Raw genomic sequence first — 56,335 nt, 5'->3', positions numbered from 1 at the left:
ACGAGGGCATCTCGAGCTTCAAGCTGTTCATGGCCTACCCGGGCGTCTTCTACTCCGACGACGCGCAGATCCTCAAGGCCATGCAGCTCTCCCGCGACACCGGCATGCTCACGATGATGCACGCCGAGAACGGCCCGGCCATCGACGTTCTCGCTGCCCAGCTCGTCGAACAGCGCAAGACCGATCCGTTCTACCACGGCAAGGCGCGAGCCTGGGAGATGGAGGAGGAGGCCACGCACCGGGCGATCATGCTGGCCAAGCTCACCGGTGCCCCCCTCTACATCGTTCACGTCAGTGCCAAGCAGGCCGTCGAGCAGGTGGCATGGGCGCGCGACAAGGGCCAGAACGTGTTCGCTGAGACCTGCCCCCAGTACCTCTACCTCTCGCTCGAGGAGCAGCTCGGTGCCGTCAGTGAGAAGTGGGGCGCCTTCGAGGGTGCCAAGTGGGTGTGCTCGACGCCGCTGCGCTCGCGGGAGGAGGGCCACCAGGACGCCATGTGGCAGTCGCTGCGCACCAACGACGTGCAGATGGTCTCGACCGACCACTGCCCGTTCTGCATGAAGGACCAGAAGGAGCTGGGCCTCGGCGACTTCCGCAAGATCCCCAACGGCATCGGCTCGATCGAGCACCGCATGGACCTGATGTACCAGGGCGTCGTGACCGGCGAGATCACCCTCGAGCGCTGGGTGGAGCTCACCAGCACGACCCCTGCTCGCATGTTCGGCCTCTACGGACAGAAGGGTGTGATCCAGCCGGGGGCGGATGCCGACATCGTCGTCTACGACCCGAACGGCCACACCTCCATCGGCGTCGACAAGACCCACCACATGAACATGGACCACTCGGCGTGGGAGGGCTTCGAGATCGACGGCCACGTCGACACCGTCATCTCGCGCGGCAAGGTCGTGGTCGATGACAACCAGTACCTGGGCGCCAAGGGCGACGGCCGGTTCCTCAAGCGCGGCCTGTCGCAGTACCTGATCTAGGAGACCCCATGGATTTCGGAGCAGTCCTCCAGACCAACCCGCCCGCGTCGCGCACCGTGCAGCTCGCCAAGCTGGCCGAGAACCACGGCTTCAGCCACGTGTGGACCTTCGACTCGCACCTGCTCTGGCAGGAGCCCTACGTGATCTACAGCGCCATCCTCGCCGAGACCCGCAAGGTGATCGTCGGGCCGATGGTCACCAACCCGGCGACCCGCGACTGGACCGTGACGGCATCGGTCTTCGCGACCCTCAACGAGATGTACGGCAACCGCACCATCGTGGGCATCGGTCGCGGCGACTCGGCCGTGCGCGTGACCAACGGTGCGCCCACCACCCTGAAGACGCTGCGCGAATCGATCCACGTGATCCGCGAGCTCGGCAACTCGCGCTCGGTGGAGTACAACGGCTCGCAGCTGCAGTTCCCCTGGAGTCGTGGCTCGGAGCTCGACGTGTGGGTGGCCGCCTACGGTCCGCTCGCGCTCAAGCTCACCGGCGAGGTCGGCGACGGCTTCATCCTGCAACTCGCCGACCTCGACATCGCCGCCTGGATGATCAAGACCGTGCGGGATGCCGCTGAAGCAGTCGGGCGAGACCCGATGTCGATCAAGTTCTGCGTGGCGGCGCCCATGTACATCGGCGACGACTGGGAGCACATGCGCGACCAGTGCCGCTGGTTCGGCGGCATGGTCGGCAACCACGTGGCCGACATCGTGTCGAAGTACGGCGCCCACGGCGACGTGCCCGATGCCCTCACCGACTACATCGCCGGCCGCGAGGGCTACGACTACAACGAGCACGGCCGCGCGGGAAACTCGCACGCCAGCTTCGTGCCCGATGAGATCGTCGACAGGTTCTGCATCATGGGGACCGCCGAGCAGCACATCGAGAAACTCGAGGCGCTGAAGGCCCTCGGCGTCGACCAGTTCGCCGGCTACCTGCAGCACGATAACAAGGAGGAGACCCTCCGCGTCTACGGCGAGACCGTCATCCCGGCACTCTCCGACCACATCACGGCGAAGGCATGAGCGTGTCCGAGGCGCTGAAGGCGGTCGACGCCGGGTCGATCGGCACGGTGCCCGGAATCGTCGAGGATTCGACCCGACGCCCGCTGCGTGGCGCAGCCTTCCTCCGCCGCTTCGGCCTGGGCGCCCTCGGCGTGCTGCTGCTCGCGATGGTCTGGGAGCTCTACAAGGCTCTCGGCCCGGCCGAGGGCGTGATCGTCGGCGGCGTCACCGTGCTGCCGCGCACCACCGACCTCGCCATGCCTCACGTCTGGGACATGGTCGGCCGACTGTTCGAGCCGGTCTCGAGCGCCGCCAACGCGCTGCCGATGTGGCTGGCGGTGCTGCAGGCCTCGGCGTTCAGCCTGGGAGTGGCCTCCGTCGGCTGGATCGCCGGAGTGGTCGTCGGCCTCTTCCTCGCCCTGCTCATGCAGCGCTTCCTCACGGCCGAGGCCGCGCTGTTCCCGTGGATCGTGCTGAGCCAGACTGTTCCGCTCATCGCAATCGCGCCGTTGGTGCGGCGCTGGGGTGCGCAGATCCAGGTCGGAGACTTCGAGTGGGAGCCGTGGATGTCGGTAGCCCTCATCGCCAGCTACCTCGCGTTCTTCCCCATCTCGATCGGCGCGCTCCGGGGCCTCAACTCGCCCGACACCAACCACATCGAGCTCATGCGCAGCTACGGCGTCGGCTGGTGGACGACGCTGTTCAGGCTGCGCCTGCCCGCCAGCGTCCCCTACCTGCTGCCGGCGCTCCGCCTCGGTGCGGCCAGCGCCGTCATCGGCACGATCGTCGCCGAGGTGTCCATCGGCCTGCGCGGCGGCATCGGCCGCATGGTCGTGGAGTTCGCCGCGGCATCGGGCGGCGACCCGGCCAAACCGTACGCGCCCATCTTCGGCGCCGTGCTCGTCGGCCTCGTGGCCGCGGGCTTCGTCAGTCTCATCGGCGTCTTCCTGCGCCGCTACCGCCGTGGAGAGGTTCCAGCATGACCGATCAGACGACCACCCCGGGCGCGGCCGCATCGCTTGCGGCATCCGACGCCGTCAGCATCACCGGCGTCTCCCGTGTCTTCACCGGACGCCGCGGCGAGAGCACGGTCACAGCCCTCGACGGCATCGACCTCACGGTGTCGCCTGGCGAGTTCGTGAGCCTGATCGGGCCGAGTGGATGCGGCAAGTCCACCCTGCTGCGCCTCATCGCCGACCTCGACCAGCCCACAGCGGGCGAGATCCGGGTCTTCGGCAAGACGGCCAAGAAGGCGCGCCTCGACCAGGAGTACGGCATCGCGTTCCAGCAGGCCGGCCTGCTGCCGTGGCGCAGCGTCGCCGCGAACATCGAGCTGCCGCTGCAGCTGCACGGCATGGCGGCAGCGGGCCGCAAGGCGCGCACGGCGGAACTGCTCGAGCTCGTCGGCCTCGGCGACTTCGGTTCCAAGTACCCCGACCAGCTCTCGGGCGGCATGCAGCAGCGCGTCGCCATCGCCAGGGCTCTCGCCGAGAGCCCCAACCTGCTGCTCATGGACGAGCCGTTCGGAGCCCTCGACGAGATGACGCGCGAGCGGATGCAGAACGAACTGGTGCGCATCTGCGGTGAGACGCAGGCGGCCGTGGTGTTCGTGACGCACAGCATCCCCGAGGCCGTCTTCCTCTCCAACCGCGTCGTCGTGATGTCGCCCAGGCCCGGGCGCATCCAGGGCATCCTGCCCGTCGCCCTCGGCTCCTCCGGCCAGCGCAGCGAGGGCCTGCGCGAGGCCGACGGCTTCTTCGACGCCGTCAGCGAGGTGCGCGAACTGCTGCACGGTGCGCCCGCCGAGGCTGGCGCCCGGGGGGTCGAGAACCGATGAGGCCGCAGATCGGCTCGGCGCGCGCCATCGCCGCACCCCTCATCCTCGGCATCGGGGCGCTGCTCATCTGGCAGCTCGCCGTCGTGGCTCTCGACATCAAGCCCTTCGTGCTGCCGAGCCCGGTGTCGATCTTCACGCAGTTCCTCGACAACGTCCCGACAGTGTGGGCGGCATCCGTCGTCACCGGAACCAACGCGCTCATCGGCCTGATTGTCGGTGGCATCGTGGGAGTGGTCTCGGCCGTGATCGCGGCGCTGCTGCCGATCATCGACGAGTTGAGCGCCGGGCTCGTGGCTGCACTCTCCGTCATCCCGATCGTGGCCCTCGCGCCGGTGCTCTACACGATGTTCGGCGCCAGCGCCGAGACCGCCCGCCAGATCGTGGCGGCCATCGCCGTGTTCGTGCCGGTCTACCTCAACTCGCTGCGGGGGCTGAGACAGGTGCGTCCGGTGCACCGCGACCTCATGCGCGCCACCGCCGCGACGCCGTGGCAGGCGACCCGCGTCGTCACGCTGCCCACGGCCACGCCCTTCGTCTTCACCGGCCTCCGTATCGCGTCGTCTCTCGCCGTCATCTCGGCCCTGATCGCCGAGTACTTCGGCGGCCCCGTGGGCGGCCTCGGCAAGTCGATCACCTCGGCGGCGTCGAGTAGCAACTACGCCCTCGCCTGGGCCTATGTCCTCGGATCCATCATCCTCGGCCTGTTGTTCTACACGGCGACCCTGGCCCTCGAGAAGCTCGCGTCCCGGCACCGTCCGAGCGCGTAATCGTGCGCCGGTCATCCGGCGAGCGATGCACCACACCAAGAGACACCTGAAGGAGGAAGAAATGAAACGCAGCAGACAGTACGCACTCGGCACGGCAGCAGCTCTGGCCGTCTCGGCACTCGTTCTCAGCGGATGCAGCAGCACCGGCAGCGGTGGCGACTCCACGTCGGAGGCCGGCGGCGAGCTCAGTCCCGTCAAGCTCCAGCTCCAGTGGTTCTCCCAGGCCCAGTTCGCCGGTTACTACGCAGCCGTCGACCAGGGCTACTACGAGGATGAGGGCCTCGACGTCGAGATCGTCGAAGGCGGCGCCGACATCGTTCCGCAGGACGCCCTGGCATCCGGTGACGTGGACTACGCCATCTCCTGGGTTCCCAAAGTGCTCGGCTCCATCGAGCAGGGCGCCCACATCACCGACGTCGCTCAGATCTTCGAGCGCAGCGCCACCACCCAGATCTCGTTCAAGGACAAGGACATCACGTCGCCGACCGACCTCGCGGGCAAGAAGGTCGGCAGCTGGGGCTACGGCAACGAGTGGGAGCTCTTCGCCGGCATGCAGAAGGACGGCGTGGAGGTGGGCGACATCTCGCTCGTGCAGCAGGCATTCGACATGAACGGCTTCCTCGCCGGAGACATCGACGCTGCGCAGGCCATGACGTACAACGAGTACGCGCAGGTGCTCGAGACGGTCAACCCCGACACCGGTGAGCTGTACCAGCCCGATGAACTCAACGTCATCAACTGGAACGACGTCGGAACAGCCATGCTGCAGGATGCGATCTGGGCGGATGCCGACAGGCTCGCCGACGATGAGGACTACGCCGACACCACGGTGGCCTTCATCAAGGCCTCTATCAAGGGCTGGGTCTACGCGCGTGACAACGCCGAGGAGGCCGCCGGCATCGTGACGGCAGCAGGTTCCACCCTCGGCGCGAGCCACCAGCTCTGGATGACCAACGAGGTCAACAAGCTCATCTGGCCCTCGACCGGCGGCATCGGCATGATCGACGAGGCCGCGTGGGATCAGACCGTCGACATCGCGATGAAGACGAAGAACGAGACCGGCGCGACCATCATCTCGACCGACCCGCCCGAGGACGCCTACTCCAACGAGTACGTGGAGAAGGCCCTCGCCGAACTGAAGGACGAGGGGGTCGACACCATGGGCGCCGACTTCGCGCCCATCGACGTCACCCTCGCCGAGGGCGGCAACTAAGAAGTGGCAATTCGTTGATCGAGTAGCGCCCGACGAAGTCGGACGCGTATCGAGATCACCTCACCGGGTCTCGGTACGCGTCCTCGCTCCGCTCGGTCGCTACTCGACCAGCGACAGTGAAAGGCACGCAGCATGACCGACCTCGACCTCTCCGAACTCGACGACCGCACGCGCGAGCTCGACTCCGCGCACGTCTTCCACTCCTGGTCGGCGCAGGCCGGGCTGAATCCACTCGTCATCGCCGGCGGCGCGGGTTCCAGGGTGTGGGACCACGCGGGCCGCACCTGGCTCGACTTCTCGTCGCAGCTGGTCAACACGAACATCGGCCACCAGCATCCGGCTGTCATCGCGGCCATCCACGAGCAGGCAGACCTGCTCACCACGGTCGCACCGGCAACGGCCAACCTCGCCCGGGGCGAGGCAGCCAAGCGCATCACCGACCGTGCACCGGCAGGCTTCAGCAAGGTCTTCTTCACCAACGGCGGGGCGGATGCGAACGAGAACGCCATCCGCATGGCCCGCCTATTCACGGGCCGAGACAAGATCCTCTCGACCTACCGCTCGTACCACGGCAACACCGGCGCCGCCGTGGTCGCGACGGGCGACTGGCGCCGCATTCCCAACGAGTACGCCCGCGGCCACGTGCACTTCTTCGGACCCTGGCTCTACCGCAGCGAGTTCTGGGCGACGACGCCGGAGCAGGAGTCCGAGCGGGCACTGCGCCACCTCGAGCGCGTCATCCAGTCGGAGGGCCCGTCGTCGATCGCGGCCATCCTGCTCGAGACCATCCCGGGAACGGCCGGCGTGCTCATTCCGCCGCCCGGCTATCTCGCTGGCGTGCGGGAGATCGCGGACCGCCACGGAATCCTCATCATCACCGACGAGGTCATGTGCGGCTTCGGCCGGGCAGGGCGCTGGTTCGCCTTCGAGGGCTACGACCTGGTTCCCGACCTCATCACCTTCGCGAAGGGCGTGAACTCGGGCTACGTGCCCGCCGGTGGTGTGATCATCTCCGACACCATCGCGGCCACGTGGGACACCGCGGTCTTCCCCGGCGGACTCACCTACAGCGGGCATCCGCTCGCCATGGCGGCCATCGTCGGCTCTCTCGACGCCATGAGCTCTGAGGGCATCGTCGAGAACGCCGCCCGCGTGGGCAGGGAGGCCATCGGTCCCGGGCTCGAGGAACTCTTCGACAAGCACGACATCATCGGCGAGGTGCGCGGCGAGGGAGTCTTCTGGGCGCTCGAACTGGTCGCGGACCGGAAGACCCGCGAACCCGTGGGCGCCGCCGTGATCGGGCGCATCAAGGGTGCGCTCGTCGAGCGCGGCCTCCTGCCGTTCGTCGCCGAGAACCGCATCCATGTCGTGCCGCCCTGCACTGTCACCGACGACGAGGTCGCCGAGGCGCTCGCCACTTACGACGAGGTGCTCTCGCTCCCCTCGCTGGTCGAGTAGCGACGACGAAGTCGACGCGTATCGAGACCACACCACACACGAAACAGAACGGAACCCATCATGACCACCACCCTCGACCACTGGATCAACGGAGCTGCCAGTGCGGGAGAGTCGACGCGAACGGCGCCCGTCTACGACCCCGCGAAGGGCATCGTGCAGAAGGAGGTGCGGCTGGGCAGCGTCGCAGACGTCGGTGCCGCCGTCGCGGCCGCGGCATCAGCGTTCCCGGCCTGGAACGAGACCTCCATCGCACGTCGCCAGCAGGTGATGTTCGCGTTCCGCGAGCTGCTGAACTCGCGCAGGGGCGAGCTCGCCGAGATCCTCACCAGCGAGCACGGCAAGGTGCTCTCCGATGCAGGCGGCGAGATCGCGCGCGGCCTCGAGGTCGTGGAGTTCGCCTGCGGCATCGCCCACCTCACCAAGGGCGACTACTCCGAGAACGTCTCGACCGGCGTCGACGTCTACACGGTGCGCCAGCCCCTCGGCGTCGTCGGCATCATCTCGCCGTTCAACTTCCCGGCGATGGTGCCGCTCTGGTTCTTCCCGATCGCGATCGCGGCGGGCAACACCGTGGTGCTGAAGCCGTCGGAGAAGGATCCGTCTGCGGCCATCTGGATGGCCGAACTGTTCGCAGAGGCCGGGCTGCCTGCCGGCGTCTTCAACGTGGTGCACGGCGACAAGGAGGCCGTCGACGCCCTGCTGACGCATCCCGACGTCGCCTCCATCTCCTTCGTCGGCTCGACGCCGATCGCGCAGTACATCTACGAGACGGCGTCCGCCAACGGCAAGCGCGTACAAGCCCTCGGTGGCGCCAAGAACCACATGCTGGTGCTGCCGGATGCCGACCTCGACCTGACCGCCGATGCCGCAGTGAACGCCGGCTTCGGGTCGGCGGGCGAGCGCTGCATGGCCATCTCGGTGGTGCTCGCGGTCGACTCCATCGCCGACGAGCTGGTGGCGAAGATCACCGAGCGCATGGCCGGACTGACGACGGGCGACGGCCGCCGCTCCTGCGACATGGGGCCGCTGATCACCGAGGTGCATCGAGACAAGGTGGCCTCCTACATCGACGTGGCTGCGACGGACGGCGCGACTGTCGTCGTCGACGGACGAGACGGCGAGTTCGACGGCGAGGCCGCTGGCTTCTGGCTCGGGCCGACGCTGATCGACAAGGTGCCCCTCACCTCAACGGTCTACACCGACGAGATCTTCGGACCGGTGCTGTCGATCGTGCGGGTGTCCTCCTATGAGGAGGGGCTCGGCATCATCAACGACGGCAGGTATGGCAACGGAACCGCCATCTTCACCAACGACGGTGGTGCCGCGCGGCGCTTCCAGCGCGAGGTGCAGGTGGGCATGGTCGGCGTGAACGTGCCGATCCCGGTGCCCGTTGCCTACCACTCCTTCGGTGGGTGGAAGGCCTCCCTGTTCGGCGACGCCAAGGCGTACGGGCCGGCCGGAGTGCAGTTCTTCACGCGCGAGAAGGCCATCACCTCGCGCTGGCTCGACCCGAGCCACGGCGGCATCAACCTGGGCTTCCCGCAGCACGACTAGGAGCGACGAAGCGCTTCGGACGCCGATTTCGTCGGGTCCTCAGCGTGCGGGTACTCAAGCGCCCGCTCGCTGAGGCCCGCGCGCAGCGCGCGGTCGAAGCGTCGACTAGCGGGAGCTGAACGCCGCGATGCGCGCCTGCGCCTCCGGCGTCTCGAACGCGGCGCCGATGGTGCGCGCCTCGTCGTCGAGGTTCTCCTGGAAGGACCGCCCGCGGCTCGCCAGCATCAGGCGCTTCGCCTGACCGAACGCTCCGGTTGCTCCGGCGAGCCATTCCTCGGCGACGGCGCGCGCACGCCGGGCGACGGCATCCGCTTCGACGACCTCGGTCACGAGACCCCAGTCGAGGGCTTCAGATGCCGTCAGTCGACGTGACGTGAGAGTGAGCTCGAGGGCCCGCCGCATGCCGATCGCCTCGGGCAGCAGCGTGCTCACTCCGCAGTCGGGGGTGAGGCCGATGTCGGAGTACTTGCTGGCGAAGCTCGCCTGCTCCGACGCCACGATCACGTCGGCGCACAGCATGAAGCCGAGCCCACCGCCGGCGACAGCGCCCTGCACGGCAGCCACCACGGGTTTGCCGCTCTCGCGGAAGAACACGTGGCCAGCGTGGATCACGTCGGCGTGCGCGGCGATCGCCGATCCGTCACCCACCGTCGTGCCCATCTCGCGCACGTCGCCACCGGCGCAGAACGCCCGACCGGCGGCGTCGAAGAGCACGGCGCCGATGTCGTCGCGCTCGGCGATCTCGCGCCCGATGTCGCGCCAGCGTTCGGCGGCCTCCGGGTTGATCGCGTTGAGACGCTCGGGGCGGTTGAGGGTGACGTGGGCGAGCCCGTCTGTCACCTCGAGGAGAATCGTGTCACTCATCGACGGCAGCCTACTCACGCGTTCCACCGATCGCTGCAGACTTGTCGTTCCCCGCAGTCGTGCACCGTTCTCACGATCCATCGTTGAGAGCTTGTCGTGCAACGGATGCGCGACCGCCTACGCGTGCGCCGCCTCGATCTCGGCCGCCCGAGTGCGCAGGATGTCGACGACTGTGCGCACGGCGAGGCGCTCTGCGACATCAGGTCGCAGCAGCGCGACGATGTCCCGCTCGGCGTCCACTCCCCGCAGAGGCTTCAGGATGACGCGACTCGGGTCGATGCCGCCCGACGTGTACCGCGGGATGAGCGAGATGCCGAGCCCGGCCGCCACGAACGACTCGACCATGCGCAGGTCGCTGATGCGCTGGAACACCGTCGCGCGGTGCCCGGCCACCTGTTCGATGTCGTGCAGGATGCGCTCGAACGGGAAGCCGACGGGCACGCCGATCCAGGGCTCGTCGATCACGTCGGACGGGGTCAGGTAGCTGCGTCCGGCGAGGCGGTGATCGGGCGGGATGGCGATGTCGAGCGGCTCGATCATGAGGGGAACCGCGCGGAGCCCCCGCCCGCCCCAGGCGCGGGTGCCGCGCAGCGAGTGCGCCAGCACGATGTCGTAGTCGGCGGTGAGCGACGGGAAGTCGAGCAGTTCGGCGTCGCCGTCCGCGCAGTGCACCACGAGGCCGGGGATGAGCGCCACGTCGGCGAGGACGCCGGGCAGCAGCACCTGGCCGGCCGACGGGAACGTTGCCAGACGCACCTCGCCGCTCGGGTGGTTGCGGAACTCGTCCCAGACGGCAGTCGCCCGCTCCAGGGCCACGGCGACGTCGGTCGCGCTGCGGGCCAGCGCGATGCCGGCGCCGGTGAGCTGGATGCCTCGACCGCTGCGTTCGGTGAGCGGCATTCCGGCCTCCCGCTCGAGCACCTTGAGCTGCTGCGACACCGCGGAGGGCGTGCGGTGCGTTGCATGCGCGACGGCGGTGACGCTGCCGCGCTCCGCCAGTTCGCGGAGGAGATCGAGTCGACGTACATCCATGTAGCCAACCTACATCCATCATGCAGAACCATTCGATTGTGCTGCATGGTCGAGGCGAGCAGAATGACAGTACCCACCCAACTCGAAAGGCTCCACCATGATCGCGCTCCTCGTCATCCTCGGCATCATCGCGGTCGGCGCCATCGCCGGAACCCTCACCCTTCTCGCGTCGGACGGCTATGGCCGCACCCCCAAGCGCGAGTACGTCCGCATCTTCTAGGAAGAGAGCGGGCATTCGCATCCGCACGGCTCGCCACACAGACGAGCTCCGGATGCGCTGAGGCCGCCACCACGCCAGGGACGGCGCGGAGGGCGGCCTTTCTCATTGCCCTCCATCCGCCGTTCCGCAAGGCTCTTCGCATTGCCATCGGCAGCCGATAGCGTTGGCCGACATGGCTGAGATGGCACCGGAAGACGGCGAGTTGCGCTCACCGGACGACGGTGAGCTGCGCCGCTTCTTCGTCGGTCTGGCCGAAGGCCTCACGGCGGCCGGGGAATCCGTCGACAGGGTGCAGGCGATCATGCAGGAGGTCGCAGCGGCCTACGGCGCTCCGGAGACCAACTTCGCCGTGCTCCCGACCATGATCATGGTCCAGACGGGGGAGGCGACCGACACCCGCGTCGCCATCTCCTCCCGTGTGCGGTCGAGCCTGAGGTTCGACCAGATAGCCGAGCTTTCCAAGCTCCTGCGGCGCGCACGCGACGGCACTGTCGATCCTGTTGAGGGTATCGACGAGCTCAATGCGATCGGCGAGTCGACACCGCGGTTCGGCTGGCCTCTGCGCGTCTTCGGCCACGGCGTGCTCACGCTGGGCCTCGCCCTGATGCTGTTCCCGAGCTGGCAGGGCGCCGCCATCGCCTTCGCTCTGGGCCTGCTCGTCGGGCTGCTGAAGCTGCTGCGCTCTCCCACGCTCGCTCTCATCTTCCCCGTGGTGGCGGCCTTCATCTCCTCGCTCGTCGTGTTCCTCCTCGCCGACGCTCTCGGCATCTCCGATCCGCTGCGCGTGCTCATCGCGCCCCTCGTCACCTTCCTCCCCGGTGGGCTCCTCACCACGGGCACAGTCGAACTCGCGGCGGGGCAGATGGTCGCCGGAACGGCAAGGCTCGTGACGGGCTTCGTGCAACTGGCCCTCCTCGCGTTCGGCATCCTCGCGGCCGGAACCCTCGTCGGGATCGACGGATACAGCTACATGTCGAGTGACTCCGAGCGGCTCTACCTCTGGTGGGTGCCGCTGGTCGGGCTCGTGCTCTTCGCCGCCGGGAACCACCTGCACTTCTCGTCGCCGCCGCGCACGTTCAGTTGGGTGCTGCTCGTGCTCGTCGTCGCCTACGGCGGCCAGCTGCTCGGCGGTGTCGTCTTCGGCGCCGACCTCAGTGGATTCTTCGGCGCCCTGCTCATGACTCCCCTCGTGCTCTGGATCGACTCCCTGCGCCGCGGAGTGCCGTCGCAGCTCACCTTCCTGCCCGCCTTCTGGATCCTGGTTCCCGGGTCCGCCGGACTGATCGGACTGACGGAGGTCTTCGGCGCCGACGCCAATGATCAGGACCTGAGTTCTGCGCTGACGACCGTGATCGCCATCGCCCTCGGTGTGCTCATCGGCACCGCCGCCTATCGGAGCATCCGCTACGGCGCCCAGGAGATCGGCAACTTCCACATCGACCTCCCCGGGGTCGTCGCGCCGCTGAAGCCCGGAACGCCGGGCTCCTGGAAGCGCGTCTTCCGACGCGGGCAATAGAGTTGTGGCCGTGACTGACGCGCGGACCAAGCTCATCGAACTCATCTCCTCGGATGCCGTGTTCCACGGCGACTTCACCCTGACGAGTGGTAAGAAGGCGACGTACTACGTCGACCTGCGCAAGGTGAGCCTCGACCACCGCGCCGCCCCGCTCATCGGGCAGGTCATGCTCGACCTCATCGCCGACATCCCCGATGTCTCCGCCGTCGGAGGCATGACCATGGGTGCAGACCCCGTCGCATCCGCGATCCTGCATCAGGGCGTGGCCCGCGGCCTCGAGTACGACGCCTTCGTCGTGCGCAAGGAGCCGAAGGACCACGGGCGCGGTCGTCAGGTCGAAGGACCTGAGCTCGCAGGCAAGCGCGTGATCGTGCTCGAGGACACATCGACCACGGGCGGTTCGCCGCTCAAGGCCATCGAGGCCCTCCGCAAGGTGGGCGCCGAGATCGCCGCCGTGGCCGTCGTCGTCGACCGCGACACCGGAGCCCGCGAGATCATCGAGGCCGAGGGCGTCCCGTACTTCTACGCCATCGGACTCGACGACCTGGGCCTGCGCGATGCCTGAGGGTCCCGACGAACGCGACGGAACCGACTCCGAGCACGATCCGGAGATCGGCGGTGCCGACTGGCTGCTCGCGCAGCTCTCGGGCGGTCGACGCGCCCGTCGCGATGCAGAGGCACCGGCTGCGGTGGCCGACGAGGTCGACGTGGCCGACGAGGCCGTCGAGGACCCGACCCCGGATGCAGCCGACGACGAGCCGGTCATCCCGGTCTGGTCCGGCTCACCGGCCGCCTCTGCGCCTTCCGAAGCGACGACTCCTCCTGAGCGGCAGTCGGTCGAGAGCGTGCCGGATCCTGATTATTCGGATGCTTCTGACGCACCAGTCGCGCCCGCCGTTGCCGAGGATCTTGCGACGGACGTCTCGGCGGAGCCGGAGGCCGGGGCGCAGAACGAACCTGTGGCCGAGGAGCAACGCGAACCTGGGGCCGTCAGGACCGAGGCGGCCACATCGTCGGCGGTCTGGCATCTGTTCTCCGACTTCGACGACGAGCCCGCGTCGCCCGCGCCCGGCGCTTCCTCCGAGGAGCCGCCGTCGGAGTCCGAGCAGGCCGGGCCGACCACCGGGGTGGAGTCACCGGCCGACGATCTGACGGACGACGCCGAACCCGAAGCCGGCTTCCACTGGGGACTACGCGCCGGGGAGGATCCGGCGAAGTATGCGATCGGGCCCGAGCGGCAGCCCGACGCCGATGCGGATCCTCTCGATGACGTGGTTCCTCCAGTCGTCATGGCTCCGTTTGCCGCGCCGGTCTTCGGAGCTCCGCCCGCCGAGCCGCTGCGCTTCCCCACCCCGGTGTCGCCGACAGAGCCCGACCCGGAACCCGTGCTCGAGCCAGAGGAGGAGGAGGAGGCAGCGCTCGAGGCCGAGCGGCTACCCGACCCCGAGGCAGAGCCTGACGTGGAGCCCCATGCGGACTACGCCGACGCCGACACCGCCGCGACCGCGCTGCTGGCGACCTCCGCGGCCGGGCAGCAGTCCTCGTTCATCGACACCCTCGACGCGAGCCCGGCCCTGAGCGGCCTGTCGCTGCCACCGGCCTCCGCCGCCGCGGTCGACGGCACCGACGGCACGGCGACACCGGACGCCGGAGGATCCGACGGTGGCACGCCGACTCCGCCCACCGACACGCCTTCAGTCGACCGCCGCCGGCTCTGGATCGCCGGTGGCCTCGTGCTCCTCGTCGTGCTCGTCGGCCTGTTCTTCCTCGGCACCCTCCTGCCCAAGATGTTCGCGGGAGCGCCGGCACCGACCCCCACGGCGTCCGCGACACCCACCCCGACACCCACCCCGACGCCGACTGTCGCACCTCCGGTCACAGGCCCGGCCGCTGCCGGCGAGCATCCGTGGGATCAACTGGGCGGCACCGAGTGCATCGACCCCTACGCAGGACCCTGGGCCGAGACGTTCACCGTCGTCGACTGCGCGGCCCCGCACGCGGCCCAGCTCGTCTACCGGGGCACCTTCGGCGGTGACGCCACGACGGCGTTCCCCGGTGAGGAGGCCATCGCCTCGCAGATCAACCTGCTCTGCAGTGCGCCGGGCGTCATCGACCTCGCCGCCGCCGGGGCGTTCCCCGACCTGCAGTTGCAGGGAAGCTTCCCCGTGACCGAGGAGCAGTGGACCAGCGGCCAGCGCTTCTACTACTGCTTCGTCTCGCGCTCGGGCGGCGAGCCCATCACGGCCAGCGTGGCCGGCCCCGGTCCGGCGGCCTGAGCCATGACCGGCCGCGTGCTCGTCCTCGGGTCCCTCAACGTCGACTCGACGAGCTACGTCGCGGACTTCCCGGCGCCTGGTGAAACGGTCCCCAGCACCGGTTATGCCGTCGCGCTCGGCGGTAAGGGCACGAATCAGGCCATCGCCGCGCACCTGGCCGGGGCATCCGTCGACCTCGTCGCCCGAGTGGGAACCGACGCCGCGGCCACCTTCGCGCTCGAGACCGTGCGCGGGTTCGGTGTCGCGCTCGACGCGATCGACCAGGTTCCGGATGCCGCGACGGGCGTCGCTCAGATCACCGTGGCGGCCTCGGGCGAGAACACCGTCATAGTCTCGGCCGGAGCGAACGCCCATGTCACGGCGGCCGCCGTCGAGGCGCACCGCTGGGACGTCGCCGCAGCCGATGTCGCGCTCACCCAAGGAGAACTGCCGGTCGAGGCCGTCGAGCGGTTGGCCTCCCTGAGCGCGGAGGTCGGTACCCGCTTCGTGCTCAACCTCGCCCCGCCTGTTCCGGTGTCGGCGGCGGCCCTCGCCGTCTGCGACCCGTTGGTCGTGAACCAGCACGAGGCCGTCGCGCTCGGCATCGGCACCGGCGAGACCAGCGGACTCGACGCCTGGCGCACTGTCGCCGAGTCCGTGGCCGGGCGACGGTGCAGATCCATCGTCATCACGCTCGGCGCTGAGGGCGCCGTCTCGGCGGCCGGATCGGAGTCAGCGAGCGTCGACAGTCCCGATACGGCTCGCAGCTCGCAGTGCCAGTCGCCCCGGGTCACGGCCGTCGACAGCACCGGGGCCGGCGACTGCTTCACGGGCACGCTGGCCTCCTTCCTCTCCGAGGGCCGCCAGCTGAGCGAGGCCGTCGCCGTGGCCGTCGCCGCCGGTGCGTTGTCGGTCACCTCCCGAGGAACCGTGGGCTCCTATGCCCCGCGGGCGGACCTCCTGGCCTTCGCGGCCCGATCGGGCATCGCGTGACCGATCGCATCCCGGTGATCATCGACTGCGATCCGGGTCATGACGACGTCTTCGCGCTCTGGCTGGCGGCGGGCAGCCCGCTCCTCGAGCTGCGTGCCGTGACCGCTGTCGGCGGCAACGGCACCCTGGTGCACACCGAGCGCAACGCTCGCATCGCCCTCGGGGTAGCCGGGGTGACCGACGTCCCGGTGGCTGCCGGCGCAGACCGTCCCCTCGTGCGCGAGCTCGCCACGGCCGAGTGGATCCACGGCGAGAACGGTCTCGGTGGTCCCCTCCTGCCCGAGCCCGTCGTGCAGCTCGACCCGCGCTCGGCCGTCGGACTCATGGCCGATGTCATCACGACATCCGCCGAACCCGTCGCCATCATCGCGACGGGGCCGATCACCAACGTCGCCACCCTGCTGCGAGATCGCCCCGAGTTGACCGCTGGCATCCGCGAGATCGTCTGGATGGGCGGATCGACGGGGCGCGGCAATGTGACTCCAGCGGCGGAGTTCAACGCCTGGGTCGACCCTGAGGCGCTCGCCATCGTGCTCGACAGCGGCGTGCGCTTCACCATGGTCGGGCTGAACGTCACCCACGACGCCCTCGTCACTCCCGAGGTGCGTGAGCGCATCGCCGCCATCGGCAACCGCACCGCTGCGTTCGGCGCCGAGCTGCTCGAGTTCTTCTGCGCCACCAACGACGCCGTGTTCGGGTTGCCCGACGGGCCGCTGCACGACCCAGTGGCCGTGGCGGTGCTGGCTGCTCCGGATGCCGTCGGCACGGTGTTCACCAGACTCGACGTCGAGGTCGATGGCGTGCACACGGCCGGTGCGACGCTGGTCGACCTCGACGGCATGCTCGGTCGGGCCGCCAATGCCCACGTCGCAGTGAGCCTCGACGTGCCGCGTTTCTGGGACGCGCTCGAGGCGGCGATAGCGCGCCTGGCCTGATCCTCCTGCGTACGCTGGAGCGATGAGCACCGCACCAGCCCTCGTCTCGCTCGGCCTCGCCGGCGCCCTCGATCGCGCCGCCATCCGGGAGCTCGCCGTGGCGGCAGAAGCCGCCGGCCTGCACGCACTCTGGCTGAACGACACCCCCGATGGTGAAGCTCTCGCCGGGCTCGCCGCCGCGGCGGAGGTCACCGATCGGCTGGTGCTGGCGACCGGGGTGATCCCGTTCGACAGGTGGCCGGCATCCGTCATCGCGGAGAGGGTGCGCGACCTCGCGCTGCCGCAGGACCGCCTCGTGCTGGGCGTCGGGTCCGGGGCAGCACGACGTCCGCTGGCTATCGTGACACCCCAGCTCGACGAGCTCCAGCGCAGCGTCGAGGCGCCCGTGCTGCTCGGGGCGCTGGGCCCGAGGATGCGCGAGCTGGCGGCGACGCGCGCTTCGGGCGCGCTGCTCAGCTGGCTGCCGCCGGAGGTCGCTTCCGAGACCGCCGCTGTACTGCGTCAGACGGCGACGGATGCCGCCGTGCCACGTCCTCGGGCCGTTCTCTACGCGCGCGGCATCGTCGACACCGACGCCGCGTCCGCCCTCGCCGAGGAGACGGCTCGCTACGCCTCGTACCCGAGCTACGCCGCCAACTTCGAGCGCCTCGGTGTCGGTGCGGTCGACACGACCATCGCGGGGACGACGCCGGAGGCGCTGCGAGGGCGGCTGGACGACTACAGGGCCGGCGTCGACGAACTCGTCTTCCGGGCCATCACGGCCGACGGCTCGACTCCGGCGTACAGACGCATCATCGACGCGCTGGCCGCGGCCGCCGCTCGCTGAGCGACAAGCCGCTCGCTGAGGGCCGCCCGAAGCGACCGCCCGAAGCGCTTCCGGTGCCGGCACGTTCTACGCGCTTCGGAGGCCGACGTCGTCGGGTCCTCAGCGAGCGAGTCACACCTCCGACTCGAACGGCTCCTTCGCGACCAGCTCGTGCACGCCGCTCAGGATCTCGTCGGGGCGGAACGGGTAGCGGTTGATCTCGGCCTCGTCGCTGATGCCCGTCATCACGAGGATGGTGTGCAGGCCGGCCTCGATGCCGGCGACGATGTCGGTGTCCATGCGGTCGCCGATCATGGCGGTGTTCTCGGAGTGCGCGCCGATGCGGTTCATGGCCGATCGGAACATCATCGGGTTCGGCTTGCCGACGACGTAGGGGTCCTTGCCGGTCGCCTTGGTGATGAGCGCCGCGATGGCTCCGGTGGCGGGCAGGGGGCCGTCGGCACTCGGGCCCGTGGCATCCGGATTCGTCACGATGAACCGGGAACCGCCGGCGATGAGCCGGATGGCCTTCGTGATGGCCTCGAAGGAGTAGTTGCGGGTCTCGCCCACCACCACGTAGTCGGGGTCGGTCTCGGTCATGATGAAGCCGGCCTCGTGCAGTGCCGTGGTGATGCCGGCCTCGCCGATCACGAAGGCCGATCCGCCCGGGATCTGCGAGGCGCAGAAGTCGGCCGTCGCCAGCGCGCTGGTCCAGATGCGCTCCTCGGGAACGATCAGGCCCGAGGCGCGGAGCCTGGCGCTCAGGTCGCGGGGCGTGAAGATCGAGTTGTTCGTGAGCACCAGGTAGGGGGCATCCTGATCGCGCCACTGCTGCAGCAGAGCGGCGGCTCCGGGCAGGGGCTCGTTCTCATGGACGAGCACGCCGTCCATGTCTGTCAGCCAGCATTCGATCTCGTCACGACGGTGCATGGCACCAGCCTAGGGCGTCGCAGTTCGCCGTGATCGTTGGCCGAGGACGCACCCCATAGCGCATCGGGTGACCGCACGGTGAAGTTTTCCCCATGTGAAGCACTCTTACGCCGCCCGTCACAATCCACTCCCGATCAGCGGACATGCTCCATAGCCTTGCGGCACTTCGACCGGCATCGACCTCCCTGACCGGCCCTTCCCCTGGAGCACACACCTCATGACCAAGAAACGCATCATCCTCGCGCCCGTCGTGGCGCTCGCCGTCACGGCCGCGATCGCCCTCTCCGGCTGCGCGGCGAACACGGCGACGACGCCGGCGGCAGACGCCGCACCCCTCGAGGGCGGCACGATCGTCTACGGCCACCAGCAGGAGCCCGCATGCGTCTTCGGCGGATGGATCGAGCAGGCATACCTCAGCTACAACGTGCTCGACAGCCTCGTCTCGCTCGACGAGGACAACCAGGTGGTGCCGTGGCTGGCCGAGAAGTGGGCCGTCTCAGACGACGGCCTGCACTGGACGTTCACCCTCAAGCCCGACGTGAAGTTCACCGACGGCAGCGACCTGACCGCAGAGGTCGTGGCCTACAACTTCGACTACTGGGTGAACGGCGGCGGCAACAGCACGGCGCTGGCCTGGCTCGGCGGATACTACGAGGGCGCCGAAGCCGTCGACGACCTCACCGTTCAGATCGACCTGGCCAAGCCCTACCCGCGTCTAGCCGACAACCTGACGCAGGGCTACTTCGGCATCCAGTCGCAGAAGGCACTGACCGAGCGGACCCAGGAGGAGAACTGCGCGGCCCCGATCGGCACCGGCGCCTTCATCGTCGACCACTGGGATCGCGGGCAGGAGATCGTGCTGAAGCGCAACGACGGCTACACCTCGCCGCCGGCCAACGCAGAGCACACGGGTCCGGCGCTGGTCGACGAGGTCGAGTGGAAGTTCATCGCCGACGCCACCACGCGCGTGGCCGCGCTGAAGAGCGGCGAGCTCGACGCCGTCTACGACGTTCCGGCCGTGCAGTGGAAGCCGACGGGAGACGCGGGGTTCACGCTCGAGAAGTACGTGACGCCGGGGCGTCCGCAGGTGCTCACCTTCAACACGGCGCAGGGTCCGTTCACCGACGAGTCGGTGCGCCAGGCCTTCGCGTACGCCGTCGACCGCAAGGAGATCGTCGAGTCGATCGGCCGCGGCGTGATCCCCTACGAGGGCAACGGCGGGGTCAGCCAGACCACCCCCGGCTACAGCCAGAAGGCGGCCGACTGGTACACCCAGGACCTCGACAAGGCAGCCGACCTGCTCGACGCGGCCGGATGGACCGAGACCGACTCCGACGGCTACCGCACCAAGGGTGGCGAGACCCTCGAGGTGACCCTGCCCTACTTCACCGGTTCGATCATCACGGCCGATGGCGTCTCGATCCTGCAGGGCGTGCAGGAGCAGGCGAAGAAGTCGGGCTTCAAGGTCGACCTGATCCCCGTTCCGCAGGCCGAGGCGTTCTCCGGCGCCTACAGCAAGCCCGACGAACGCGACATCTACCCGGGCTACTGGACGGCCGTCACCAGCGGCATCCTGCAGATCAACTGGGGTGCCGGATCGGGCGGAAACCCGAACAACTGGAACGCCTCTTTCACCGACTACCCCGAGCTTCAGGCACTCATCCTGCAGGCGAACTCCGAGCCCGACGTCGACAAGCAGAACGCGCTGTACGAGCAGGCGCAGGAGTACATCGCCGAGCACGCCCTCGCCATCGGCATCTACGACAGGCTCTCGACGCTCGCGGTCTCACCGAAGCTCAAGGGCGTCTGGCAGGAGCACGCACAGGGAGGACCGACGTTCTATGACGCGTACTTCGTTCAGTGAGACGGATGCCGCGACAGGCGTCCTCCTCGGCTCCGGCGCGCCGCGCCGGGGGCGGGGCGCGCCGCGACTCGTGATCGGCAAGGTGGTGGGCGCCGCGCTCGTCCTGTTCGGCGCCGCCACCGCCGCCTTCTTCGCCCAGGCGTCGCTCCCGGGCGACAGGGCCACGGTGATCCTCAACATCCGCGCCGGCCAGGCCGTCGCGCGCACGCCGGAGGAGCTCGCGCCGATCAATGCGGAGTACCACCTGCACGATCCTCTGATCGTCCAGTACTTCGGGTACCTGCGCGGGCTCGTGGTCGGCGACCTCGGGAACTCGTACCAGCAGCATCGTCCGGTCATCGCGATCATCGCCGACCAGCTGGGTGCGACCATCGTGCTCACCCTCACCGCCCTCGTCTTCGCCTGGATCATCATGGTGGTCTGGGTGACCATCACAGCGGGCAAGGGACCGGCATCCCGCGCCATCGGAGGGTTCTTCGACACCGTGGCAGCGGGCCTCCCTCACTACTGGCTCGGGATCATCCTGCTGCTGGTCTTCGCACTTTCGCTGGGCTGGTTCCCCGTGATCGGAGGAACCGGCCCGGTCGGACTGGTGCTGCCGGCCCTGACCCTCGCGATCCCGCTGGCAGGGTTCCTCGGGCAGGCGACGAGGACCGAGTTCGAGCGCGCCCTGGACTCGCCCTTCGTGCTGACGGCGCGGATGCGGGGAATGGGCGACGTCGGCATCAGGCTGCGTCACGTGCTCCGCCACGCCGTCCTGCCCGCGGTCACGCTGTCGGGCTGGGCGCTCGGGGCGACCATCTCGGGCGCCGTGGTGGTCGAGGCGGTGTTCGCGAGGCCGGGCATCGGTCAGGTCCTCGTCACCGCCGTGAGCAGCCAGGACATGCCCGTCGTGATCGGCATCGTGATGCTCATCGCCGCCTTCTACGTGCTGGCGAACCTGCTCGTCGACATCGCCTACGCCATCATCGACCCGCGTCTCAGGAGGACGGCATGACCGCGACTCTCGCACTGGATGCAACCCGGCCGACGGCATCCGCCCGTCTGCTGCAGTTGCCGTGGGACCTGTTCGCCGCCATCGCGGCGACAGCCGTGTTCGCTCTCGCGGCGCTCTGGCCGACGCTCCTGGCGACGCAGGGGCCGTTCGAGATGGACCTGGCGAACACGCTGGCGCCGCCGTCCGCCGCCCACTGGTTCGGCACCGACGAGTCCGGTCGCGACCTGTACTCGCGGGTGATCTTCGGAACGGCTGCTTCGCTGGGGGTCGGCATCGGCGCCGCGGCCGTCAGCCTCACCGTCGCCGTCATCCTCGGGTCGCTTGCAGCCCTCGGCAACAGGCCGACGGCGGCCGCGGTGGGCTGGCTGCTCGAGGTGGCCTTCGCCTTCCCGGCGCTCCTGCTCTCCCTGCTGCTGATCGCCGTGCTCGGCCCGTCGATCCTCACCCTCATCCTCGCAGTGGGCATCGGAACCGCGCCGGGCTACGCCCGCATGGTGCGGGGGCAGATCCTCAGTGCCCGGGGCGCTCCCTACGTCGAGGCCGCCGTGGCGCTCGGCCACTCGCGCGGCCGCATCCTGCGTCAGCACATCCTGCCGAACTCGTTGCGTCCCCTCGTGGCCGTGTTCGCGCTCTCGATCGGCCAGTCGATCGTCTGGGCGTCGAGCCTGTCGTTCCTCGGCCTGGGCATCGCGCCACCGGCACCAGAGTGGGGCGCCCTGCTCGACGCAGGACGGGGATACATCACCGTCGCCGGATGGCTGACCGTGATCCCGGGCCTCGTGATCGTGCTGCTCGCCCTGACCACGACGACACTCGGCCGCCACCTGCAGTCGTTCCTCGAGAAGGGTGAGAAGTGATGAATGCCGTCACCACGGATGCCGCGGGCTCGGACCTCGCGGCCGAGATCGACGGCCTGGCCGGATTCCGGCCGCGGCTGCGCGTGCGCGACCTCTCCGTCGCGTTCCAGACCTCGGCCGGCCTGCGGCCGATCGTGCAGGACGTGTCCTTCGACCTGCATCCGGGCCAGTGCGTCGCGATCGTCGGCGAGTCCGGTTCGGGCAAGTCGGTCACGGCGCGCACCGTGGTCGGGCTCACGGGTCGCGGCGCTCGGGTGTCGGCCGGGGAGCTCTCCCTGCACGGCCGCGACGTCGCCGGGCTGTCGGATCGGCAGTGGCAGGGCATCAGGGGCAAGGAGGTCGGCTTCATCCTCCAGGACGCCCTCGTGTCGCTGGATCCCCTGCGCCCTGTGGGAGCCGAGATCGCCGAGAGCCTGCGGCTTCACGGCTGGGGTGACGCCGCAGCCCGCGGCACGAAGGTCATCGAGCTGCTGACCTCGGTCGGCGTACCGAAGCCGGAGCTGCGGGCTCGGCAGCGTCCGGATCAGCTCTCGGGCGGCCTGCGTCAGCGTGCGCTGATCGCGTCGGCCCTCGCCCTCGACCCCGATGTCGTCATCGCCGATGAGCCCACCACCGCGCTCGACGTCACCGTGCAGGCCCAGGTGCTCGCCCTGCTCGAGGCGTCCAAGCGCCGCGGGGCGTCGATCATCCTCATCAGCCACGACCTCTCGGTGGTGGCGCAATTGGCCGATCACATCCTCGTGATGAAGGACGGCCGGGTGGTGGAGCAGGGTGCTGCGGCCGACCTGCTCGCCGCACCGCGCGAGGAGTACACCCGTGCGCTCATCGCCGCTGTGCCCAGCGAGGACACCCGGGGCGGTTCTCTCAGCCCGGCCGGAGCCGTGATGCTCGCGGCAGCCCCGCCGGCCGCCGTGGTGCGCGACGAGGTCGTGCTGTCTGCCCGCGACCTCGTCAAGCGATTCAGGTCGTCCGACGGCTCGGTCACGACGGCAGTCGACTCGGTGTCTTTCGACCTGCACAGGGGGGAGACCCTCGGGATCGTCGGCGAGTCCGGCTCGGGGAAGAGCACGACGGGACGCATCGCCCTGGCGTTGGAGAACGCCGACTCAGGCACGGTGACCCTGCTCGGCCAGCCGTGGTCGACCCTGCCCGAGCCCAGGCGACGCGCGCTGCGCTCACGCATCTCCGTCGTCTCGCAGGACCCGCTCTCGAGCTTCGACCCGCGCTGGAACGTCGAGCGGATCCTGCTCGACGCGCTGCCGCGAGACGTCTTCGCGAGCGCCTCGGCTCGCGGGGAGCGCATCCGGGAACTGCTCGACCAGGTCGGCCTGCAGCACGCTGTGCTGAGGCGCTTCCCCCTGCGGCTCTCCGGAGGGCAGCGCCAGCGGATCGCCATAGCGAGGGCTCTCGCCGAGGCACCCGACATCATCGTGCTCGACGAGGCCGTCTCAGCCCTCGACGTGACGATCCAGGCGCAGATCCTCGACCTCCTCGTCGTGCTGCAGCGTCAGCACGGCCTGAGCTATCTCTTCATCTCGCACGACCTCGGCGTCATCGCGCACCTCAGCCACCGGGTGCTCGTGATGAAGGACGGCGTCGTGGTCGAGTCGGGCACGCCCGACGACATCTTCCACCGCCCCCGGGAGCCCTATACCCGCGAGCTCATCGCGTCCATCCCCGTCTTCGACCCCCGACCCGCTCAGGAGCAGAACGCATGACCACCCCGCTGCACTTCAACGCCTTCGTGATGAACACGAACTCCCACATCCACCACGGCCAGTGGCGCCGCCCCGACGCCGGGCAGGTCGACTTCAACGACGTCCGGCTCTGGATCGACCTCGCCAAGAGGCTCGAGGCCGCGAAGTTCGACGCCCTGTTCTTCGCCGACGTCACCGGGGTCTACGGTGACGCGGATGCCGACTTCGACGTGTACATCCGCGAAGGACTGCAGATCCCATCGAACGACCCCATCCCACTCGTGGCGGCGCTGGCTGTGCACACCGAGAAGATCGGCCTGGCACTCACGTCGAACGTCGCGCAGAGCCACCCGTACCAGTTCGCCAGGCAGGTCTCGACCCTCGACCACATCTCGAACGGTCGAATCGCCTGGAACATCGTCACCGGCCTGCAGGACAACGGGGCGCGCAACTTCGGCTTCCCGCGATTGACCGACCACACCGAGCGCTACGCCTGGGCCGAGGAGTACGTCGACGTCACCTACAAGCTGTGGGAGGGCTCGTGGGACGAGGGGGCACTCCTGAAGGATCGCGAGAGCGGTGTCTTCGGCGACTCGTCGAAGATCCACAAGATCAACCACGAGTCCGAGCGCTACTCGGTGCAGGGACCGCACCTTCCGTCGCCGTCTCCGCAACGCACCCCCGTGCTCTATCAGGCGGGGTCGAGCGCTTCAGGTCGCGACTTCGCCGCACGCAATGCCGAGGCCGTGTTCCTGATCTCGCCGAGCCCGGAGCTGGCGCGCCAGCAGATCGAGGCGACTCGGTCGCGCGCCGTGGAGTTCGGGCGCAGGGGTGAGGACATCAAGTTCTTCCAGGGGCTCTCGTTCGTCATCGGCGACACCGAGGAGGAGGCTCGCGCGAAGGCGGAGGAGTACGAGAAGTACATCAGCATCGAGGGCTACCTCGCCCACTCCGCCCTCGTCGATTCCGACGGCAGGGTCTACGACCCGCAGACACCACTGAAGGACGTCGACACCAACACGGCCAAGGGCTTCGGCGAGTGGGTGTCGAAGGCCATCACCGACCGCGAGCCGATCGTCGCCGACATCGCTGTGCTCATCTCGCGGTCGACGCGGCTCGTCGGCACGCCCGAGCAGATCGCCGACGCGCTCGAGATCTGGCAGGCGGCAGGAGTCGACGGCATCAACGTCATCAACTGGGTCATCCCGGGCTCCTTCGAGGAATTCGCGGACAAGGTCCTCCCGGTGCTGCGCGCCCGGGGCCTCGCCCAGAGCGAGTACGGAGACGGCCCCACGCTGCGCGACCGTCTGTTCGGCGAGGCGCGGGTGAACGACCGGCATCCGGCGGCGAAGTACAGAGGCGCGTTCGCGGCGGTCGAGGTCGGGGCGTGAGCATCGGCACCGGAACCGCCGTCACCGCGCTCGCCGCTGCGCGCACGCGGCTCGAGCCCGTGTTCGAGCGCATCGCCGAGACCGCGCTCGAGCACGAGACGTCCGGAACACGGCCCCACGTCGAGACCGCAGCGCTCGCCGCATCCGGATTCGGCGCCCTGCGCATCCCGGAGGCGGATGGCGGAGCCGGGCTGGGCGTCGAGGAGTTCTTCGAGCTGCTCGTCGACCTGGGGGCGGCGGACTCCAACCAGCCGCAGATCTGGCGCAACCACATCGCGTTCGTCGAGGACCGCCTCGCCGGTCAGACTGAACGCGACAGCGAGTGGCGCCGCCGGATCGGGGCCGGCGCGGTGATCGGCGGCGCGTGGTCCGAACTCGGAACGACCAGCATCCTCGGCGACACCAGGATCGAACGCGTCGACGGCCGCCTGCTGCTGAACGGCGTCAAGTACTACAGCACGGGTTCGATCTACGCGGACTGGGTCGGCGTGCTCGCGCTCGCGGAGGACGGCGCGGCGCGACTGGTGCTCGTCGACGCGCGGGCTGACGGCGTCGACCTCGTCGACGACTGGGACGGGTTCGGCCAGCGGGCGACGGGCAGCGGCACCACCCGGCTCCGCGACGTGTTGGTCGCCGAGGAGGACGTGCTCGCGTTCACCGACCGCTTCGTCTCCCAGGAGGCGGTCTACCAGCTGGTGCTGCTCGCAGCCCTCGCCGGAATCGCCCGGGCCGTGCGGGACGAAGCCGTCCAGGCTGTGACGGCCCGCGGGCGGTCCTACCCGCACGGGCTGTCCGAGCGGCCACGCGACGACGCGCAGGTGCAGCAGGTGGTCGGCCGCATCGCAGCACACGCCTTCGTCGCCGAGGCCTCGGTCGGCCGCGCCGCCAGGAGGCTCGACTCGGTGTGGGAGGAGATCGGCGCGGGCGGCGACCCGACCCAGGCAGCGCGCGCGGCAGCTGTCGCGGTCTACGAGGCCCAGATCGGGGTGACGGATGCCGCCCTGGCGGCGTCGACGCTCGTCTTCGACGCCCTCGGCTCGTCGGGAGTCGGCCGCTCGCTGGCCCTCGACAGGCACTGGAGGAACGCCCGCACCATCACCTCGCACAACCCGCGCATCTACAAGGAGCGCGTGATCGGCGACGTCCGTCTCAACGAGGCCGACCCGCTGAGCATCTACACGGTCCCGTCGGCGGAGTCGACGGCAACGAACACGGAGGCATCGGAATGACCGAGAAGAAGCAACTCATCCTCAACCTCTTCGAGATGGCGTGCATCAGCCACATCACCCACGGGTTGTGGCCGCTTCCCGGCAACAACCGCCATCGCTTCGACGAGCTCGAGTACTGGACCGAACTGGCCGGGATCCTCGAGGACGGCGGATTCGACGCCGTCTTCCTCGCCGACGTGATCGGCGCATACGACGTCTTCCGCGACGGCCCGGAGACGGCCCTGCGCGAAGGCCTGCAGAGCCCGAACATCGACCCGCTCCTGGTCATCCCGGCGATGGCGGCCGTGACGAAACGCCTCGGATTCGGTGCCACCTTCTCGACGACCTACGAGCCCCCCTTCGCCTTCGCGCGCCGGGCATCGACCCTGGACCACCTCACCCGCGGCAGGTTCGGCTGGAACATCGTCACCTCCTACCTGCCGAACGCCGCACGCAACTTCGGGCTCGAGGGGGAGATCCCCCACGACCGTCGGTACGAGCTCGCCGACGAGTACCTCGACGTGCTCTACAAGCTGTGGGAGGGCTCGTGGGACGACGGGGCCGTGGTGTACGACCGCGAGCGTGGGATCGCCACGGATCCGTCGAAGGTGCGCTACATCGACCACGTCGGCGCGGCCCATCGCGTCGCCGGCCCGCACATCGTGCATCCGTCACCCCAGCGCACTCCCGTGCTGTTCCAGGCCACGGGGTCTCCGGCGGGCACAGAGTTCGCCGGACGCCATGCCGAGCTGGTGTTCACGGGCGGGCGCACGGCGGAGGACTTCCGCGACAACGTCGCCGGAATGACGGCGGCGGCGGAGCGCCATGGGCGCACCCGCGACGACATCAAGTTCATCGTGCAGGCCGGCGTGATCGTCGGACGGACCGAGGAGGAGGCTGCAGACAAGTGGCGGCTCTACCGCGAGCACACCAGTCTCGACGGCATCCTCGCGCACTCCAGCCTGCCCGTGGACATCACGACCTCTCCGCGCGACATCACCGTCGCCGAGGCGATCCGACGTTCGGGCAGCGAACTCGACCGCCTGCCGTTCCTGCCGCTCGACAGGTCGGTCGGCGAGGTCCTCGACGGGCTCCGCGCCGGCAGGGCCGAGCGCTACTTCGTCGTGGGAACCCCCTCGGTGGTCGCCGACGAGATCGAGCGCTGGCTCGACGAGGACGGCGTCGACGGCATCAACCTCCGCCAGTACCACTCCTTCGACACCGCGCGCGATTTCGCGGAGCTCGTCGTGCCGGAGCTGCGCCGCCGTGGCCGGCTTCCCGACGCGAGCGAGTCCGATGAGCGCGCCACCCTGCGCGAACGCCTGTTCGGGCGCGGACCTCGCCTCCCCGACAACCACATCGCCACCCGCTACAGGGGTGGAGCCAACCTCGACGTTCCTGTGCCGCCACTGCGGTTCCCCGAGGCGGCGCTGGTCTGATCCGGCCTGGTCGCGGCCTCGATCCCGCCGGGAGACGGTCTCAGGCCGTGAGCCAGATCGCCTCCCGACCATCGGCATCCAGCTCGACGGCCGTCCCGTCTGGTCCGTCGAGGGTGTCGCCCGACAGCGTCACGAGCACTCCGGGGCGGATGCCGCCGGCGGCCAGGCGGCGCAGCAGCAGAGGGTCGCGGTCGCTGATGCGCACCACCGTTCCCGCATGCCCGGCCGGGGCCTCGGAGAGCAGCACCGTCGGCACGGAGACGATGCTGCCGTCGGCCTGCGGGATCGGGTCGCCGTGGGGGTCGCGGACCGGCCTGCCCAGGTGCGTGTCGATGGCCTCGAGCAGCCGATCGCTGATCGCGTGCTCGAGCACCTCGGCCTCGTCGTGCACGGCGTCCCAGCCGTAGCCCATGTCGCTCACCAGCCAGGTCTCGACGAGTCGGTGCCGGCGCACGACGCCGAGCGCCCGCGAGAGCCCGGCATCCGTCAGCCTGATCGCGCCGTACGGCTGATGCGTGACGAGTCCCTGGGCGGCCAGCTTCTTCACCATCTCGGTGACGGATGATGGCGCGACGGCCAGCCGCGTTGCGAGCACCGACGGCGTGATCGGCTCGGGCTGCCACTCGGTGTGGGCGTGGATCGTCTTGAGGTAGTCCTCGATCGCCGGGGAGGTGTTCGCCATCGCGTTCAGACTATCCGTGGTCTCAGCCCGTGAAGACGAGCCACAGCAGCACGCCGTTGAGGGTCACCAGGAACACTGACGCGGCCACTCCGGCTGCCGTCGTCGCCCAGTGATTGCGCCACGGGCCGAGCACGCTCGAGCGGGCCGTGAGGATCACGAGCGGGATGAGTGCGAACGGGATGCCGAAGGAGAGCACGACCTGGCTGAGCACGAGCGCGAGGGTGGGGTCGAAGCCGATCGCGAGCACCACGAGGGCCGGCACGAGCGTGACGAGGCGACGCGTCAGCAGGGGGATGCGGGCGTGCAGCAGGCCGGCCATGATCTCGGCTCCGGCATAGGCGCCGACAGAGGTCGATGCCAGTCCTGAGGCGAGCAGGCCGACGGCGAAGAGGGTGGCGACGAGGGGGCCGAGCGACGCGCCGATCGCGGCATAGGCACCCTCGAGGCTGTCGGTCCCGGCGATCCCGGCGAGGTTGGCTGCGGCCAGCAGCAGGATGCAGAGGTTCACCGTGCCGGCGATGGCCATGGCGATCGAGACGTCCCACCGGGTGGCGCGCAACAGCCGCCGGGTGCTGAAGCCGCCGTTCGCCGTGCGGGTCTCGTGGCCGCCGAAGCGATCGCGGGAGAGCGCGGAGTGCGCGTAGATCGCGTGCGGCATGATCGTGGCCCCGAGGATCGACGCGGCGAGCAGCACGGACCCCGAGTCCTCGAAGCGCGGAACCAGCCCGCCCAGCACGCTTCCGGCATCCGGGGGTGCGATGAAGACGCCGACGCAGAAGCCGATGGAGATGATGACGACGAGCCCGATGATGATGAACTCGAAGGTGCGCGGCCCGCGTCGGCTGTGCACGGCGAGCAGCACGAGCGAGACCAGCCCGGTGATGACGCCGCCGACCACCAGGGGGATGCCGAACAACAGGTTGAGCGCGACCGCCCCGCCGATGACCTCGGCCAGGTCGGTGGCCATGGCCACCGCCTCGGCCTGCAGCCAGTAGGCGATGCGAGCCGGACGACGACGGATGCGGCGGCCCAGCACCTGCGGCAGGCTCTCGCCCGTGACGATGCCGAGCTTGGCCGAGAGGTACTGGATGAGCCACGCCATGCCGTTGGCCAGCACGACCACCCACACGAGGAGGTAACCGTAGCGGGCGCCCGCGGTCATGTTGCTCGCGACGTTCCCCGGATCGAGGTAGGCGACGCCGGCCACGAGCGCTGGACCCATGAGCCAGACGACGCGCGTGCCCGCTGCGGAGCGGGGTGGGCGCGCGACGGTGGCGGGAGCATCCCCCGGCGTCGTCGCCACCACGTCTTTCGGCACACCGAAACCCTAGCCGCTTTTAGGCGTGCCGAAAAGTACCCATCCCCGCCGTGTGAAGGCAATCCCCACGCCGTGTGAAGGCGGGCGGCGGCGGATCCGCGGAATGGCGCGGACGGTGCCGCCGAGATGCCTTCACACAGCGGCAGCGCCGTACCCTTGGGTGTGCCCGAGAACCCGACCGCAGAGCAGAACCACGCAGCACCCAACCCGACGAACGAGCTCAGCACGCACGGTGTGGGTCCGTGGCCCGGTGGCGAGGAGGAGTGGCCGGAGGGAGCGCACTTCGACCCGGAGCTGCTGCGCGACGGCGACACCCGCAACGTCATCGACCGCTATCGGTACTGGCGCATGGACGCGATCGTCGCCGATCTCGACGAGCACCGTCATCCGTTCCACGCAGCCATCGAGAACTGGCAGCACGACATGAACATCGGCTCCATCGTGCGCAGTGCCAACGCCTTCGCCGCCGACACTGTGCACATCGTGGGCCGCCGGCGCTGGAACAAGCGCGGTGCCATGGTCACCGACCGCTACCAGCACGTGCTGAACCACCCCGACGTCGCCGACCTCGTAGCCTGGGCGCGCGCACGCGAGCTGCCCATCATCGCGGTGGACAACGTGCCGGGCTCCGTCTCCATCGAGACCTTCGACTGGCCGGAGAGGTGCATCCTGCTGTTCGGGCAGGAAGGGCCCGGCATGAGCGCCGAGGCTCTTGCGGCGGCGGATGCCGTCGTCGAGATCACGCAGTACGGGTCGACCCGCTCCATCAACGCCAGCGCGGCCGCGGCCGTCGCCATGCATTCGTGGATCTTGCAGTGGGGATCTCGCCCTACCCCCAACGAATTGAGTCGCGCCGTGCTGTAATGAGCAGCATGGGTGACGACGACTTCTGATGGACAGGCGCTTGCTCGACGAGCGCCTCGCCACCGTGCGCGTCACGGGTGGTTCAGTTCGCGGCGTGCGCGTCGGGCGCACCAGGGTCTGGCGCGGCATCCCGTACGCAGCTCCGCCTCTCGGACTCCTGCGGTTCAGGTCGCCCGCTCCCGTGCGGCCGTGGGCCGGCAACCGTGACGCCTCGAGCTACGGCCAGATCGCCCCGCAGCGCGTCAGATCCGGCCTCGGTCGTGCGCGCGCGACGGTCGCGGGAGGTGAGGACTGCCTGACCGTCAACGTTCGCGCTCCCATCCTCGGCGCGCGCGAGAAGGGCCCGTTGCCGGTGACGGTCTTCATCCACGGCGGAGGGTACAACTCGGGTTCCTCCCGCGACTTCTCCGGGCAGGGCGAGAGCTTCGTCGACAGCCGGCGGGTCGTCTATGTGAGCTTCAATTACAGGCTCGGCGCCCTGGGTTACCTCGACTTCACCCGCTACTCGACCGCCGCCCGTCGCTTCGACAACAACCTGGGCCTCCGCGACCAGCTCGCCCTGCTGCGCTGGGTGCAGGCCAACATCGCCGCGTTCGGCGGCGACCCGCGCAACGTCACCGTCTTCGGTGAGTCGGCCGGGGGCAACGCCGTGACGACCCTCATGGCCACGCCGAGTGCTCATGGGCTGTTCTCGCGGGCCATCGCCCAGAGCCCGCCTCCGGATGCCGTCTATGCGGCGGCCCGCACTGCTCAATGGGCCGCGGAGTACGTCGAGCTGCTGCGCGCTGCCATGGCCGAACGCGCGGCGGGGGTCGACACATCCGACCTGCTGGTCGCGGCGCCCGTGCACGACCTGATCGCCGCGTGCGTGCAGCTGCAGATCCGCACGCCCGATCTCTATCCCGGGGAGTTCTGCCTCGCGCCCGTCATCGACGCCGATCTCGTGCCCGAGAGCCCGATGGCGGCCTTCAGTGCCGGTCGAGCGCTGCGCATCCCGCTGATCATCGGCACGAACGATCGCGAGGGGTCGATCTTCCGCGGCCGCATCGACATCCTCCCGCGCAGCTCTGCGCGCATCACGGCGCTGTTGGGGCAGGCGTCACCCGAGGTCGCCGATGCGCTGCGCCAGGCCTATCCCGGGCTGCCCTCCCACAGACCGGCCGCCGATCTCAGCGGCGACTACGGCTTCTGGTTTCCGAGCACGCGGGTCGCCGACCTGCATTCCCGCCACGCGCCGGTCTTCGCCTATCGCTTCGACTTCGCGCCGCGGCTGCTCCGGCTCGTCGGACTCGACGCCACCCACGGCGTCGAGATGTTCGCGCTCTTCGACAGGCTCGACGAACCTCTCGCCCGCGCCATGACGTCGCTCGGAGGCAATGAGTCGTACGCGGCAGCCGGCGAGCGGATGCGGCGCCACTGGCTCGCCTTCGCCGAGCGCGGCGAGCCGGAGCCGCCGTGGCCGGGCTACGAGGAGGGCGAGCGCCGTACGCTGATCATCAGCGACCTCGACAGGGTCGAGGCCGATCCCCGGCGCGAGCGACGCGAGGCGTGGGAGAGCTTCGGTCGCGCACGCCTCGTCCGCGGACCGGCCCCCGCCTGAGCGCGAGCCGCCCGGACCTCGGCGATCGAGCAGGGGCTAGTCGGTGCCGAGATCGAAGGCCGAGCCCTCGTTGGCAGCATCCGTCGCCGCCTCGAGATCGGTCTCGGGGGAGCCGGCCAGAATCGCCGACGCCTCGCCCTCCGTGAGGTCTCCGACGAGCGCAGCCGTCGCACCGCCGACGATGCCGAGGTGGGCGTACTGCTCGAGGCGGGCGCGCGAGTCGGCGATGTCGAGGTTGCGCATGGTCAGCTGGCCGATGCGGTCCTCTGGACCGAACGCGGCGTCGCCGACTCGCTCCATCGAGAGCTTGTCGGGGTGGTAGCTGAGCGACGGTCCCGTGGTGTTCATGATCGTGTAGTCGTCGCCGCGGCGGAGACGCAGGGTGACCTCGCCGGTGACGGCCGATGCGACCCACTTGACGATGGACTCGCGCAGCATGAGCGACTGCGGGTCGAGCCAGCGACCCTCGTACATGAGGCGCCCGAGGCGGCGCCCCTCGTTGTGGTAGTTCGCGATGGTGTCCTCGTTGTGGATCGCGTTGAGGAGGCGCTCGTAGGCGATGTGCAGCAGGGCCATGCCCGGTGCCTCGTAGATGCCGCGGCTCTTGGCCTCGATGATGCGGTTCTCGATCTGGTCCGAGACACCGAGTCCGTGCCGGCCGCCGATGCGGTTCGCCTCGAGCACCAGCTTGACGGCGTCGCCGCCGAAGTCGTCGCCGTTGAGGGCGACGGGACGCCCCTGCTCGAAGCGCAGCACCACGTCCTCAGTCGCGATCTCCACCTCGGGGTCCCAGGAGGCGACGCCCATGATCGGCTCGACGCTCTCCACGCCGGTGTCGAGGTGCTCGAGGGTCTTGGCCTCGTGCGTGGCGCCCCAGATGTTGGAGTCGGTCGAGTACGCCTTCTCCACGGAGTCGCGGTAGGGCAGGTCGCGGTGGCTCAGCCACTCGCTCATCTCGGTGCGTCCGCCGAGCTCGGTGACGAAGTCGCGGTCGAGCCAGGGCTTGTAGATACGCAGGCGCGGGTTGGCCATCAGGCCGTAGCGGTAGAACCGCTCGATGTCGTTGCCCTTGTAGGTCGATCCGTCGCCCCAGATGTCGACGCCGTCGTCCATCATGGCGCGCACGAGCAGTGTGCCCGTCACGGCACGGCCGAGCGGCGTCGTGTTGAAGTAGGTCTTTCCACCCGAGCGGATGTGGAACGCGCCGCACTGCAGCGCGACGAGTCCTTCCTCCACGAGAGCGGCCCGGCAGTCGACCAGTCTGGAGAGCTCGGCACCGTAGGCGATGGCGCGTCCGGGGACGGCCTCGACGTCGGGCTCGTCGGGCTGGCCGAGGTCTGCGGTGTACGTGCAGGGCACCGCGCCCTTCTCTCGCATCCAGGCGACGGCCACGGAGGTGTCGAGCCCTCCGGAGAATGCGATGCCGACGCGCTCGCCGACGGGAAGGGAGGTGAGGACCTTGGACATGCCTACGATTTTAGGGCGTCGCGGTGCCGCGCCAGCACCGCGTAGATATGAACCCCGGTCAGGGGGCATTTGCCGGCCCCGGATGCCGATCCGGCGACGTTCGGAATCAGTTGCGTGGATCGCGCATTCATGCGTGAAACCAGCGCGAGACGACGAAATCCGTCGCGAAACCGGACAATGATGACCGGATGCAAAGGTGAGTGACCCTCATAGTGGGGGTAGTCCTGCGCCCCCGGACGGGGCACACTCTTCTCAGACCCGTTGTCATCACCGACAACACCCGGGCGAGGTCGTGAAACCCGAATCCACGACCTCGCACCGGAGGGTCGTTCTGTGTTTAACGGGGTTCGACGAGGGCAGTCCCTCCGCGCCTCCGGCCCGCCTGAGACCCGTGCGATAAGGTGGAGTGTGACCGGAGATAACCCGCCCTTCGTGGCATCCGCGCCCGACGCGGACGACTCTGACGAACCCCGCACCGACCACTCCGAGGTCGATGAAGACCTGGTGAAGGACGCCGCCCACGAGGTCTCCGAGAGCGGCGCTCCCGTGGACGATGAGCCCGCGGCATCCGTCGTCGTCTCCGATGACGAGGTCGTGCGTTCGCTCGTCTCGTCCGTGCATCGTGAGGCGCTGCCCGGCTTCGTCCTGGCCCACTCCACGTCGCCGCTCGCCTGGGCGGAACACGCCGACGTCGCCCATTCCGAGGGTCGCGAGGTCGAGGCGTACGCCTATGCCACCGTCGCCCACCGCCGCGGACTCGAACTGCTCGAGGCAGCCGGCTGGAGCGAGGGCGACCCCGTCAGCTGGTCGCATGCCCCCAACCAGGCCGTGCTGCGCGCCGCCTACGCCCTGCGCCGAGCCGCGGCCGCCATCGGCCTGGTCTTCGAGGCCGACGCCCTGGGCGGGTTCCTCACGTCGGCCGATCCCGATGCCATCGCCCGCATCGAGTCCGAGCACACGGCGACGCAGTTCATCACCATCATCCCGCCCGGAGCGACAGCCCCGGCCACCATGCCTCCGACGGAATCCTTCGTCATTCGAGGAGAGGACTGACACCCATATGCCAGCCATCGTTCTGATCGGAGCCCAGTGGGGCGACGAGGGCAAGGGGAAGGCGACCGACCTGCTCGGTTCGCGTCTCGACTACGTCGTCAAGTTCAACGGCGGCAACAACGCCGGGCACACCGTCGTCATCGGCACGGAGAAGTACGCGCTGCATCTGCTGCCCTCCGGCATCCTGAGCCCGAACGTGATCCCCGTGATCGCCAACGGCGTCGTCGTGGACATCGAGGTGCTGTTCGAGGAGCTCGACGCTCTCATCGCCCGGGGCGTCGACGTCTCGAAGCTCAAGGTGAGCGCCAACGCGCACATCATCACGGCCTACCACCGCACCATCGACAAGGTCACCGAGCGCTTCCTCGGCAAGCGCCAGATCGGCACCACCGGACGTGGCATCGGCCCGGCCTACGCAGACAAGATCAACCGCGTCGGCATCAGGATGCAGGACCTCTTCGACGAGAACATCCTGCGCCAGAAGGTCGAGGGAGCACTCGACAGCAAGAACCACCTGCTGGTGAAGATCTACAACCGTCGCGCGATCGAGGTGGAGGAGATCGTGCAGGAGCTGCTCGGGTACGCCGAGCGCCTGCGACCGATGGTCACCGACACCGCCCTGCTGCTGCACCGCGCCCTCGACGAGGGCAAGACGGTCCTGTTCGAGGGCGGCCAGGCCACGATGCTCGATGTCGACCACGGCACCTACCCGTTCGTGACCTCGTCGAACGCCACCTCGGGCGGCGCCGTCACGGGCTCGGGTGTCGCGCCGAACCGCATCGACCGCGTCATCGCCGTCATCAAGGCCTACACGACCCGAGTCGGCGCCGGTCCGTTCCCCACCGAGCTGTTCGACGAGTGGGGCGACTTCCTCACCGAGAAGGGCTTCGAGTTCGGCACCACGACCGGTCGCAAGCGTCGCACCGGCTGGTACGACGCCCCGATCGCGCGCTATTCGGCGCGCATCAACGGCGTCACCGACTTCGTGCTCACCAAGCTCGACGTGCTCACCGGCATCCCGAGCATCCCCGTCTGCGTCGCCTACGACGTCGACGGCGTGCGCCACGATGAGGTCCCCGTGTCGCAGTCGGACTTCCACCACGCGACCCCCATCTACGAGGAGTTCCCCGGTTGGACCGAGGACATCACCTCGGCCCGCACCTTCGAGGATCTGCCGAAGAACGCCCAGGACTACGTGCTGGCGCTCGAGGCCATGAGCGGGTCGCGCATCTCGGTGATCGGCGTCGGGCCCGGCCGCGACGAGATCGTCGTGCGTCACGACCTCATCGACTGAGCGTCTGACCGACCACCGGTGAACGGATGCTGATCGCAGTACCCCTCGCCGTGCTCGCCGTCGGCGGCCTGCTCGCCATCTGGGCTGCGCGGCGAGCGCTGAAGCGACGCCGCCCCCGGCCTAGCCGATGAGGCTCGGCCGCAGGTCGCGCAGGGTGCGGTGGTGCGTCATCCGCGTGACCCCGACCGCCGCGAGGGTGAAGGCCCCGACCAGCCACAGAAGCAGCACGCCGACGTCGCTCCAGGCCGCAGCCGGGTTGCCGCCGTACATCGCCTGACGCAGGGCGTCGACCACGAAGCCCATCGGCAGCACGTGGTGGAGGGCGGCCAGCGGGCCGGGCAGAGTCTGCCACGGGAAGGTGCCGCCGGCGGTCACCAGCTGCAGGACCATGAGCACCAGCCCGAGGAACTGGCCGACGCTGCCGAGCCAGACGTTCAGCGCGAGGACGATGGCCGCGAAGGTCGCCGAGGCGAGGAGCATGATGCCGAGCATGCCAGCCGGGTTCTCGATCCTGAAGCCGAGCGCCCACGACAGCACGAAGTAGAGCGACGACATCTGCACGGCGCCGAGCAGGGTGGGCGTGAGCCAGCCGGCCAACGTCACCCGGATCGGCGAGTGCAGGGCTGTGACGGCGCGGCGCGATACCGGCTTCACGATGAGGAACAGCGCGTAGATGCCGATCCAGCCGGCCAGCGCTGCGAAGAACGGGGCGAGGCCGGCGCCGTAGCTTCCGGCACTCGTGACGGCGCCGGTCTCGAGGGTGACGGGGTCCGCGATGTTCGAGGCCTGCGCGTTGCGCGTGGCCTGAGTGCTGTCCGGAATCTTGTCGCGCCCGGCGATGAGGCCGTCGCGCAGCTCGGCGGCGCCGGACTCGAGGGCGGGCAGCCCGTCGGCCAGGGTGGTCGCGCCGCTGCTGAGCTGGGCGGCCCCGCCGGCGGCTGTCGCTGCGCCTGCGGCGAGTTGGGAGGCACCGGATGCGGCCTCGCCCGACTTCGCGGCGAGAGTGCTCGTTCCCGAGGCGAGAGTGCTCGCGCCGGCGGCCAGCCGCGTGGAGGCATCCGCCACCTGCTGCGTTCCATCGGCCACCTGCGTTGCGCCATCGGAGAGCTGGTCGATCTGGCCGACAGTCGTCTGGATCGTCGAGTTCGCCTCCTCGATCCTGGTGTCGAGCGGGTCGAGCAGCGCGAGCGCGTCGTCGACATTCGCCGGATCGGCTCCAGCGTCGATCAGACGCTGACGGATGTCGGCCTTCGCCTGTGGCAGGGCCGCGGCGGCGGCGTCCACCCTCGCGCCGAGCTCGTCGGCCTGCGCGGCGAGTGCGGCGTTCCCGGCGGCGACCTGGGCTGCCCCGGCGGCGGTCTGCGCCGCACCGTCGGAGAGCTGCGACGCTCCAGTCGACAGCTGCGTGGCTCCGTCCGCGGCCTGGCCTGCGCCGGCCGAGAGCTGGGAGAGGCCGCTCGAGAGAGTCGAGGAGCCTGAGGCGAGCGTCGCCGTGCCGGTGGCGAGCGCGGCGGCGCCGTCGGCAAGCTGGGCGCTGCCGTCCACGGCCTGGGCGGCGCCATCCGTCAGCTGCGACGCGCCGTCAGCAGCATCGGCGAGCTTGCCGCGGATCTCGGACAGGGAGTCGAGGAAGGTGATCGCGGCGTTCTTCCCGACGGACTTCACGATCTGCGTCTGGATGGTCTTCACGGCCTGCTCGCCGATGGTGCTGGCGAGGTAGCTGTTGGCGTCGTTGGTGCTGAGCAGCACCTCGGCCTTGCGCGGGTCGTCCGTCGACGACGACTCGAGGTCCGTGGTGAAGTCGGCGGGGAAGGTGACGCTGAAGTCGTAGGTGCCGTTCGCGACACCGGCCTCGGCGGTCTCGCCCGAGACCTCGTGCCAGTCGAAGGTGCCGGCATCGACGAGGTTCTCGGCCACGTCGTCGCCCTTGTTGCCGTCGGCGGCGCCGGTGTCGTCGACGACGAGGGCCACGGGGATCTCGGAGAGCTTGGCGTACGGGTCCTGGTTCGCCCAGAGGTAGAGGCCGCCGTAGATGACGGGAACGCACACCAGTGCGATGAGGGCGATGACCGACATGCGCGACGAGGTGAGACGCCGGAGTTCGGCGGCGATCATCTGCGGAACCTTCATGCGGCACCTCCTTCCGTCTGTGTTGATTCGGTCTGTGTTGATTCGGTCTGGCGTGATTCGGCCGGTGGTGATCCGGCCCGGCGGGAGTCGCTCTCGAGCCTGGCGAGCAGACCCTCGGCACCGATCGCGGCAGCCGAGGCGTCACCGGCGATGACGAGCACCGCGTAGCCCCGAGCGGCGAGGGCCCGGGCGATGCGCCACCAGTCGAGTGGGTCGCCGCCGTGCCTGTCCGGCGCGGCGATCACGAGTCCCTCGACGCCGTCGCGCAGAACGGCGAGTTCAGTGAGCAGGCGGACGCGCACGGCGGGCGGCAGGTCGGCCATGCTCGTCTTCGCGTAGTCGCCGAGCTGCAGCTGCGCGAGCGTGAGCATGGCGTCTCGACGACTGCCCGGGAGGCCGGCGAACATGAGCTCCTCCATGACGACGCCCGTCACGGTGACGTCGGCTGCCGGGTCGCTCACGTCGGGCGCGTCGACAAGGGCGACGCGGGTGCGCAGGTCGGCATTGTCGACGGCGCCGTCGATGAGCACCCGCCCGGTGTCGGGTCGCATGCGGCCAGAGGCCAGGAGCCCCAGTACCGTGGGGCGGCGCTCGGTCTCGGCGCGGGCCAGGGTCGCGGCATCCGTCTCGAATCGCACGGTGGTCTCGGGGAGAGACGACCCGTTGCGGCCCTTGCTCACGCCGATGAGCTCGATCTTCACAGTGCTGCGTCCTCGGGGAGGGGGTGGTGGAGTTCCGGGGTGGCGTCGATCAGCTCGTTCGCCTCGTGCGCCGACAGTCCGGCCGTCGACAGGGCGATGAGCATGACGAGCCGGTGGCCGTCGTCGCGGCTGAAGCCGCTCTCGGTGGCCTCGACGAGCACGGCGATGGCCGCCTGTTCGATGAGGCGGCTGAGGGATGCCGCCTGGATGTCGTCGCGGATGGTCCCGGATGCCGCTCCAGCCGTCACTATCGCCAGCAGGCGGCTGCGTACGGGCGCGAGGGCCTCGCCGACGACAGCGAGCGATGGGCCGCGCACGGCGAGGCTCGCCAGCACGCGCACCTGCTCGACGGTGTCCCAGAGGCGGGCACCGAGCAGAGCGAGGGCCACGCGGGCGTCGTCGCGCTCGACGTCGGCCGTCGCGGCGGCGAGGCGCAGGGCGCCCCGCTCGACGGAGGCCGCGACGAGTTCGTCGCGAGTGGCGAAGTGGCCGTAGACCGCGCGGCGGCTGAGCCCGGCTGCAGCGGCGATGGCCTCGAGCGAGGCATCGGGATCGGAGCCGAGGGCGATGGTCGCCGCATCGAGCAGGGCAGTGCGGTTCTCTTCGGCGTCTCGCCGGGGAGCCCGGCGGGCGCCCACAGCGGCGGAGGTCATGCATCGAGTGTAATAACTTGCACAGCGCTGTGCAAGTTATTGGGAACCAGCTGTGAGTAGTGCGGTCAGTCGGTGCCGACCGCCTTGTCGGCCGACTCCTTCGCGCCGTCTATCTGCGACTCGAACTTGCCTCCGGTGACCTTGTTGGCGGCATCCGCCACCCCGGCGAGCAGCTTGTCGCTGATGTCTTCAGCCTGCTCGCTCTTCAGGGCTCCCTTCACCTGGTCGCTGTTCAGGAACTCCTGGGCCTTCTTGGTCACGTCATCCAGTCCGGACATCGCCGTCTCCATTCATCGTCGAGAGATTCTCCATTCACGCTAGCCGTCGGATGCCGCCGGCGACAGGCCGGGGCGCACGGTCGGGCGCGCGTCACCGGTGACTGCCAGAATCGATGGATGACCGCAGAGCTTCCTCCGTTCGAGCCGATCGCCGGCCGATTCATCAGGCTCGAGCCGCTCACGCGCGCGCACCTGCCCGAGCTCTACGAGGCTCTCGCCCACCCCGAGGTGTTCGCCGGGGGCTTCGGCGGCGGGCCGGCGGGCTTCAGGGCGGACCGCGACGGATTCCTGGCGTGGGCCGAGCACGGCTACCGCTTCGACACCGAGCTCGCCCAGCCCTACGGCATCCGTCTGGTCGGCGGTGCGCACGACGGACTGCTCGTCGGATCGAGCACCCTGGCCGACTTCGACCTGCCCCTCGAGTCGACGCACATCGGCTGGACGGCCTACGACCCGCGGGTGTGGGGAACGGCTGTGAACCCCGAGGCGAAGCTGCTGCTGCTCGGACGCGCGTTCGACAGCGGCTTCGGCCGGGTGAAGATCCAGGCCGACGCGCTCAACGACCGCTCGCGCGCGGCCATCCTCAAGCTCGGCGCGCAGTTCGAGGGCATCATGCGCCGAGAGCGGCCCCGGGCCGACGGCAGCTGGCGGGACACGGCGGTCTACTCGGTGATCATCGACGAGTGGCCGGCGGTACGCGCCGGTCTCCTCGCCCGCCTCGGTGCGCTGAGCGACCACCCGGTGACGCTCGCAGCTCGCTGAGACTTCCGGTCGCAGACCCTCTCCTTCCCACTCGCTGAGCCTGCGCTCGGGGCCTCTGTCCTTCCCGTTCGCTGAGGGCCGAGCGAAGCGACCGCCCGAAGCGCACTCGATGGCGCTTCGACGTCCGGGCCTCAGCGAGCGGTGGAGGACCGCGGACTGCGTCCGGGCCTCAGCGAGCGAGAGGCTCAGCGCACCGCCGGCCGCTCCGGCACATGCAGCCGTGCCAGCAGGTGGTCGACCCCGCGCGGAACACGGCGCCGATCGAGCACAGACACGAGCACCGTCACCCCGACGGCCAGGGGCACGGTCCAGGCCGCCGGCAGCTCGAGCACCGTGCGGAGCGCGGGCACGGCCTGCCCGATCGCCGGCCCCGCGAGGATCGCCGCCCCGCACAACAGCGCCCCCGTCGTCATGCCGGCTATAGCGCCGCGCGCCGTGAGCCCACGCCACCAGATGCCGAGAAGCAGCACCGGGCAGAGCGTCGACGCCGTGAAGGCGAACACCAGACCCACGCTCCCGGCCAGTCCCGACGACGCTGTCACGAGCGCGACAGCGAGCGGCACCAGCGAGCAGGCGACCGCGGCGATCCTGAAACCGCGCACGCTGCCGCCCAACAGCTCCTGGCTGATCACGCCGGCCAGCGAGACCACGAGCCCCGAGGTGGTCGACAGGAATGCACCGAAGGCACCGGCGATGACGAGCGCCGTGACGGCATCGCCGACCAGGCCGGGCAGCATCCGGCCGGGCAGCAGCAGCACGAGCGCATCCGCGGTTCCGGAGTCGGCGATGTCTGGGGCGAAGGCGCGGCCCAGCAGGCCGATGATCACCGGGAAGAGATAGAACAGCGAGAGCAGCCCGAGCACGATGAGCGTCGTCGTGCGCGCGGCGTCGCCGTCGGGGTTCGTGTAGAAGCGCACGAGAACGTGGGGGAGGCCCATCGTGCCGAGCAGCAATGCCACGAGCAGGGAGACGGTGCGGTAGACATCGAGCGATTCCGGGCCGACGGATGCCGGGAAGGCGACGCCGGCATCGAGGGAGGTCGGTGTTCCGTCGGTCACGGCGAGCAGGACGAAGGCCACCGGAACGGCGATGGCGACGAGCTTGAGCCAGAACTGGAACGCCTGCACGAAGGTGATCGAGCGCATGCCGCCGGCCGCGACGACGATGCCGACGATGATGGCCACGGCCACCGACCCCACCCACGGCGGCAGGCCCGTCGTGATGTTCACGGTGAGCGCCGCCCCCTGCAGCTGCGGCACGATGTAGAACCAGCCGACCACGATGACGATCACGCTGGTGAGGCGCCGGGCCGAGCGCGACTCGAGCCTCGCCTCCACGAAGTCCGGAATCGTGTACGCGCCGGAACGCCGGAGGGGCGCCGCCACGAACAGGAGCAGCATGAGGTAGCCGGCTGTGTAGCCGATGGGGAACAGCAACCCGCCCGAGCCCGACAGCAGGATGAGCCCGGCGATGCCCAGGAAGCTGGCAGCAGACAGGTACTCGCCGCCGATGGCCGAGGCGTTCCACCAGGGGCGCACAGTGCGGGAGGCCACGTAGAAGTCGCTCGTCGTGCGCGAGACCCGGAGCCCGTAGAAGCCGATGAGCGCCGTTGCCAGCGCCACGAGGGCGATGGAGACGTAACCGAGGGCGGCGTTCACGAGTCCTCGGCCAGCGACCTGTAGCCGCTCTCGTTGCGGCGCGATGCCCGCCTGTAGAGCACGGCGATGACGAGGACCACGGGATAGGCGCCGAACCCCAGAACGATCCACGGCAGGGGAACGCCCGCCCAGGCCGCATCAGCGAGCAGCGGTGACGCCGAGACGACGATGATCGCGGCGAGGGACACGATGAAGCCCAGCGCGCAGACCACGGCGAGGCGCAGTTGGGAGCGGATGAGCGAGCGCACGAACAGCCTGTCCGCCTCCGACGGCTGCGGTCGGACCGCCGGGGTCGACCCCGTGCCCGTCGCCGTACCGAGGGCGCCGAGGCTGCTGCGCGACGCCGAGGTCTGCGGTGCCGTCACCCGCACCCGTGGAAGCGCGGCCGGCAGAGGCGCCGGCCCCGTCGATCGCTCGGAGCCTGTCATGCAGTGGGGCGGATGCGGCGAGCCTCGAGGGTCTCGCGCAGGGTCGGCAGCAGGCGCCGGCTCACCGGCAGTTCGGCGCCGTCGACGGTGACGGTGGGCGGCACTGCCCCGAGGCGGATGCGCGTGACGTGGGTGAGTGCCACCAGGTAGGAGCGGTGGATGCGCACGAAACCGGCATCCGCCCACTGGCGTTCGAGGTCCGCCATCGGGATGCGCACGAGGTAGCTCGCCTCGGCCGTGTGCAGCCTGGCGTAGTCGCCCTGCGCCTGCACGTAGCGGATGTCGTCGCGCCGCACGATGCGGGTCGTGCCGCCGAGGCTCACCGAGATCATCGCGTCCTCGGTGTGGGGTGGCTGTTGCCCCGAGACGGATGCAGCCCGCAGTGCCTCCAGCACCCTGGTGACCGACCGCTCCAGGCGCTCGGGGCGCAGCGGCTTCAGGAGGTAATCGACGGCGGCGAGGTCGAACGCCTCCACGGCCCCCTCCTCGTCGGCCGTCACGAAGACGAGCGCCGGCGTGTGCTCGAAGCGGGCGAGCGCCCTCGCGAGGTCGAAGCCCGACAGCCCGGGCATGTGGATGTCGAGGAAGGCGGCGTCGATGCGCTCGGTGGAGAGCAGGCGCAGGGCCTCGGCTCCCGACGATGCCAGGTGGATCGACCCGATGCGGGCGTCCCGGCGCAACAGGAACGCCAGCTCGTCGAGGGCCGGCCTCTCGTCGTCGGCGATGAGCACGCTCATGTGGCGTCCGGTCATCACACCCCTCCCATCGCCAGTTCGTGATGCGGCTGGGACTTCGGCACCCGCATCCGCACCAGCATCCCGCTGCCGACGTTGGTCTCCACGACCAGGCCGTACTCGTCGCCGTAGACCTGGCGCAGGCGCGCGTCGACATTGCGCAGGCCCACGTGCTCGCTGGCGCCGCCGGCGAGCACCTCGGCGACCACGGCCGGATCGATGCCGACGCCGTCGTCCTCGACGCTGATCTCGGCGAAGCCGCCGGCGTCGTCGGCGCTGATGGTGATGCGTCCGCCCGTCTCGCGCGACTCGAGTCCGTGGCGCACGGCGTTCTCCACGAGGGGCTGCACGCTGAGGAACGGGATCACGGTCGAGAGCACCTCGGGGGCGATCTGCAGGGTCACGGCCAGGCGCTCGCCGAAGCGTGCCCGTTCGAGCTGCAGGTAGCTGTGGATGCTGCGCAGTTCCTCGGCCACCGTTGTGAAGTCGCCCTGTCTTCGGAAGGAGTAGCGCGTGAAGTCGGCGAACTCGAGCACGAGCTCGCGGGCCTTGGTCGGGTCGGTGTTGATGAACGACGCGATGGCGTTGAGCGCGTTGTAGATGAAGTGCGGGCTGATCTGGGCTCGGAGCGCCCGCAGCTCCAGTTCGGCCAGCGCCGTGCGGGAGGCGTCGAGCTCGCCGAGCTCGAGCTGGGCCGACACCCAGTCGGCCACCTCGCCCGTCGCCCGCACCAGGCCGGCTCGGGCGCGTGGAGCGAAGGCGATGACCGACCCCGTCACGACACCGCCGCGGGTCACCGGTGCGACCACGGCGTCGAGATGCGTCCGTCCCGATCCGATGCAATCGCGCAGCAGTTGGGCGCGCCGCCCCGGAGTCGCCGCTGCCGCACTCGCCGCCAGCCGTTCGGCCTCGGCGCGCACGGTGTCGTCGCCTCCGTCGAGCGCGAGGACGAGCGGCCCGTTCGTGATGGCCAGGGCCTCGCAGCCGAGCAGGGTACGCAGAGGACGCGCCGCCTTCACGGCATCGCCGGCGTCGAATCCGCCGCGAAGGTGCCCGGCAGCGCGAGACGCCAGGTGCAGGGTCGTGTACGTGGCGCGCTCGGCGTCGGTGCCGAGCTCACGCGATCCGCGCACCAACCGCCGGGCGAACGCGAAGGCAGCGGAGATCGCGACGCCGAGCAGGATTCCCGCGGCGCCGATCATCAACACTGACTCCGGCATTGCTTCAAGACCCTATCCGCTCCACGTCCGTCGTTCACCGGCTGGCGGCATCCGCTCGTCGCACGAAGCACTCCGTTCAGCGACGACGAACGGATGCCCCTCCTCAGCCGGGTCACCCGGCAGCAGAGTGGGCACGAACCGCAGCGGCGCGGCGCGCCAGCTTCGTCGCTTCCCCACTCTCGAAGGAGAACGTCATGGGCAACGACGCCCCCAGTGCGGAGACGACGGAACCGACCGTCGACTTCCGCGCCGTTCAGCAGTCACCGGAGTTCCAACGTCTGCGCAGCCGCCACCGCCGCTTCGTGTTCCCCGTTACCGTCGCGTGCCTGCTCTGGTACCTGGCCTACGTGCTGCTCGCCGGCTACGCGCACGACTTCATGTCGACGCCCGTCTTCGGCAGTATCAACATCGGCCTTCTGCTCGGTCTCTCACAGATCGTCACGACCTTCGCCGTGACCATGTGGTACGTCAGCTTCGCCAACCGACGCCTGGATCCGCTCTCGGCTGAACTGCGAGCAGAGCTCGAGCCCGCGACGGGGGTGACCCGCTGATGCTGCACCTCGAGACCAGCGCATCGCCCGGCGACCCGTGGCTGAACATCGCCATCTTCGGCGCCTTCGTGGCGATCACCCTCATCATCGTGTTCCGAGCGAGCCGCAACAACAAGACGGCCGCCGACTACTACGCGGCAGGACGCTCGTTCACCGGCGGACAGAACGGATCGGCCATCGCCGGTGACTACCTGTCGGCCGCATCCTTCCTCGGCATCGTCGGCGCCATCGCCATCACCGGCTACGACGGCTTCCTCTACTCCATCGGCTTCCTCGTGGCGTGGCTGGTCGCCCTGCTGCTCGTTGCCGAGTTGCTGCGCAACACCGGTCGCTACACGATGGCGGACGTGCTGTCGTTCAGGCTCAAGCAGCGCCCTGTGCGGATCGCGGCCGCCATCACCACCCTCGCGGTGTGCTTCTTCTACCTCCTCGCCCAGATGGCGGGAGCCGGCGGACTCGTCTCGCTGCTGCTCGGCATCAGCGACGGGGTCGGCCAGGCCGTCGTCATCACCGTGGTCGGCGCGCTCATGATCCTCTACGTGCTCATCGGCGGCATGAAGGGCACGACCTGGGTGCAGATCATCAAGGCGGTGCTGCTCATCGCCGGTGCCGGCGTGATGACTGTCTGGGTGCTGGCGCTGCACGGCTTCAACCTGTCGACTCTGCTCGAGCACGCCGTCGCCACAGCCGGAACCCCCGCCATCCTGGAGCCCGGCCTCAAGTACGGCGTGAGCGACATCTCCAAGCTCGACTTCCTCTCGCTCGGTCTCGCGCTGGTGCTCGGGACGGCGGCCCTGCCGCACGTGCTGATGCGCTTCTACACGGTGCCGACGGCCAAGGAGGCGCGTAAGAGCGTCGTGTGGGCCATCTGGCTCATCGGCATCTTCTACGTCTTCACCCTCGTGCTCGGCTACGGTGCCGCGGCCCTGATCGGAGCCGACGTCATCGCAGCAGCTCCGGGAGGCGCGAACTCGGCCGCTCCGCTGCTCGCCTTCGAGCTCGGTGGACCGATCCTGCTCGGACTGATCTCGGCCATAGCCTTCGCGACGATCCTCGCGGTGGTCGCCGGTCTCACGATCACGGCGGCGGCGTCCTTCGCCCATGACATCTACGCGAGCGTCATCAAGAAGGGCAAGGCCGAGCCCGGGTCCGAGGTGAAGGTCGCGCGGCGCACGGTCGTCGTGATCGGCATCGTCGCGATCATCGGCGGCATCGGGGCCAATGGCCAGAACGTGGCGTTCCTGGTGGCGCTGGCGTTCGCCATCGCGGCATCCGCGAACCTGCCGACGATCCTGTATTCGCTGTTCTGGAAGCGCTTCACCACTCGTGGGGCGGTGTGGAGCATGTACGGCGGTCTCGTCTCGGCGATCGTGCTCATCATCTTCTCGCCGGTGGTCTCCGGTAACGAGACGGCCATGATCAAGGGCGCCGATTTCGACATCTTCCCGCTGTCGAACCCGGGCATCGTCTCGATCCCGTTGGCGTTCTTCCTCGGCTGGCTCGGCACAGTGCTCGACAAGAACCTCGAGTCCCCCGAGAAGCAGGCCGAGATGGAGGTGCGCTCGCTCACCGGCGTCGGAGCCGAGAAGGCGACGGAGCACTAGGAAGGGGATGCCGGCAGCCATCCTTCGGCGGATTCCGGACAGCGTGCTCCCGCACGTCGTCCGGGATCCGCCGTCGGCCGTAGTGTCGGGGGAGTGAAGACGCGCGGCACCCTCGGCATCTGGCTCCAGTTCCTCGGCATGGGCATCATCTGGGGAGCGAGCTTCCTCTTCATGAAGGTGGCTCTCGAGGGCGTCGGCTTCGGACAGATCGCCTGGTCGCGCCTGGTGCTCGGCGGTGTCGTGCTCGGCGTCATCGTTCTGATCGCCCGCCCCCGTGTCGACGGCGGCCCTGTACTGCCGCGCGATCCGGCCGTCTGGCTGCACTTCGTCGTGATCGCGATCAGCGGCTGCATCGTGCCCTACCTGCTCTTCGCCTGGGCCGAGCAGTACGTGTCGTCGAGCCTCGCCTCCATCTACAACGCTGTCACTCCCATCACGACCGCCATCATGGCGACGGCCGTGTTCAGGGTCGAGAAGCTCGTGCGCGACCAGGTGCTGGGCGTGATCATCGGAGTCGTCGGGGTCGTCGTCATCATCGGCCCGTGGGGCTACGCAGCGATCACCGGCGATCTCTGGGGGCAGTTCGCCTGCCTGGGTTCGGCGCTCAGCTACGGCTTCACGTTCGGCTACACCCGCCGCTTCCTGAGCGGGCGACCTATCGCCGGGGCGACCTTCGCGTTCATCAACATCGGCATCGGCGGAGTCATCATGCTGCTGCTGACCCCGATCGTCGCCGTCGGGCCCGTCGCGCTCGACTGGCCCATCACCCTGAGCCTGATCGCCCTGGGCGCCCTCGGCACCGGCGTCGTCTACATCTGGAACATCAACGTGCTGCGGGCGTGGGGCCCGACCAACGCGTCCACAGTCACCTACGTCACGCCGGTCGTCGGTGTCCTGCTCGGGGTGCTCCTGCTCGGCGAGACCTTCTCCTGGCACGAGCCGGTGGGGGCTCTCCTCGTGTTCCTCGGGATCCTGCTGACGCAGAAGCGGCTGAGGGTCTTCGCCGGCCCGGCGCCGGCATCCGTCCCCTCGCACTGAACTCGTTCCCCGCGCTCCTCCGGCTTCCGACAGACTGGTGCCGGATGGGAGCGCGCATGACCGAGCAGCCGCAGTCGGCGACACTGAAGCCGTTGCACCGGCTCCGAGCCCGCTTCGACCGCAAGACTGTCGGTCGCGACGCGATGGCCGGCCTGGTGCTCGGGGTCGAGAGTGTTCCCGACGGCTTGGCTGCCGGCCTGCTCGCCGGCCTCAACCCAGTGTCGGGTCTCTACGCCTACCTCTTCGGCATGGTGGGTGCGGCAGTCTTCACAAGCAGCTCCTTCATGGCGGTGCAGGCGACAGGCGCCATGTCGCTCGTGGTGGCCGACGCCGCGATTCTCTCGCGGCCCGACCCTGTCGGCGCACTCGCCACGCTCGGCATGCTGACCGGCGTCATCATGGTGGCCGCCGGCCTCCTCAGGGGTGGTCGTCTCCTGCGCTTCGTCCCGACCGCCGTCATGACCGGCTTCATCACGGCCGTCGGCGTCAACATCGTGCTGGGTCAGCTCGGCAACCTCACCGGCTACGCGGCGCAGGGCGCCGGACGGCTGCAGCGCACATTCGACCTGCTGCTGCACATCCTCGACATCAGCTGGCCCAGCCTCCTAGTCGGGGTGCTCACCATCGGCGGAATCGTCCTACTGCAACGCACGCCTCTCAAGGCGATGGGGATGGTGGTGGCCGTCATCCTCGGATCGGCGCTCGCCGTGCTGTTCACCGACGTGCTCGGCCTGCCCGTCGCCCTCGTGCGCGACATCACCGACGTGCCCGCGGGCCTTCCGGTCCCGGTGCTGCCCGATCTCGACCAGGTCGCGCCTCTGTTCGTGCCGGCGCTGTCCCTCTCCCTCGTGGGTCTCGTGCAGGGAGCCGCAGTCTCCGGCGCCTTCCGCAACGTCAACGGCAGCCCGGCCAATGCCTCACGCGACTTCATCGGGCAGGGTGCTGGCAATCTGCTCTCCGGTCTGTTCCAGGGTGCACCCGTGGGTGGATCGATGTCGGGGTCGGCCCTCATCGTGGCGGCTGGTGCCCGGTCTCGCTTCGCGCTCTTCATCGCAGGCGGGGTGATGGCGCTCGTGGTCCTCACCCTGTCGGGACTCGTCGGCTACGTCGCCATGCCGGCACTCGCCGCCCTGCTCATCGTGGTGGGCGTTGCGGCCGTGAAACCCGCGAAGATCCTCTCCGTCGTGCGCACGGGCCCGGTGCAGACGGTCGTCATGGCCACCACCTTCGTGCTCACCATCGTCATCCCGCTGCAGTTCGCCGTGCTCTTCGGCGTGGGCCTCGGCATCATCCTGTACGTCGCGTCGCAGTCGAATCGACTGCGCCTGGTGCGGCTGGAGTTCGCCGAGGGGCGACGGATGCGCGAGACCGAACCGCCGGGAACCCTCCCGGGCGCCGAGGTCGTCGTGCTGCAGCCCTACGGCAGCCTGTTCTTCGCGAGCGCACCCACGTTCTCAGCCGGCCTTCCCATGGTGACGGCCGAGAGCGCCGGATCGGTCGTGGTCATCCGTCTGCGCGGCGTCGACGAGATCGGGCTCTCCCTCATCGACGTGCTGCGCGGCTACGCCACCCGCCTCCAGTCGCGCGGATCGCTGCTCAAACTGGTGGTGAGCAACGACCACGTGCTGCGCCAGCTGCAGCACGAGAACGTCGGCACCCTCATCGGCGAGGAGAACCTCTACCGCAGCACCGAGTGGGTCGGAGACACGGTGCTGCGGGCCGTCGCCGATGCCGAGGCCTACGTCGCGGCGCAGGCTGCGCCCGGTGACACCCCAGAGCCAACCGCCTGACGACTCGTAATAGGGTCGAGACATGCCTGAAGCCACGACGCCGGATGACGAACGCGAGGCGGTGCTGGCCGAGCTCGGCGGCATCCGTCAGTCCATCGACAACATCGATGCAGCCCTCGTGCACCTTTTGGCCGAGCGCTTCAAGTTCACCCAGCAGGTCGGGCGGTTGAAGGCGGCGCACGAGCTGCCGGCCGCAGACCCCGAGCGCGAGAAGCGCCAGATCACGCGGTTGCGTGCCCTGGCCGTCGACGCGAACCTCGACCCGGCCTTCGCCGAGAAGTGGTTCAACTTCGTGGTGGCCGAGGTCATCCACCACCATGAGCGCTTCGCCAGCGACGCCGCGACGATCGACGCGGCCGGTGACGCCTCGTGACCTGGGACCCTCACGAGATCCCCTCCCAGTCCGGCAGGACCTTCGTCATCACCGGGGCGAACGCCGGCGTCGGTTTCTTCGCGGCCGCTCAGCTCGCCGTCGCGGGAGCATCCGTCGTCCTCGCCTGTCGCAACGACGAGCGGGCGGATGCCGCAGCCAGGGCCATCCGCACCCGCGCGCCGCATTCGACCGTCGGTACGCTGCGCCTCGACGTCTCCGACCTGTCCTCGGTCGCCGCGGCCGCCGACGCCATCGCGGCCCTGCCGAGACTCGACGGTCTCATCGCCAACGCCGGCATCGTGCACCCGCCCCGCGATCGCGAGGTCAGCCTCGACGGCAACGAGCTCGTCTTCGCGACGAACTACCTGGGTCACTTCGCCCTCGTGAACCGCCTGCTGCCTGCTCTCGACCGCTCGCCCGGCGCCCGTGTCGTGCTGCTCGGCTCGATCGCAGCCAGGCTCACCCGCTCGGCGCTCGACGATCTGCAGCTCGCCGGCAGCTACGACTCGTGGACGGCCTATGCGCAATCGAAGCTCGAGGTGGAGTCGTTCGGCTTCGAACTCGATCGGCGCCTGCGGGCCGCGGGCAGCACGACGAAGGCTCTCGTCGTGCAGCCCGGCTACTCGGTCGGCGGCCTCAGCCCGCGCGTTCCCGGCGTGAACGAGCCCCACCGCGCGAAGCGTTTCGGCGACGCGCTGCAGGGCCTCTGGGCGCAGGGCAAGGACCGGGGTGCGTGGCCCGTGGTGCGCGCGGCGACCGATCCCGCGGCGCAGAGCGGCTGGTACTTCGGACCGAGCCTTCTCACCCAGGGTGCGCCGGTGCGGCAACGGCCCATGGCGGCCTCGACGGATCCGGCGATCGGCGCGCGGCTGTGGCAGCGGACAGAGGCGATCCTCGCCGGCTGATTCCGCCGAGTCCGGTTCACACCGGCTTGACCCAGCGGCCCCACTCGTCCTGGCGGTGGTAGCCGGCCGATCGCCAGATGCGCTGTCCGAGCTCGTTGCCGTCGAGCACCATGGCATCGATGCGGGTCGCCCCGAGCATGATGAGACGCTTCTCGGCTGCATCCAGCAGCGCCCGCCCGATGCCGTGGCGGCGCAGGGTCGGATCGACGGCGAGGCGGTAGAGGTGGAACCTCCAGCCGTCCCAGCCGGCGATGATCGAGCCGACGATGCTGTTGCCGATGGTCGCGACGATCAGGGCATCCGGATCACGCTCGATCTGTCGACGCACGGCGTCGGCGCTGTCGGCCGGTCGGGCGTCGTTCTCGGCGGCACGGGCCCAGAACGCCAGCAGGGCGGGGATGTCGGCCTCGGTGGCGGCGCGCAGGGGATACGGATCCACGGCATGATCCTGTCAGACAGCCGACGATTCGGCAGGCATCGCGGTCATGCACTATCGCGCGTCGTGGCGCTCGGGCACGATGGAGAGATGATCTCCCGCGAGCTCGCCGCCGAACTGCGCACGGCCGGCCTGCTCTGGAGGCCGGAGTCCGGCGACAGGTTCCAGATCGACATCCCCGACCTCGACGACGACATCTTCACCGTGAGCGAGATGACCATCGAGGCGCAACACCACCCGACGGGCACGGTTCTCGGATTCAACGGCACCACGGAATGGGCCCTCGATTCGCTGCCGTTGACGGATGCCGTCTGGCTGCCGCGCGAGGACCAGCTGCGGGAGCTCCTGCGCTCCAGGTTCCGGGCCCTGCGCCGCCTGCCCGACAGTTTCGAGGTGACCATCGAGCTCGATGGCGCCGAGAGGAGCTTCGAGCATCCGGAGCCGGCCGAGGCCTATGGTCAGGCACTCCTCGTCGTGATAGCCCGCGCGACGAGCTGACTTCCCGCGTCAGAACCCGAACGTCGTGATCGGCTCCAACGTCCCATCGCGCAACGCCTCGAGCACCGCCAGTTCGTGCGGCACGACGGAGTCGGGCAGCGCATCGAGCGCGAACCAGCGCAGGTCGCTGGCCTTGTCCTCCTGCAGTGCGGGGTCGCCCGTCCACTGCGTGCAGGCGAAGAACACGTCGAGTCGCTCGTCGATGGCCGCTCCGGTTCCCCCGGTGCGGTGCATCACGGTGAGCGTCACGAGATCGTGCACCTCCACGCGCACGCCCAGCTCCTCGAGGGCCTCACGCGCAGCAGCGGCCAGGAGGGACTCCCCTTGCTCGACGTGACCGGCGGCCCCGGCGGCCCAGTACCCGTCGTAGTATCCCGTGTCCGCACGTCGCTGCAGCAGCACGTCGTCCCCGCGGCGCAGCACGACGTAGGCGGCTGGAATCACGGCGAAGCGCCCGTGCTCGCCGGCGTAGGCCTCGCTGTAATCCTCGACCGCGGCCACGATCAGCCCGCCGCGAGCGGAGCGACGATGCCGAGCTTGCCCTCGGCCGTGGCGATCGCCGTGCGCACATCGGTGCCCGCGGCGCACTGGCCGCTCACGCCGACGGCGGCATCCACCGAGCTGAACACCCGCAGCAGCACGAACCAGGCCGAGCCGTCCTGGCCACCGGCACTCAGCAGCAGGGCCTCGGTCGGGTCGTCGCCGCCGGCGAACTGGTGCACCTGGGCGTTGTCCTCGACGACCTGCAGGTCCTCCTGCAGCACGGCCGCGAGGTAGGAGCGCGTCGCTTCGAGGTCGTCGGTCTGTCCGGTCAGCTCTTCGGGCAGCAGCACCTGGCTGAGCGTGATGGTGCACGCCTCATCGGTCGAGGTGTAGCCCCACGAGCCCGTGCCGTCGTCGGGGCTGGTCAGGGTCCATCGGGAGTCCGACACGAGGCCGTCGGCGATCTGCGGCAGCTCGTCGCCCGTGAAGCGCGGATTCGCGGCGAACGACAGCGGCGAGTCGGAGGCATCGCCGTGATCCGCGGCGCCACCCGTCGCCTCGGGCGCAGGCGCGGCAGTCGTCGATGCGGCATCGGGGTCCGGCGCCGGCGCGCAGGCCGAGAGGAGCAGGGCGATCGTGACGGCAGCCGCGCCTGCGAGGCCTGCCCGGCGGGCGGACATCAGTATCCGACGACGGGACCGAAGGCGTCGGCGAGCGGAGCGCGGTTGGTGACGCGCAGCTCATCGATCGTCACGGCGAAGGCGTCCTGCACCTCGAGGGCACCGAGCTGGGCATCCGTCACGCCGATGCGCAGCACCGGGTAGTCGCGACCGTCGCAGAGCCCGCGGAACTTCACGTCGTCCTCGCGCGGCACCGTCACGATCACGCGGCCGGCCGACTCCGAGAAGAGGGCCGTCGCGGCGTCGATGCCGTCGCGCTCCATGATGTCGCCGAGCCAGACGCGGGCGCCCAGGCCGAAGCGCAGCACGCTCTCGGAGAGCGCGACGCCGAGACCGCCGTCCGAGAGGTCGTGGGCGCTGTCGATGAGGCCTTCCACAGCCGCGGCACGCAGCAGCTCGCCGAGGCGCTTCTCTCCGGCCAGGTCGACCTGGGGCGGGAGGCCGCCGAGGTGACCGTGCACGACATCGGCCCAGGCTGAGCCGTCGAGCTCCTCGCGCGTGGTGCCGAGCAGGTAGATGTTGTGGCCATCGTCCTGCCAGCCCGACGGGATGCGGCGGGCGACGTCGTCGATCACGCCGAGGACGGCGACGACGGGAGTCGGGTGGATCGGCACGTCGCCGGTCTGGTTGTAGAAGGAGACGTTGCCGCCGGTCACGGGGATCTCGAGCTCGAGGCATCCGTCGGCCAGGCCCGTCACGGCCTCGGAGAACTGCCACATGACCTCGGGATTCTCGGGGGAGCCGAAGTTCAGGCAGTCCGAGATGGCCACGGGAACGGCACCGGATGCCGCCACGTTGCGATACGCCTCGGCCAGCGCGAGTCGCGCTCCCTGGCGCGGGTCGAGCTGGCAGTAGCGGCCGTTCGCATCCGTCGCGACCGAGAAGCCGAGTCCGGACTCCTCGTCGACGCGCACCATGCCGGCGTCGTCAGGGAAGCTGAGCGCGGTGTTGCCGAGAACGTACTTGTCGTACTGGCTCGTGATCCACGAGGCGTCGGCCAGGTTCGCGCTGCCCATGAGCTGCAGCAGCTGGGCACGAAGCGCGGGGCCGTCGGACGGGCGGGGGAGAGCGGATGCCGAATCCGCCTGCAGCGCGTCGATCCAGGTCGGGTACGCGACAGGGCGGTCGTAGACCGGGCCGTCGACGGCGACGGTGCGCGGGTCGACGTCGACGATCACGCCGCCCTGCCACTCGATGATGAGGCGGCCGGTGTCGGTGACCTCGCCGAGCACGCTGGTCTCGACGTCCCACTTGGAGGTGACGGCGAGGAAGCCCTCGAGCTTGTCGGGGTGCACGACCGCCATCATGCGCTCCTGGCTCTCCGACATGAGGATCTCCTCGGCGTTCAGCGACGGGTCGCGCAGCAGGACGTTGTCGAGGGTGATGTGCATGCCGCCATCGCCGTTCGAGGCCAGCTCCGAGGTGGCGCAGCTGATGCCGGCGGCGCCGAGGTCCTGGATGCCCTCCACGAGCTCGCCGCGGTACAGCTCGAGGCAGCACTCGATGAGCACCTTCTCGGCGAACGGGTCGCCCACCTGCACGGCCGGGCGCTTGGTCGGGCCGCCCTCGGCGAAGGTGTCGGAGGCGAGGATGGATGCCCCGCCGATGCCGTCGCCGCCGGTGCGGGCACCGAACAGCACGACCTTGTTGCCCACGCCGCGGGCGTTGGCGAGGTGCAGGTCCTCGTGGCGCAGCACGCCGACGGCGAGGGCGTTGACGAGGGGGTTCGCCTGGTAGACGGAGTCGAACCACGTCTCGCCGCCGATGTTCGGCAGGCCGAGGCAGTTGCCGTAGAAGGAGATGCCCGACACCACTCCGTGCACGACGCGCGCGGTGTCGGGGTGGTCGATCGCGCCGAAGCGCAGGGCGTCCATCACGGCGACGGGGCGGGCGCCCATCGAGATGATGTCGCGCACGATGCCACCGACACCGGTGGCTGCGCCCTGGAACGGCTCGATGTAGGAGGGGTGGTTGTGCGACTCGATCTTGAAGGTGACCGCCCAGCCCTCGCCGACGTCGACGACGCCGGCGTTCTCGCCCATGCCCACCATGAGGTTTTTCTTCATGGCGGGTGAGACCTTCTGGCCGAACTGGCGCAGGTAGTTCTTGGAGCTCTTGTAGGAGCAGTGCTCGCTCCACATCACGGAGTACATGGCGAGCTCGCCGCTGGTGGGGCGACGCCCCAGGATGTCGCGGATGCTCTGGTACTCGTCGGGCTTCAGCCCGAGAGCCGCGTACGGCTGCTCCTTCTCGGGAGTGGCAGCTGCGTTCTCGACGGTGTCGAGCACGGGCACGGTGGGAGTGGAAGGCGTGGTGGTCACGGGTGGCGAACTCCAGAAGAAGGGGGACGCTTCGACCGGGCCCGGCGCGTGGCGCGGGCGATCTCAGCGGGACAGCCTGACGAGCTCAGTCTATCGTCGGCGGGCGGGCCCCGATCCGGCCGGGATAGCCTGACTGCGTGAGCAACCCGACTGCAGCTGAACAGGTGTCCGCACGGATCCACGTGATCCCCGACTTCCCCGAAGAGGGCATCCAGTTTCAGGATCTGACTCCAGTCTTCTCGGATGCCGCAGCATTCAGGGTCATGTGCGAGGCGCTGGTGGCGCCGTTCGCCGGGAGGTTCGACATCCTGGGCGGGCTGGAGGCTCGCGGCTTCATCATCGCGGGCGGCGCCTCGATCCTGACCGGTGCCGGCGTGCTGCCTGTGCGGAAGGCCGGCAAGCTCCCCCGCCGCGTCATCACCGAGACCTATGAGCTGGAGTACGGCGTCGCGAGCCTCGAGGTTCACGAGGACGAACTCCCGGCGGGGTCCCGCGTGCTCGTGATCGACGACGTGCTCGCCACTGGAGGCACGGCCCAGGCGGCCTGCCGACTCATCGAACGCGCCGGCTGGTGCGTCGCGGGCGTCGCGGTGACACTGGAACTCGAGGGACTGGGCGGCCGTGAGCAGCTCTCCGGCTACGAGGTCTTCAGCCTCCTGCGCGCCTGAAACCGGCCTGCCCCGGGCACGAAGACGGCGACACGCCCGGGCTGCATTCCAGATTTGCGGCAGACGTTCCACCCACGTAAATTATTACTCATCACCCCAAAGGTGCGGCAGAGCGCCAAGGTTCATAAGAATCGTGCTCGCCGGCCTCAAGTGGGGATCACCCCCTGATACACACAGGCGAAAAGTCTTCGGACTACATCTGCGTCCAGGGGTTCACCCGCTCTCGTGCAAGCGTCACGCTTCGAGTCGCGAAGGTCGATTCAGTCCGAATCAGGACGCTCGATCCGGCGCGAAACACTCGATTTGACAGCGAGAACGAGACGG

53 protein-coding genes (1 of these 53 cut by a window edge) are annotated in these 56,335 nt (G+C 69.4%); 35 read left to right on the top strand and 18 right to left on the bottom strand.

Going from position 1 to position 56,335, the window contains the following annotated elements; all coding sequences use genetic code 11:
• The 8 genes from hydA to AADV74_RS09085 all read left to right on the top strand — a co-directional run.
• Window positions 1–986, top strand: partial view of a dihydropyrimidinase gene (gene hydA / locus AADV74_RS09120; protein ID WP_342113257.1) — the 3' portion only. Its footprint begins 451 nt before the window's first position; only the last 986 of its 1,437 coding nucleotides appear in the window; its start codon lies off the left edge, out of view; the stop codon is at window positions 984–986.
• A gap of 8 nt (window positions 987–994) precedes the next feature.
• Window positions 995–2,011, top strand: coding sequence for a TIGR03842 family LLM class F420-dependent oxidoreductase (locus tag AADV74_RS09115; protein ID WP_342113255.1), 1,017 nt, complete (start codon window positions 995–997; stop codon window positions 2,009–2,011).
• Window positions 2,008–2,973 (top strand): ABC transporter permease, encoded by a 966-nt coding sequence (locus tag AADV74_RS09110; RefSeq protein ID WP_425287280.1) that lies wholly within the window; start codon window positions 2,008–2,010, stop codon window positions 2,971–2,973. The genes AADV74_RS09115 and AADV74_RS09110 overlap by 4 nt, the downstream gene beginning before the upstream one ends.
• Window positions 2,970–3,827 carry an ABC transporter ATP-binding protein gene (locus AADV74_RS09105; protein WP_342113252.1) on the top strand — a complete coding sequence of 286 codons (858 nt, stop codon included), beginning with the start codon at window positions 2,970–2,972 and terminating at the stop codon, window positions 3,825–3,827. Before AADV74_RS09110 ends, AADV74_RS09105 begins: the two co-directional genes overlap by 4 nt.
• Window positions 3,824–4,594, top strand: a complete 771-nt coding sequence (locus tag AADV74_RS09100; RefSeq protein ID WP_342113250.1) for an ABC transporter permease — start codon at window positions 3,824–3,826, stop codon at window positions 4,592–4,594. Before AADV74_RS09105 ends, AADV74_RS09100 begins: the two co-directional genes overlap by 4 nt.
• 61 nt (window positions 4,595–4,655) lie before the next feature.
• On the top strand, window positions 4,656–5,807 hold the full coding sequence (locus AADV74_RS09095) for an ABC transporter substrate-binding protein (RefSeq protein ID WP_342113248.1): 1,152 nt from the start codon (window positions 4,656–4,658) through the stop codon (window positions 5,805–5,807).
• A 132-nt stretch (window positions 5,808–5,939) separates the two neighbouring features.
• The gene (locus AADV74_RS09090; protein ID WP_342113246.1) at window positions 5,940–7,265 is read left to right on the top strand and encodes an aspartate aminotransferase family protein; all 1,326 of its coding nucleotides are present in this window, start codon (window positions 5,940–5,942) and stop codon (window positions 7,263–7,265) included.
• A 60-nt stretch (window positions 7,266–7,325) separates the two neighbouring features.
• A complete protein-coding gene (locus AADV74_RS09085; protein ID WP_342113244.1) occupies window positions 7,326–8,819 on the top strand; it encodes a CoA-acylating methylmalonate-semialdehyde dehydrogenase in 1,494 nt (497 codons plus the stop codon).
• Window positions 8,820–8,924: 105 nt separating this feature from the next.
• On the opposite strand, the gene AADV74_RS09080 is transcribed toward AADV74_RS09085, so the two are convergent.
• Together AADV74_RS09080 and AADV74_RS09075 are read right to left on the bottom strand one after the other, a co-directional pair.
• Window positions 8,925–9,683 carry an enoyl-CoA hydratase/isomerase family protein gene (locus tag AADV74_RS09080; RefSeq protein ID WP_342113242.1) on the bottom strand — a complete coding sequence of 253 codons (759 nt, stop codon included), beginning with the start codon at window positions 9,681–9,683 and terminating at the stop codon, window positions 8,925–8,927.
• Window positions 9,684–9,800: 117 nt separating this feature from the next.
• Window positions 9,801–10,715, bottom strand: coding sequence for a LysR family transcriptional regulator (locus AADV74_RS09075; RefSeq protein WP_342113240.1), 915 nt, complete (start codon window positions 10,713–10,715; stop codon window positions 9,801–9,803).
• 97 nt (window positions 10,716–10,812) lie between these two features.
• Between AADV74_RS09075 and AADV74_RS09070 the strand changes: the two genes are divergently transcribed.
• The 7 genes from AADV74_RS09070 (at window position 10,813) to AADV74_RS09040 (ending at window position 17,460) form a co-directional block, all read left to right on the top strand.
• Entirely contained in the window at window positions 10,813–10,935 is a 123-nt protein-coding gene (locus AADV74_RS09070) for a hypothetical protein (protein WP_342113238.1), read from the top strand.
• A gap of 172 nt (window positions 10,936–11,107) precedes the next feature.
• Entirely contained in the window at window positions 11,108–12,451 is a 1,344-nt protein-coding gene (locus AADV74_RS09065; RefSeq protein WP_342113236.1) for a threonine/serine exporter family protein, read from the top strand.
• A 10-nt stretch (window positions 12,452–12,461) separates the two neighbouring features.
• Complete coding sequence (gene pyrE / locus AADV74_RS09060) at window positions 12,462–13,016, top strand: orotate phosphoribosyltransferase (RefSeq protein WP_342113232.1); 555 nt, start codon at window positions 12,462–12,464, stop codon at window positions 13,014–13,016.
• Window positions 13,009–14,727: a hypothetical protein gene (locus AADV74_RS09055; RefSeq protein WP_342113230.1), complete on the top strand. Its 1,719-nt coding sequence runs from the start codon at window positions 13,009–13,011 to the stop codon at window positions 14,725–14,727. Before pyrE ends, AADV74_RS09055 begins: the two co-directional genes overlap by 8 nt.
• A gap of 3 nt (window positions 14,728–14,730) precedes the next feature.
• On the top strand, window positions 14,731–15,699 hold the full coding sequence (locus AADV74_RS09050; RefSeq protein WP_342113228.1) for a ribokinase: 969 nt from the start codon (window positions 14,731–14,733) through the stop codon (window positions 15,697–15,699).
• Window positions 15,696–16,634 carry a nucleoside hydrolase gene (locus tag AADV74_RS09045; protein WP_342113225.1) on the top strand — a complete coding sequence of 313 codons (939 nt, stop codon included), beginning with the start codon at window positions 15,696–15,698 and terminating at the stop codon, window positions 16,632–16,634. The genes AADV74_RS09050 and AADV74_RS09045 overlap by 4 nt, the downstream gene beginning before the upstream one ends.
• A gap of 22 nt (window positions 16,635–16,656) precedes the next feature.
• Complete coding sequence (locus AADV74_RS09040; RefSeq protein WP_342113223.1) at window positions 16,657–17,460, top strand: LLM class flavin-dependent oxidoreductase; 804 nt, start codon at window positions 16,657–16,659, stop codon at window positions 17,458–17,460.
• A gap of 111 nt (window positions 17,461–17,571) precedes the next feature.
• Here AADV74_RS09040 and AADV74_RS09035 read toward each other — a convergent pair whose 3' ends face one another.
• On the bottom strand, window positions 17,572–18,369 hold the full coding sequence (locus tag AADV74_RS09035; protein ID WP_342113221.1) for an HAD-IIA family hydrolase: 798 nt from the start codon (window positions 18,367–18,369) through the stop codon (window positions 17,572–17,574).
• 217 nt (window positions 18,370–18,586) lie between these two features.
• Between AADV74_RS09035 and AADV74_RS09030 the strand changes: the two genes are divergently transcribed.
• Genes AADV74_RS09030 through AADV74_RS09000 form a run of 7 tightly spaced genes read left to right on the top strand, consistent with a single transcriptional unit; the run spans window position 18,587 to window position 27,822 of the window.
• Window positions 18,587–20,233, top strand: coding sequence for an ABC transporter substrate-binding protein (locus AADV74_RS09030; protein WP_342113218.1), 1,647 nt, complete (start codon window positions 18,587–18,589; stop codon window positions 20,231–20,233).
• On the top strand, window positions 20,211–21,230 hold the full coding sequence (locus AADV74_RS09025) for an ABC transporter permease (RefSeq protein WP_342113216.1): 1,020 nt from the start codon (window positions 20,211–20,213) through the stop codon (window positions 21,228–21,230). Before AADV74_RS09030 ends, AADV74_RS09025 begins: the two co-directional genes overlap by 23 nt.
• The gene (locus AADV74_RS09020) at window positions 21,227–22,087 is read left to right on the top strand and encodes an ABC transporter permease (RefSeq protein ID WP_342113214.1); all 861 of its coding nucleotides are present in this window, start codon (window positions 21,227–21,229) and stop codon (window positions 22,085–22,087) included. Before AADV74_RS09025 ends, AADV74_RS09020 begins: the two co-directional genes overlap by 4 nt.
• Window positions 22,087–23,805, top strand: coding sequence for a dipeptide ABC transporter ATP-binding protein (locus AADV74_RS09015; protein ID WP_342113213.1), 1,719 nt, complete (start codon window positions 22,087–22,089; stop codon window positions 23,803–23,805). The genes AADV74_RS09020 and AADV74_RS09015 overlap by 1 nt, the downstream gene beginning before the upstream one ends.
• On the top strand, window positions 23,802–25,175 hold the full coding sequence (locus AADV74_RS09010; RefSeq protein WP_342113211.1) for an NtaA/DmoA family FMN-dependent monooxygenase: 1,374 nt from the start codon (window positions 23,802–23,804) through the stop codon (window positions 25,173–25,175). Before AADV74_RS09015 ends, AADV74_RS09010 begins: the two co-directional genes overlap by 4 nt.
• Window positions 25,172–26,404 carry an acyl-CoA dehydrogenase family protein gene (locus AADV74_RS09005; protein WP_342113209.1) on the top strand — a complete coding sequence of 411 codons (1,233 nt, stop codon included), beginning with the start codon at window positions 25,172–25,174 and terminating at the stop codon, window positions 26,402–26,404. Before AADV74_RS09010 ends, AADV74_RS09005 begins: the two co-directional genes overlap by 4 nt.
• Window positions 26,401–27,822 carry an NtaA/DmoA family FMN-dependent monooxygenase gene (locus AADV74_RS09000; RefSeq protein WP_342113207.1) on the top strand — a complete coding sequence of 474 codons (1,422 nt, stop codon included), beginning with the start codon at window positions 26,401–26,403 and terminating at the stop codon, window positions 27,820–27,822. Before AADV74_RS09005 ends, AADV74_RS09000 begins: the two co-directional genes overlap by 4 nt.
• Window positions 27,823–27,862: 40 nt before the next feature.
• Here the strand turns inward: AADV74_RS09000 and AADV74_RS08995 are convergent, their stop codons facing one another.
• Window positions 27,863–28,504: a metal-dependent transcriptional regulator gene (locus AADV74_RS08995; RefSeq protein ID WP_342113205.1), complete on the bottom strand. Its 642-nt coding sequence runs from the start codon at window positions 28,502–28,504 to the stop codon at window positions 27,863–27,865.
• A gap of 22 nt (window positions 28,505–28,526) precedes the next feature.
• On the bottom strand, window positions 28,527–29,822 hold the full coding sequence (locus AADV74_RS08990; RefSeq protein WP_342113203.1) for an Nramp family divalent metal transporter: 1,296 nt from the start codon (window positions 29,820–29,822) through the stop codon (window positions 28,527–28,529).
• 126 nt (window positions 29,823–29,948) lie between these two features.
• On the opposite strand from AADV74_RS08990, the gene AADV74_RS08985 reads away from it, so the two are divergent.
• A complete protein-coding gene (locus AADV74_RS08985) occupies window positions 29,949–30,686 on the top strand; it encodes a TrmH family RNA methyltransferase (RefSeq protein WP_425287279.1) in 738 nt (245 codons plus the stop codon).
• 28 nt (window positions 30,687–30,714) lie between these two features.
• Complete coding sequence (locus AADV74_RS08980) at window positions 30,715–32,286, top strand: carboxylesterase/lipase family protein (RefSeq protein ID WP_342113199.1); 1,572 nt, start codon at window positions 30,715–30,717, stop codon at window positions 32,284–32,286.
• Between the two features lie 36 nt (window positions 32,287–32,322).
• On the opposite strand, the gene argG is transcribed toward AADV74_RS08980, so the two are convergent.
• The gene (gene argG, locus AADV74_RS08975) at window positions 32,323–33,753 is read right to left on the bottom strand and encodes an argininosuccinate synthase (RefSeq protein ID WP_342113197.1); all 1,431 of its coding nucleotides are present in this window, start codon (window positions 33,751–33,753) and stop codon (window positions 32,323–32,325) included.
• A gap of 408 nt (window positions 33,754–34,161) precedes the next feature.
• Between argG and AADV74_RS08970 the strand changes: the two genes are divergently transcribed.
• Both AADV74_RS08970 and AADV74_RS08965 read left to right on the top strand, forming a co-directional pair.
• The gene (locus AADV74_RS08970) at window positions 34,162–34,806 is read left to right on the top strand and encodes a DUF3151 family protein (RefSeq protein ID WP_342113195.1); all 645 of its coding nucleotides are present in this window, start codon (window positions 34,162–34,164) and stop codon (window positions 34,804–34,806) included.
• Between the two features lie 7 nt (window positions 34,807–34,813).
• Window positions 34,814–36,100, top strand: a complete 1,287-nt coding sequence (locus AADV74_RS08965; RefSeq protein ID WP_342113193.1) for an adenylosuccinate synthase — start codon at window positions 34,814–34,816, stop codon at window positions 36,098–36,100.
• A 120-nt stretch (window positions 36,101–36,220) separates the two neighbouring features.
• Here the strand turns inward: AADV74_RS08965 and AADV74_RS08960 are convergent, their stop codons facing one another.
• The 4 genes from AADV74_RS08960 to AADV74_RS08945 form a co-directional block, all read right to left on the bottom strand.
• Window positions 36,221–38,230, bottom strand: a complete 2,010-nt coding sequence (locus AADV74_RS08960) for a YhgE/Pip family protein (RefSeq protein WP_342113191.1) — start codon at window positions 38,228–38,230, stop codon at window positions 36,221–36,223.
• Window positions 38,227–38,931, bottom strand: a complete 705-nt coding sequence (locus AADV74_RS08955) for a hypothetical protein (RefSeq protein ID WP_342113189.1) — start codon at window positions 38,929–38,931, stop codon at window positions 38,227–38,229. The genes AADV74_RS08960 and AADV74_RS08955 overlap by 4 nt, the downstream gene beginning before the upstream one ends.
• Complete coding sequence (locus AADV74_RS08950) at window positions 38,928–39,584, bottom strand: TetR/AcrR family transcriptional regulator (RefSeq protein WP_342113187.1); 657 nt, start codon at window positions 39,582–39,584, stop codon at window positions 38,928–38,930. Before AADV74_RS08950 ends, AADV74_RS08955 begins: the two co-directional genes overlap by 4 nt.
• A gap of 65 nt (window positions 39,585–39,649) precedes the next feature.
• Window positions 39,650–39,862, bottom strand: coding sequence for an Rv0909 family putative TA system antitoxin (locus tag AADV74_RS08945; RefSeq protein WP_342113185.1), 213 nt, complete (start codon window positions 39,860–39,862; stop codon window positions 39,650–39,652).
• A 117-nt stretch (window positions 39,863–39,979) separates the two neighbouring features.
• On the opposite strand from AADV74_RS08945, the gene AADV74_RS08940 reads away from it, so the two are divergent.
• A complete protein-coding gene (locus AADV74_RS08940) occupies window positions 39,980–40,624 on the top strand; it encodes a GNAT family N-acetyltransferase (protein ID WP_342113183.1) in 645 nt (214 codons plus the stop codon).
• Between the two features lie 185 nt (window positions 40,625–40,809).
• Here AADV74_RS08940 and AADV74_RS08935 read toward each other — a convergent pair whose 3' ends face one another.
• From AADV74_RS08935 to AADV74_RS08920, 4 genes are read right to left on the bottom strand one after another with little or no spacing between them, the layout of a single operon-like run.
• The gene (locus AADV74_RS08935) at window positions 40,810–42,282 is read right to left on the bottom strand and encodes a sodium/solute symporter (protein WP_342113181.1); all 1,473 of its coding nucleotides are present in this window, start codon (window positions 42,280–42,282) and stop codon (window positions 40,810–40,812) included.
• A complete protein-coding gene (locus AADV74_RS08930) occupies window positions 42,279–42,647 on the bottom strand; it encodes a hypothetical protein (protein ID WP_342113179.1) in 369 nt (122 codons plus the stop codon). The genes AADV74_RS08935 and AADV74_RS08930 overlap by 4 nt, the downstream gene beginning before the upstream one ends.
• A 59-nt stretch (window positions 42,648–42,706) precedes the next feature.
• Window positions 42,707–43,462, bottom strand: a complete 756-nt coding sequence (locus tag AADV74_RS08925) for a LytR/AlgR family response regulator transcription factor (RefSeq protein WP_342113177.1) — start codon at window positions 43,460–43,462, stop codon at window positions 42,707–42,709.
• A complete protein-coding gene (locus AADV74_RS08920; protein WP_342113175.1) occupies window positions 43,462–44,664 on the bottom strand; it encodes a sensor histidine kinase in 1,203 nt (400 codons plus the stop codon). Before AADV74_RS08920 ends, AADV74_RS08925 begins: the two co-directional genes overlap by 1 nt.
• Before the next feature lie 194 nt (window positions 44,665–44,858).
• Between AADV74_RS08920 and AADV74_RS08915 the strand changes: the two genes are divergently transcribed.
• From AADV74_RS08915 to AADV74_RS08890, 6 genes are all read left to right on the top strand, one after another.
• Window positions 44,859–45,215, top strand: a complete 357-nt coding sequence (locus tag AADV74_RS08915; RefSeq protein ID WP_342113172.1) for a DUF485 domain-containing protein — start codon at window positions 44,859–44,861, stop codon at window positions 45,213–45,215.
• Complete coding sequence (locus tag AADV74_RS08910; RefSeq protein WP_342113170.1) at window positions 45,215–46,819, top strand: solute symporter family protein; 1,605 nt, start codon at window positions 45,215–45,217, stop codon at window positions 46,817–46,819. Before AADV74_RS08915 ends, AADV74_RS08910 begins: the two co-directional genes overlap by 1 nt.
• A gap of 93 nt (window positions 46,820–46,912) precedes the next feature.
• On the top strand, window positions 46,913–47,857 hold the full coding sequence (locus AADV74_RS08905) for a DMT family transporter (protein ID WP_342113168.1): 945 nt from the start codon (window positions 46,913–46,915) through the stop codon (window positions 47,855–47,857).
• Between the two features lie 56 nt (window positions 47,858–47,913).
• On the top strand, window positions 47,914–49,647 hold the full coding sequence (locus tag AADV74_RS08900) for a SulP family inorganic anion transporter (protein ID WP_342113165.1): 1,734 nt from the start codon (window positions 47,914–47,916) through the stop codon (window positions 49,645–49,647).
• Window positions 49,648–49,669: 22 nt separating this feature from the next.
• Window positions 49,670–50,020: a chorismate mutase gene (locus AADV74_RS08895; protein ID WP_342113163.1), complete on the top strand. Its 351-nt coding sequence runs from the start codon at window positions 49,670–49,672 to the stop codon at window positions 50,018–50,020.
• Window positions 50,017–50,925 (top strand): SDR family NAD(P)-dependent oxidoreductase, encoded by a 909-nt coding sequence (locus tag AADV74_RS08890; RefSeq protein WP_342113161.1) that lies wholly within the window; start codon window positions 50,017–50,019, stop codon window positions 50,923–50,925. Before AADV74_RS08895 ends, AADV74_RS08890 begins: the two co-directional genes overlap by 4 nt.
• Before the next feature lie 16 nt (window positions 50,926–50,941).
• Here the strand turns inward: AADV74_RS08890 and AADV74_RS08885 are convergent, their stop codons facing one another.
• Entirely contained in the window at window positions 50,942–51,364 is a 423-nt protein-coding gene (locus AADV74_RS08885; RefSeq protein WP_342113159.1) for a GNAT family N-acetyltransferase, read from the bottom strand.
• An 87-nt stretch (window positions 51,365–51,451) separates the two neighbouring features.
• Between AADV74_RS08885 and AADV74_RS08880 the strand changes: the two genes are divergently transcribed.
• Window positions 51,452–51,859: a pilus assembly protein CpaE gene (locus tag AADV74_RS08880; RefSeq protein WP_342113158.1), complete on the top strand. Its 408-nt coding sequence runs from the start codon at window positions 51,452–51,454 to the stop codon at window positions 51,857–51,859.
• Window positions 51,860–51,868: 9 nt separating this feature from the next.
• On the opposite strand, the gene AADV74_RS08875 is transcribed toward AADV74_RS08880, so the two are convergent.
• Genes AADV74_RS08875 through purL form a run of 3 tightly spaced genes read right to left on the bottom strand, consistent with a single transcriptional unit; the run spans window position 51,869 to window position 55,343 of the window.
• Complete coding sequence (locus AADV74_RS08875) at window positions 51,869–52,360, bottom strand: NUDIX domain-containing protein (protein WP_342113156.1); 492 nt, start codon at window positions 52,358–52,360, stop codon at window positions 51,869–51,871.
• Window positions 52,361–52,362: 2 nt separating this feature from the next.
• A complete protein-coding gene (locus AADV74_RS08870; RefSeq protein ID WP_342113155.1) occupies window positions 52,363–53,022 on the bottom strand; it encodes a hypothetical protein in 660 nt (219 codons plus the stop codon).
• A complete protein-coding gene (purL, locus tag AADV74_RS08865) occupies window positions 53,022–55,343 on the bottom strand; it encodes a phosphoribosylformylglycinamidine synthase subunit PurL (protein ID WP_342113151.1) in 2,322 nt (773 codons plus the stop codon). Before purL ends, AADV74_RS08870 begins: the two co-directional genes overlap by 1 nt.
• Before the next feature lie 137 nt (window positions 55,344–55,480).
• Between purL and AADV74_RS08860 the strand changes: the two genes are divergently transcribed.
• Window positions 55,481–56,011 carry an adenine phosphoribosyltransferase gene (locus tag AADV74_RS08860; protein ID WP_342113149.1) on the top strand — a complete coding sequence of 177 codons (531 nt, stop codon included), beginning with the start codon at window positions 55,481–55,483 and terminating at the stop codon, window positions 56,009–56,011.
• The last annotated feature ends 324 nt before the right edge of the window (window positions 56,012–56,335 follow it).

The organism is Leifsonia stereocauli (assembly GCF_038432415.1).
Taxonomy (GTDB): Bacteria; Actinomycetota; Actinomycetes; order Actinomycetales; family Microbacteriaceae; genus Orlajensenia; species Orlajensenia stereocauli.
This window is presented reverse-complemented; position numbering and strand designations above follow the sequence as displayed.

Bases quoted from the DNA above. Each gene is read 5' to 3' on its own strand.
- AADV74_RS09115 (WP_342113255.1), top strand. From the start codon at position 995: ATGGATTTCGGAGCAGTCCTCCAGACCAACCCGCCCGCGTCGCGCACC.
- AADV74_RS09110 (WP_425287280.1), top strand. From the start codon at position 2,008: ATGAGCGTGTCCGAGGCGCTGAAGGCGGTCGACGCCGGGTCGATCGGC.
- AADV74_RS09105 (WP_342113252.1), top strand. From the start codon at position 2,970: ATGACCGATCAGACGACCACCCCGGGCGCGGCCGCATCGCTTGCGGCA.
- AADV74_RS09100 (WP_342113250.1), top strand. From the start codon at position 3,824: ATGAGGCCGCAGATCGGCTCGGCGCGCGCCATCGCCGCACCCCTCATC.
- AADV74_RS09095 (WP_342113248.1), top strand. From the start codon at position 4,656: ATGAAACGCAGCAGACAGTACGCACTCGGCACGGCAGCAGCTCTGGCC.
- AADV74_RS09090 (WP_342113246.1), top strand. From the start codon at position 5,940: ATGACCGACCTCGACCTCTCCGAACTCGACGACCGCACGCGCGAGCTC.
- AADV74_RS09085 (WP_342113244.1), top strand. From the start codon at position 7,326: ATGACCACCACCCTCGACCACTGGATCAACGGAGCTGCCAGTGCGGGA.
- AADV74_RS09080 (WP_342113242.1), bottom strand. From the start codon at position 9,683: ATGAGTGACACGATTCTCCTCGAGGTGACAGACGGGCTCGCCCACGTC.
- AADV74_RS09075 (WP_342113240.1), bottom strand. From the start codon at position 10,715: ATGGATGTACGTCGACTCGATCTCCTCCGCGAACTGGCGGAGCGCGGC.
- AADV74_RS09070 (WP_342113238.1), top strand. From the start codon at position 10,813: ATGATCGCGCTCCTCGTCATCCTCGGCATCATCGCGGTCGGCGCCATC.
- AADV74_RS09065 (WP_342113236.1), top strand. From the start codon at position 11,108: ATGGCTGAGATGGCACCGGAAGACGGCGAGTTGCGCTCACCGGACGAC.
- AADV74_RS09055 (WP_342113230.1), top strand. From the start codon at position 13,009: ATGCCTGAGGGTCCCGACGAACGCGACGGAACCGACTCCGAGCACGAT.
- AADV74_RS09050 (WP_342113228.1), top strand. From the start codon at position 14,731: ATGACCGGCCGCGTGCTCGTCCTCGGGTCCCTCAACGTCGACTCGACG.
- AADV74_RS09040 (WP_342113223.1), top strand. From the start codon at position 16,657: ATGAGCACCGCACCAGCCCTCGTCTCGCTCGGCCTCGCCGGCGCCCTC.
- AADV74_RS09035 (WP_342113221.1), bottom strand. From the start codon at position 18,369: ATGCACCGTCGTGACGAGATCGAATGCTGGCTGACAGACATGGACGGC.
- AADV74_RS09030 (WP_342113218.1), top strand. From the start codon at position 18,587: ATGACCAAGAAACGCATCATCCTCGCGCCCGTCGTGGCGCTCGCCGTC.
- AADV74_RS09025 (WP_342113216.1), top strand. From the start codon at position 20,211: ATGACGCGTACTTCGTTCAGTGAGACGGATGCCGCGACAGGCGTCCTC.
- AADV74_RS09020 (WP_342113214.1), top strand. From the start codon at position 21,227: ATGACCGCGACTCTCGCACTGGATGCAACCCGGCCGACGGCATCCGCC.
- AADV74_RS09015 (WP_342113213.1), top strand. From the start codon at position 22,087: ATGAATGCCGTCACCACGGATGCCGCGGGCTCGGACCTCGCGGCCGAG.
- AADV74_RS09010 (WP_342113211.1), top strand. From the start codon at position 23,802: ATGACCACCCCGCTGCACTTCAACGCCTTCGTGATGAACACGAACTCC.
- AADV74_RS09000 (WP_342113207.1), top strand. From the start codon at position 26,401: ATGACCGAGAAGAAGCAACTCATCCTCAACCTCTTCGAGATGGCGTGC.
- AADV74_RS08995 (WP_342113205.1), bottom strand. From the start codon at position 28,504: ATGGCGAACACCTCCCCGGCGATCGAGGACTACCTCAAGACGATCCAC.
- AADV74_RS08985 (WP_425287279.1), top strand. From the start codon at position 29,949: ATGCCTTCACACAGCGGCAGCGCCGTACCCTTGGGTGTGCCCGAGAAC.
- AADV74_RS08980 (WP_342113199.1), top strand. From the start codon at position 30,715: ATGGACAGGCGCTTGCTCGACGAGCGCCTCGCCACCGTGCGCGTCACG.
- argG (WP_342113197.1), bottom strand. From the start codon at position 33,753: ATGTCCAAGGTCCTCACCTCCCTTCCCGTCGGCGAGCGCGTCGGCATC.
- AADV74_RS08965 (WP_342113193.1), top strand. From the start codon at position 34,814: ATGCCAGCCATCGTTCTGATCGGAGCCCAGTGGGGCGACGAGGGCAAG.
- AADV74_RS08960 (WP_342113191.1), bottom strand. From the start codon at position 38,230: ATGAAGGTTCCGCAGATGATCGCCGCCGAACTCCGGCGTCTCACCTCG.
- AADV74_RS08950 (WP_342113187.1), bottom strand. From the start codon at position 39,584: ATGACCTCCGCCGCTGTGGGCGCCCGCCGGGCTCCCCGGCGAGACGCC.
- AADV74_RS08945 (WP_342113185.1), bottom strand. From the start codon at position 39,862: ATGTCCGGACTGGATGACGTGACCAAGAAGGCCCAGGAGTTCCTGAAC.
- AADV74_RS08940 (WP_342113183.1), top strand. From the start codon at position 39,980: ATGACCGCAGAGCTTCCTCCGTTCGAGCCGATCGCCGGCCGATTCATC.
- AADV74_RS08925 (WP_342113177.1), bottom strand. From the start codon at position 43,462: ATGACCGGACGCCACATGAGCGTGCTCATCGCCGACGACGAGAGGCCG.
- AADV74_RS08920 (WP_342113175.1), bottom strand. From the start codon at position 44,664: ATGCCGGAGTCAGTGTTGATGATCGGCGCCGCGGGAATCCTGCTCGGC.
- AADV74_RS08915 (WP_342113172.1), top strand. From the start codon at position 44,859: ATGGGCAACGACGCCCCCAGTGCGGAGACGACGGAACCGACCGTCGAC.
- AADV74_RS08910 (WP_342113170.1), top strand. From the start codon at position 45,215: ATGCTGCACCTCGAGACCAGCGCATCGCCCGGCGACCCGTGGCTGAAC.
- AADV74_RS08900 (WP_342113165.1), top strand. From the start codon at position 47,914: ATGACCGAGCAGCCGCAGTCGGCGACACTGAAGCCGTTGCACCGGCTC.
- AADV74_RS08895 (WP_342113163.1), top strand. From the start codon at position 49,670: ATGCCTGAAGCCACGACGCCGGATGACGAACGCGAGGCGGTGCTGGCC.
- AADV74_RS08880 (WP_342113158.1), top strand. From the start codon at position 51,452: ATGATCTCCCGCGAGCTCGCCGCCGAACTGCGCACGGCCGGCCTGCTC.
- AADV74_RS08870 (WP_342113155.1), bottom strand. From the start codon at position 53,022: ATGTCCGCCCGCCGGGCAGGCCTCGCAGGCGCGGCTGCCGTCACGATC.